This is a genomic window from Brevibacillus jepli (assembly GCF_047229145.1).
Classification (GTDB): domain Bacteria; phylum Bacillota; class Bacilli; order Brevibacillales; family Brevibacillaceae; genus Brevibacillus.
The window spans coordinates 229,368-287,038 of sequence record NZ_JBFEFW010000001.1 but is presented as its reverse complement, the minus strand read 5'-3'; the positions used below and the strand labels follow the sequence as shown (position 1 = coordinate 287,038).

Below are 57,671 nucleotides of genomic sequence, written 5' to 3'. Positions count from 1 at the left end.
GACTGATTACATCGGCATGGAGGAAATGTTTGTTGATTTTTTCCGGCAGTTTCACAGAAATCCAGTCACCACTTAACAGTACGAGCCGCAACGAACTGTTCCTTTTGAGCGGAGTAGAGCTGGTGTGCTGGATTTGCATCCAGTAAAACACCTGTTCCTGCTCCTCATCATCGGTGCCAAGAATCTCTTCCATCAACAAATCCATGATCGCAGGTACCGAGTTCCAGATGGTAATCCTCTTCTCCTCCACCGTACGGCGTACCTCAGCCATGTCGCGTTGATCTGCCACCATGACAAGCGTCGCACCAGCTCCCAAGGCTCCAAAAACATCGTAGACGGACAGATCGAAGCACAAGGAGGACAATCCGATGATCCGATCATTCTCATCGACTGTAAACTTGCGATTGATATCCTGGATCGTATTGGCTGCGGCACCGTGGGTAATAACCACCCCTTTTGGTCTACCCGTACTTCCTGAGGTGTATATTACATAGGCCACATCGTCCGGACTGTGATTTTCTTCCAGATCTTCCGCGTGATATGCTGCTAATCCTTCTTGCTCGTACAACTCAGGTCGAAGCATTCTCCCGCATTGACTATGATCGATAATGTAGCTTACCCTCTCTTCGGGATACTCTGGATCAATCGGCACATAGGCGGCGCCCGCTTTTACAATCCCCAGCAGATTAACGATTGTCTCGATTTGGCGGCTAGCCAGTACAGCAACCCGATCATTTCTCGAAACCCCTTGCTCAAGTAAATAACGAGCTACCTGATTGGAGTGCTCATTCAGTTCACGGTAGGTGATGGCTTGATCTTGGAAAATAACGGCTATTGCTTCGGGTACGCGCTTTGCTTGCTCAACAAACAAGGCGTGCAGCGTCGTATAGGGAATTGCTTCATCCGTGTCATTATAGGCGGCAATGAATTGCTGATCTTCCACCTTTCCACTCAGGGCATAGAAGTCTTCCCCTTCCAAGACCCGGTCAAGCAGGACAAAGTACTCTGCAAACATGGCGGAGATCATACTGTCCTCAAAAAGCTCCTCCACGTAATCCCACGTAATGGTCAGGCCACCATCTGCCTCTAGCACCTGATAATCAATAAAGACCTGGGAGGTTTGGGATACGGCCATTTTTACCTCTCCCATCTGCTCTTGTTCGTGCTGTCCGGAGTCACCTGTATCAAGCAGCATGCTGGTGAAGACAATCGGCATGACAGCCCGGTTTCCTTCCAGCCCACGGTATCTGGCGAGATCGCGAATGAATTGGATGCCATCGTAGTGTCTTCTCTCTAGCGCTTCCATCATCACATTCTGCACTGCCTTGGCCTGCTCCCAGAAGGACGCTCCCCGAGAGAGTGACAAATCCAGCAGCATGACGGAGGTAAAATCTCCTATCAGGCGCATCACATCTTCATGGAAAGGATATCGATTGAAAATGGTGCAGTTCAAAGCAAGATGGGACTGATTGCTCCAAAAAGCCAACACCTTCGCGAATGCTGTGCACAGTATAGTCGTTGGTGTGATGGAATGCTCTCGCGCTTTGCGTTTCAATTGTTCGTACTTTTCCTTTTCCACTTGCATCGTTACCCGTTTGAAATGCGGGCTTGTGATCAAGTTGGGACTTGTTCTCAACGGTAGGGCTGGAGCGCTTGGAAAATCTTCTAGTTTGTTTAGCCAATATTGCTTATCTTCCTGATAGGTAGGAGATTCCTTAAACGCCTGATAGGCGAGCATATAATCACGGAATGTAATCCCGATGTCCGGCAGTTGTCGTTCTGGATGATAGTAGAGATCAAGCAATTCTCTATGAATAAATTGGAAACTGGCTCCATCGGTGATCAGCATGTCATACCCGATAAACAGATAATGTGTATCAGCCGAGAGCTTGCATGCTTTATATTCAAATAGCGGCCACTGGTCAGTCGGGAAGATATAATGAGACATTCGCTCCCGCTCTGTCTCAATCCATTGTTGCTGGGCGTCCTTGTCCAGATGCGTCAAATCCGTGATTGGCATTTGGTATGGTGGCACATCACGCAGGATCTGTTGCTCGCCACTAGGTAAAATAACGGCACGCAGCATTGGGTGGCGAGCAATTACTGTCTGCAGAGCTTGTGTGAATCGATGCATATCCAGTTTGGTTTCCAACTCCAGATAGACGTGAGTCGAGACTCCCCCCATTTCAAAATGATCGTGTCTCCCCATGAGGTAGGCCATCTGTACATCTGTGAGCGGGAATGGTTCGTACAAGCTGGTAGTATCGGCAGTAATCTCGGGATAATGAATGGCGTTTGCCGATGAGGACTCCGCCAGCAGCTGAGCCAGCTTGGAAATCGTCTGGTGACTTAGAAAATCGCGCAGATTGACATCTAGCCCCATCTCTTTGCTGATTCGCGTGCGGATTTGGACCATTTGAACGGAGTTTCCGCCAATCTCAAAAAAGTGATCCTCCATACCAACACGCTCAAGCCCTAACACCTCGGACCAAATCTGGGACAGCTTCTCTTCATAGGCATTGCATGGTGCGACATACCTTGATTCTGACTCCTGCTTCGTATCCGGCAGTGGCAACGCCTTGCGCTCCACTTTCCCATTGGGTGTTAGCGGGATTACATCCAGTTCGATGAAGTACGTAGGCACCATGTATTCCGGCAGCTCACGCAAGAGATAGATGCGCAGCTCCTCCGCTGTCACCTCTTCTTCGTCTCTGCTGTAATATGCGCACAAATATTTCTTTCCGCGATGATCTGTCTGATCGACCACGACAGCTTGACGGACGAAATCATGGACCAAGAGCCTTCCTTCGATCTCTCCCAGCTCGATGCGATAGCCGCGGATTTTGACTTGATGGTCTTTGCGTCCCAAAAACTCGATGAAGCCTTCCGGATGGAACACCCCATAGTCGCCCGTTCGATAGAGTCTGCCCAGCTCTGGATGGAGGATGAAGGCTGCACTTGTCTTCTCCTCATCATGCAGATATTCCTTGGCCAGACCGATACCCCCGATGTAGAGTTCCCCTTGCACCCCGACAGGACAATGCTGCAATTGCTGATTCAACACATAGAACTCCTGATTGGCGAGCGGCATACCATAGGGGATGGAACGCATACCTGCTGGCAAGGATTCTGTGATGGGGTAATAGATCGACCAGATTGAAGCCTCCGTTGCTCCTCCCAAGCTGATGACCTGGGCTTGGGTAAAGTGACGCTTGATCTTCTGCGGCAGATGCAGAGCGATCCAGTCTCCGCTGAGCAGTACCGTCTTCATCTGTTCCTGTACAAAGGAGGACTCGACATTGTCGAGCAGCATCTCCATAATGGCGGGTACTGAATTCCAAATGGTAATCCCGTGTTCTTCTAGTGCTTGGCGCACCTCAAATACATCACGCTGATCTTGAATCATGACCAGAGCCGCCCCCGCTCCCAGCGCACCGAAGATGTCATAGACGGATAAATCGAAGCACATGGAGGACAGGCCGATGATCCGATCCGTTTCATTCACCCCGTATTTCCGGTTGATGTCCTGAATGGTATTGGCACACGCGCCGTGGGTGATCACTACCCCTTTTGGTCTGCCCGTACTGCCAGAAGTATAGATGACATACGCGACATCGTCAGGATCGTGGTTATCCGACAGCTCATCTGCTGCATAGCTGGCCAAGCCCTCCCGTTCGTACAGGTCAGGCTGCAGCATCTGCTTGCAGTCGCTGTTTTCCAGGATGTAGCTTCTCCGCTCCTCGGGATACGCAGGATCAACGGGAACATATGCCGCCCCTGCCTTGAGGATGCCCAGCAGATTGACAATGGTTCCAACCTGACGACTCGCTAAAACCGCTACTCGATCCTGTCTCCCTATTCCCTGCGCCTGCAAATAACGGGCTACCTGATTGGAACGCTCATCAAGCTCACGATACGTGAGATGCTGCTCCTGGCAGATGACAGCATCTGCATCTGGCACCCGCTCTGCCTGCTCCGCAAACAAGGCATGTAGAGTCGTGTACGAGATTTCTTCTGCTGTCTGGTTATAGCTGTGAAGGCTCTCTTGCTCAGATAGACTCAGTTCGAAAATAAATTCCTGCTGTCCTTCTATCTCTGCCGCCAAGATGCCGGTATATTGCGCAAACATGGTGGAGATGATCTCAGGCTCAAACAGCTCATCGACATAGTCCCATACAAGGCGCAAGGAGCCATTGTCCTCAAACACTTGGTGATCGAGATAAACCTGCGAGGTTTGCCCTGCGCCCATCTTGATTTCGCCTAGTTCATACCAGCTTACTTCCCCGGATTCCTTATTACCAAGCAGAATACTGGTAAAGACGATCGGCATGACGGAGCGTGTCCCAAACTGATGATATTTCGACAGCTCCCGGATCATCTCAATTCCATCGTAATGGCGATGTTCCAATGCCTCGAGCAATCGCTCCTGAATCGCGACCGCCTTCTCCCAGAAAGTGGAGTATGCCCGCAAGTCAATCTCCAACAGGATCACGGAGGTAAAGTCACCAATCAGGCTATGAACATCCTCATGAAAAGGCAACCGATTAAAGACAGTGAGATTGATCGCAAAATGAGATTGGTTACTCCAGAACGCAAGAACTTGCGCATAAGCCGCACACAGCACGGCAGACGGTGTTACATTATGCTCATGCGCCTTGCGTTTCAATTGCTCCCAGTCTGCTCTAGCAAAAGTTTGCTCAAATCGCTTGAAGTGTGGCGAATCAATGCTGCTTGGTTCCTGCTTCATCGGCAGTATCGGTGCCAGAGGGAATGTGGATAGCTGATCCAGCCAATAGGCTTTATCTCTTTCATATGTGTTCGTCTTTTTGAATGCTTCCAAGGCCAAGATGTAATCGCGATAGGTACTGCCCAACATCGGCGCCTGCCAGTCAGGCTGTTGATAAAATTTCATCAGCAGCTTGCCCATCAGTTGAATACTCGCACCATCAGCGATCAGCATATCGTAGCTGACGAATAGATAATGCGTATTGGCTGACAGCTTGAACGCTTTATATTCAAAGAGTGGCCACTGGTCGGTCGCAAATACATAGTGTGACATGCGCTCACGTTCTATCAAAATCCACTGCTGTTGGGCATCAGCATCTAGATGCGTCAAATCGAGGATTTCTATCTGATAGGCTGGTACATGCTGCAGAATTTTTTGTTCACCCGTAGGCAAGATGATTGCACGCATCATGGGCTGGTATGCAATGACTTTATTCAATGCTTCATTGAGCGCCTGCATATCTGCTTGTATTTCCAGCTCCGCATAGCCATGGGTTGCGACTCCGCCCATTTCAAAATGATTTTCCCTCCCCATGAGATAAGCCATTTGGACATCTGTGAGGGGGAATGACTCATACATGTTGGCTGGATCTGGCGTGAGGACCGGGTAATCGATTGCTTGTGTAACCACTCCTTTATTGAGCAACTGAGCCAGCTTGGAAATCGTCTGGTGACTGAGAAAATCGCGCAGATTGACATCGACACCCATCTCTTTGCTGATTCGCGTGCGGACTTGGACCATAAGGACGGAGTTGCCGCCAAGCTCAAAGAAGGGATCCTCCACGCCGACACGCTCCAGCCCTAACACCTCTGACCAGATTTGTGCCAGATTTTCCTCTATGCTCGTACGGGGAGCCACATATCTGGCATCCAGCTCTTGCATCGTATCCGGCTCTGGTAACGCCTTGCGATCCACTTTCCCATTGGGTGTTAGCGGGATTACATCCAGTTCGATGAAGTACGTAGGCACCATGTATTCCGGCAGCTCACGCAAGAGATAGATGCGCAGCTCCTCCGCTGTCACCTCTTCTTCGTCTCTGCTGTAATATGCGCACAAATATTTCTTTCCGCGATGATCTGTCTGATCTACTACGACAGCTTGACGGACGAAATCATGGGCCAAGAGCCTTCCTTCGATCTCTCCCAGCTCGATGCGATAGCCGCGGATTTTGACCTGATGGTCTTTGCGTCCCAAAAACTCGATGAAGCCTTCCGGATGGAACACCCCATAGTCGCCCGTTCGATAGAGTCTGCCCAGCCCTGGATGGAGGATGAACGCTGCACTTGTCTTCTCCTCATCATGCAGATATTCCTTGGCCAGACCGATACCCCCGATGTAGAGTTCCCCCTGCACCCCGACAGGACAATGCTGCAATTGCTGATTCAACACATAGAACTCCTGATTGGCTAGCGGCATACCATAGGGAATGGAACGCATACCTGCTGGTAAGGCTTCCGGGATCGGGTAATAAATCGACCAGATTGAAGCCTCCGTTGCTCCTCCCAAGCTGATGACCTGGGCTTTCGTAAAGTGGCGCTTGATCTTCTGAGGAAGATGCAGAGCGATCCAGTCTCCGCTGAGCAGTACCGTCTTCATCTGTTCCTGCACAAAGGAAGACTCGATATTATCCAGCAGCATCTCCATGATCGCTGGTACGGAATTCCAGATAGTAATCCCGTGTTCTTCTATCGCCTGACGTACCTCAATTACGTCGCGCTGATCTTGGATCATGACCAGAGCCGCCCCTGCTCCCAGTGCTCCGAAAATGTCATAGACGGATAGATCGAAGCACATCGAGGATAGGCCGATGATCCGATCCGTCTCATTCACCCCGTATTTTCGGTTGATGTCCTGAATGGTATTTGCGCACGCGCCGTGGGTAATGACCACTCCTTTTGGTCTGCCCGTACTGCCAGAAGTATAGATGACATACGCCACATCGTCAGGATAGTGGTTATCCATCAGATAATCTGTAGCAAAGCTGGCCAAGCCTTCCCGTTCATACAGGTCAGGCTGCAGCATCTGCTTGCAGTCGCTGTTTTCCAGGAGGTAGTTTCTCCGTTCCTCGGGATACGCAGGATCAACGGGAACATAAGCTGCTCCTGACTTAAGGACACCCAACAGATTCACAATGGTTCCAACCTGACGGCTCGCTAGGACTGCTACTCGATCCTGTCGCCCTATTCCATGCGCCATCAAGTAACGGGCTACCTGATTGGAACGCTCATCAAGCTCTCGATATGTGAGGTGCTGCTCTTGGCAGATTACAGCCGCTGCATCCGGTACCCGTTGTACTTGTTTGGAAAACAAGGCATGCAGGGTCGTGTACGGGATTTCTGCTTGCGTATGATTAAACGCGTCAATCTGTATCCTATCTTTCTCACCAATCCGGAGTGGTTCAGGCGTATTCCCTTGTAATAAACTATCTACCATGCTAGAAAAATGACCAAACATCGTTTCCATTAATTCTGTTTCAAACAATTCATCCACATAATCCCAGAAAATCCACAGTTCATCCGCTAGCAAGGTGGCCTGAAAATCAATATAGACTTGTGATGTCTGAGTAATCCCCGTCTTGAGATCGCCCAATTGCTCCAAGCCAGGACGGCCTGCCTGCTGGTCTCCTGTCAATACAGAGGTGAATACGTAAGGCATGACTGCTTTTCCATGCATCCAATCATGATACTTGACCAACTCGCGGATCAGTTCGACGCCTTCAAAATGTCGATGCTCCAATGCTTCAATGAGCACCTCCTGTACATAACGTGCTTTCTCCCAAATCGTTGGCTGAGACGAAAACTGTATCCCCAAGAGCAAATTGGACGTAAAGTCTCCAACCATTTGCTCCACATCAGGATGGAATGGATAGCGGTTAAAGACCGTCAGATTGATCGAAACGTCTGTTTGGTTGCTCCAGAGTGCCAGAATCTCTGCATAGATCGTGGCAAATAAAGCGGAAGGTGTGACCCCATGCTCTAGTGACATACGCTTCAGCTTCTCCCACTGCTCCTTGCTGTAGATTCGCTCTTTTCGCTGAAAGGTGGGAAATTGAATGTCATTCGGGTTACATCTGAGTGGCAATGCCGGAGCCTGCGGAAAGCTTTCCACCTTCTGCAACCAATATTGCTTGTCAGTTTCATAAACTTCCGATTGCTTCAATGCTTTGTACGCCATCATATAGTCCCGGAAGGTAAACGAAGAATTAGGCAACTCGGCATCGGGATTCTCATAATACCGCATCAAATCCTGACCGATGATATCCATACTGGCCGCATCTGCAATCAACAGGTCTCGGCCCATACATAAAAGATGTTTATCCAGAGAGAGTCGATACGCCTTAAATTCAAACAACGGCCACTGATCGGTAGGAAACACGTAATGGGACATACGATCACGCTCGGCTTGAATGCAAGCCTGCTGTGCCGCTTCATCAAGCTGACGCAAATCCACAACCTCAATCTGATACGCCGGAACATGCTCCAGAATTTGCTGCTCGCCGCTCGGCAAAATAATCGCTCGCAGCATAGGATGACGGCGGATTACTTGGTTGAGGCTGGCATTGAATCGCCCTATATCAATCGTGGTCTCCACTTCTGTATAGACATGTGTCGATACTCCGCCTAATTCAAACTCGGCATTTCGACCCAAAAAGTACGCCATTTGTATGTCCGTTAATGGAAAGGGCTGATAGAGATATTCTGGATCAGCCTTCGCTTCCGGGTAGGCGGAGACTTCGACTTCGGCGCAAGCTTCGGCGGTATGTGTATCCTCTGTTGCTGTTTCCCTTGCAGGCTCTAACTGGAAGCAATAGCTCGTGAGCTGCTGCAGATAGAAGATGAAATCATCAGCAACCCTGCTTATCGTCTCTTCCCGATATTCCTGCTGGTTATAATGGATAGAAAGACGGAATTGGCCCCCCATGACCATGCATGCGATATCGATGGCGTAGGCTCTTTGTGAAGAAGGGTCGAGCATTTGCCCTGTGCCCATAGGAGATATGCTAAATACCTCATCCATTTCCTGATCGAATTGCCCCAAATAGTTGAAGCAGATTTCCGGTGCCTTAGAAAACGTCAGCTCTCGCTTATTTTCATCAGCAGTCAAATATTTTAGGATTCCGTAGCCAATCCCGCGATTCGGAACACCTTGAAGCGTTTCGTGAACCTTGCTGATTTGCTTACCCCAATCATCCGTATTGCTCATCTCCAGAACGAGCGGATACATTGACGTAAACCATCCGATGGTCCTGCTGACACTTAACTCAGGCATGATTTCTTCACGTCCATGCCCTTCCATGCCGATCAAGAAGCGGTTCTCTTTCGTCCATTGTTTTAGAGCCAGACCAAGAGCCGCCAAGAGTATCTCGTTCGTTTCCGCCCGCACAGCCTTGCCAGCAACACGCAAGAGGTGCGTGGTATCCTCTCTGCTCAACTCCCGTTCCAAAACAAGCGTATCTTTGACACAATTGATCTTCACTTGCTGATCTTTGGGCAAATGAGAGATGCTGTATGCTTCAAGCTTATGCCAATAATCTTTCTCTTTTAATAGTGTCTGCTTATTCGCATACGCTGTTAACCCTTTTGCCCACGATTGATAGGAAGACGTCTTTTTTGGAAGCTGAAGCTCTTTTTGCTCCATGGCTTGCTTATACACTTGAGCCAAATCCTCGAGTAAAATGCGCCAAGACACTCCGTCGATGACAAGATGGTGAATGACAATTAACAGGTGGTCTCCTGTTCTTGTCTGGAAGAGACCTGCCTTGACTAGCGGGCCTTTGGTGATATCTATGCTTCTTTGGATTTCGTTTGCTTTTTCCAGCATCGTTTGCTCAATCTCGGTCTGCTCGCGAAGATCGAACAACGCCAAATCATAGAGAGTCTCATTCTCTCCCCTATTCATTTGAATAGTTTGTGTCCCATTTGTCTGGTAAATCATCCTTAAAGCATCATGATGAATAAACAAATGAGTCAACGCTTTTTCAAGCGCTTCTTTCTCAAAGCCTGATTCTCTGTAAAGCATGAAGGCTTGATTCCAATGTCCGCGATGCGGAATCTCCTGTGCAAAGAACCAATGCTGAATCGGTGTAAGCTCCACCTCTCCCGTTACTACACCCTGGTCATAGCTTTTGGTAGAACGCTTCATTACTTTCGCCAATTGAGCAACCGTTGGATGGTCAAACAAATCTTTGATACCAACTTGCAGCCCGTGTTTTTGCAGGCGAGAAGAGACTTGAATGGCCTTGATCGAGTCACCGCCAAGCGCAAAGAAATGATCGTCAATGCCAATCTTTGTGACCCCCAGAACATCTTGCCACACCTTAACCAAGCTCATCTCGGCCTCGTCACGCGGTGCCAAATACTCAGTCTTCCCCTGTTCCTGAATGGTTGGTAGTGGCAGTGATTTACGATCAATTTTGCCACTCGTGTTTAATGGGTAGCTTTCCAGTTGCATGTAATAGGAAGGAACCATATAACTAGGCAAGCGCGACAGCAAATACGTGCGCAAATCCTCTTCATCGAGTGGATCGCTCATGATCAGATACGCACACAGATACTTCCCTCCACGCGTGTCTTCATTCATCGTTACCAACGCTTGCCTGATGGAGCTGTAGTTAAACAAATGTGTTTCAATCTCACCCATTTCAATACGGAACCCTCTGATTTTTAGCTGGAAATCCATTCTGCCCATATATTCGATATTGCCGTCCGGCAGCAATCGGCACAAGTCGCCCGTTTTGTACATCTTTGCTCCTGGTGTAAACGGATTTCGGACAAATACCTCTCCCGTCAGCTCCGGACGATTCACATACCCTCTAGCCAGACCTGCTCCAGCAATACACAGTTCTCCCGGTACTCCCAGCGGTTGAAGCTGATGATCCCGATCCACGATATACAACTGGATATTCTCCACGGGCTTCCCGATCAGAACGGTAGACACCTCTGCACTAGCCGGACAATCATAATAAGAGACATGGATGGTGGCTTCAGTTGGTCCGTACAGATTAGAGAGGATGAGCGAAGAATCTCCTCTCCATAGCTGATTAAAACGATTCACATGTTGAGCGGTAAGTGCCTCTCCGCTAGCGAATACTTTTTGAATGGTAGAAAGTCGCTTTACATGATTGTCACCGTATTCGAGATAATCCAAAAAAGCTTGAAGCATGGATGGGACAAAATGAATGACAGTCACACCCTGTTGTTCGACGGTTTGAATAATCGTTTCCGGCTCTTTTTCTCCGCCCGGTGCGAGAAAGCAAAGCGTTGCGCCTTGGAAGAACCACCAGCATAGCTCAAAGACAGAAACATCAAAGGTATACGCTGTCTTCTGCATGACCACGTCATTTGCGGTAATCGGATATTGATGCTGCATCCAGCACATATTGTTTATCACAGCGTGGTGCTCAATCATCACGCCTTTAGGCATCCCTGTCGAGCCAGAGGTGTAGATGACATAAGCGAGATCGGCCGAGGTATTAATGCATTCCAGATCAGAAGAATCTCCTTGGTAAAGGTCGATATCATCCAGATCCATGACGTTTTGTTCCACATCTAGCTCTTGTATGAATTGCGACTGAGTCAGGAGCACTTTGGCTTCGCTGTCTTTCAGCAAATAGCGGATGCGCTCGGCTGGGTTGGCTGGATCGATGGGAACATAAGCGCCACCGGCCTTATGGATAGCCAGAATGGCAACCATCATCTCAAATGATCGTTCTACCATCAGCCCGACTATTTGATTGGGTACGATACCCTCTCGACGCAATACCCGGGCCAACTGATTGGAACGTTCGTGCAATTCCCGATAGGTCATGGATTGCTCTCGGAAAAGAAGCGCCGTTTTTTCTGGATGCTTTCTTGCTGTTTCTGTAAATACCTCGTGCAGCAGCTTGTTTTTCGGATATGCCACCTTTGTCTGGTTGTAATGGTGTGATAGCTCATTTTGCTCTGCATCTGTGAGAATAGATAGTTTGCCTATTTCTACCGAGGGATCACGAAGAATCGTCTTTATCACCTGCCGGATATGTCCGGCTACTTTTTCCATATGCTCCTGCTCGTAGACAAGGCCATTATATTTCAGTGTGATGGCTAACTCATCTGTCGGGATCACAATCAGATTAAAATCATAGTTGGTCTGTTCAAACAGATCAAAATCATAAAGCTTTAGCCCCTGAAAATCATGGCCGCCTAGCAAATCTACTTCTAGCGGCACATTTTCAAAAGCGATAATGTGATCAATCAGCCCCTGTGACAATTCAGAAGCCGCCTGAATCTTGGCGAGCGGAAAATAGCTATGCTCTTCTGAGGCCAGCATCTGTGTCTGCATCCGCTTCATCAGCTCTGTAAAGCTCATCCCCGCTTTAAATTGGACACGCACCGGATTGGTATTGATAAGAAGGCCGATCATCTGCTCAATTCCTGTGATCGGGGCTTGTCTACCAGAAACAACCGCTCCGAACAATACATCGTCAGTATTGTTATAGCGCTTCAGGATGATACTCCAGATGGATTGAATAACCGTATTGAGCGTTACATGCTGCTCTTTTGCCACCCGCTTTAGGCGTGCTGTGTCCTCTTTGGAAATCGTGAGCTGTACCTTTTGTTGCTGATACCCAGAAGACTTCTCTTTTTTCGCCCATGGCAACAGTGTAGGCTGGTCTACACCCTCTATGTAACTGTTCCAGTACGCACCTGCCTTCTCCTTATTCTGCTGATGCAACCATTGCAAATAGCTGGAAAACGTCTTCGGCTCCGGCAACCGGGGATCAGTGTTTTCAGCCAAAGCCTGATAAATCGCAAAGAGCTCCTCTATAATCGGCCCGAGGCTCCATCCATCCACAATGATATGGTGAAAACTGAGAAGAAGGTGGAAATCGGCCTCCCCTTTTTTGAAAACAGAGAGGCGGATCAGCAAGTCGCGCGTCAGGTCAAAGCCCTTTGCCCGATCCTGCTCTTTCATAGAGGCAAGCAGGCTATCCTGTTCCTGCCCTGCATAGGAAGAGAGGTCCGTATAGCTGATCTGGCTTTTTCTTTGCTCCAGCACGATCTGGATCGGTTGCTTTGCCTTGTCTGTATTGAAAACCGTACGAAAAATATCATTACGCATGATGAGATGCTGTAGACTTTGCTCCAATAGCGGTTTCTGAAGATCTCCTTTGATACCAAATGAAAGCTGAACGAAGAACGACTGGTCACCCGGATCGAGCAAGGAATGGTAGAGAATTCCCTCCTGCATCGGTGTTAATGGATACACTTTTTGCATCAATTGTTGAGAAGACATATGTTTCCCCCCATGATTATTGAATGTTGGCTTTTAATTCCTCTTCCAATTCCTTCATTTCATCTACTGACAGACCTAGTTCATCCAAAAGTACACGCGTTTCATCAGCACCATCGGTATTTGCTCTTTGCTCTTCTTCTAGACGCTGATTTTCTTGTAAAAACAAAGAGAGTACGGCAATGGTAGGCTGATTGAACAAATCTTTTACCTGAAGAATTACATCCTGCTCTCGAAGGCGCGCGCATATCTGGATCGCCTTGATTGAATCTCCCCCAAGGTGAAAGTAATTGTCCATGATGCCAATTTGAGACACTCCCAGCACCTCTTGCCAGATCTGGACAAGCTGTTGCTCTGTTTCATTGCGTGGCGCCATGTACACTTGGCTTTGTAAGTCCTCCCAATCTGGCTCCGGCAAAGCTCGACGGTCTACCTTGCCATTTGCGTTTAGCGGGAGAGAAGCCATTTGGTGGAAAGTAGCAGGCAGCATATAGTACGGAAGGGACTTAGCTAGCTGGCCACGTAGCTTATGGATATCCACCTTGTGATTCGCTACAAAAAAGGCGCATAGTTGATTCAATCCTGTCGATGACTTCCAATCAATTACTACGGCCTCTTTGATTCCTTCCTGCTGCAAGAGACTATGCTCGATCTCACCTAGCTCGATGCGAAAGCCTCTACGTTTTACCTGATGATCTACGCGCCCGATGAATTCGATGGCCCCATTAGGCAGCCAGCGGGCTAAATCCCCTGTCTTGTACATTCGCTCCCCAGGGTAAAAAGGATGAGGGACAAACTTCTCGGCGGTGAGCTCCGGATTGTTCAGATAGCCGCGAGCCAGACCGTCTCCGGAAATACATAGCTCCCCAATGGCGCCATAGGGCTGCAGCTGATTTTTCCTGTTGAGGATAAACACCTGCGTATTGGCGAGTGGCACACCGATCGGAATAGTTCCAAGCCGCTCGTCCACCTCTTCCACCGCTTGATAGGTAGCATAGACTGTACTCTCCGTTGGCCCATAAACATGTAGGATTGCTCCCTTGCCCATAAAAGCGAGTGCTTTTTGAACGTGTCGCACAGAGACTCGTTCTCCACCGAAAAGCACTTTGCGCACGCCGGAAAAGCTTTCGATATTGTGATCTACGAGTGTATTAAACAAAGCCGTCGTTACGAAGAAAATGGTCACGCGATACTCTTTTATTTTCGAAAGCAATCCGTTCATGTCGAGGAGTGTTTCGTGATCTGGCACCACCAGCTTGGCGCCATTCAGTAACGCACCGAAAATATCAAAGGCAGAGCCATCAAAAGCGAAGTTGGACAATTGCAAGATCGTGTCATCCGATGTGATTTCCAGATAATTCGTAGTCTTTATTACTCTGGTCACGTTGAAGTGCTGGGTCAAAATACCCTTGGGCTTCCCCGTCGAGCCAGAGGTGTACATCACGTAGGCAAGATGTTCAGCTTGACATGTACGTAGGGGATTATGATTCCACTCCTGTTTCGTCTCTGTAAGTAAATCCTCCAGCACAAGCACCTGAAAAGCATCGTCATGGGCGATCCCAGCTTCGACGACTCTCCATTTCTCCCACATCTGTCTTTGGATCAGTACGATTTTGGGTTTCGAGTCAGTCAAGATCATGCCAAGCCGTTCAGCAGGATTCCCAGGGTCGAGCGGAACGTAAGCAACGCCCGCTTTGAGAATACCGAAAATTCCGGCAACCATAGTGGAAGAACGCTCTGTGAACAGCCCGATTAGTTCGTCGGGCTTGACCCCCTTTTGCTGAAGCTGATGAGCAATCCGGTTTGCCCGCTGGTTAAGCTCCTCATAGGTAAGCGTCTCTTGATCGAATACGAGAGCGGTCTGCTTCGGAACTGCTTTCACCTGTTGCTCAAATAGATCAGCGATCGTCTGCTGTCTGGGGTAGTTCGTTTTCGTCTGGTTTTTTTCTACTAAAAAGTGGCGTTTCTCTTCAGCGGTAAGCACTTCGATCTCATCGAGACCTATCAAGACATCTAGGCTTACTTGCTCGGCAACAGTCTGGATATGACCTGCCATGCGTTGGACATCCTCGCTCGAAAAATGGTCTTGATGGTAGATCAGGCGCAGCATTAATTGATCGGCTTTCGGCATGACAGTAATACTGAGCGGATAATGGGTATGCTCGATGACACGATTCTCGCTTGCCTGCACACCACCTTCTTTCCATTGTCTTCTCCACGCTTGATCCGCAGGGCTGTTGTCAAAAACCAACAGATGATCAAAGAGAGGAGCGCCTAAGGTTACACGTTGTATCTCGGCCAAGGGCACATATTCATGCTTATTGGCGAGCCTTGACTGTTCGTGAATGTTTTGCAACAAATCCTGAAATGGCTGCTCCTGTGTCGTTTTTACCCGCAGAGGCAAGGTGTTGATGAAGAGCCCAACCATTCGTTCCACCCCAGAAAGCTCGGCCGGACGTCCTGCTACCACCGTACCAAAGACAACATCATTGCGGTCGTTATAGGTTTGCAGTACGATCCCCCAGATCGCTTGGAACACGGAACTTAGTGTTACCTGATTTTGTCTGGCGATATGCGTAAGCCGCTGTGTTACCGCTCGATCGAGCAATACATCATACTCTCCAACAGCAGAGGAGCTATCACGTAGCTTGCTCCCTACTGGCAAGGTGGCGATTTCCTCATAGCCTTGCAATTCATTCTGCCAAAATTCGAGCGCACCGCTCCGATCTTGTTTCGTTAACCATTTCATATAGTGGCTGTACGGCTGTACGGGAGGCAAGTGATCTGGTGTCCCGGTCAGTAACGAATGATAGATCTGCACCAGATCGTCCAAAATGATATCCGCGCACCACCCGTCCATCAGAATGTGATGGAAGCTAATCAGGAGTGTCCATTCCTTTGCTCCCTTCTCAATGATTTTCAAGCGAATCAAAGGGTCTTTTGTAAGATCGAAGCCACGCTCCCGGTCCTCCCTGATTAGCTGCTCTACCCATTCCTCCACGGGAAAATCAACTGATTCGGTAGGGCGTTTTTGCACGTGTATCATTAGCGGCCGCTCACGGAGAACGACTTGCACCGGCTGTTTTACCTGTTCATGCAAAAATGTGGTGCGCAGTACATCATAGCGTTGGACAAGTAATTCAAAGCTTTTCGCTAGTACCGTCACGTGTAGATCACCTGTAACAGGCAGCACGATCTGCACATGATAGGAGGTATCCTCTGTATCGGCCAACGCATGAAAGAGCATTCCTTCTTGCATCGGGGAGAGTAAATAAATATCTTGTACATGTTCTCTGGAAAACGTCGTCATTTCTTTCACCCGCCTCACTCAAAATGATTACTGCAAGCTAGTAAGCTCCAGATAGGTCAGACGCTAATCCCGATCAACTACACCAAGCTTGTCCGGATGCCAATTCACTTGTCTTCAAATAACTTATGCCTACTCCCTCATTCCGGCTGCAAGCCCACTTCAATGGAGTGAATGAGCACTTGCTGGGGGGACAACTTGAAGTACTTCTGTATTCTTCTGAAATTCATATCACCAATGGAACAGATGCCGACCTTATGCATTTGCGCAACATGGGTCAACAATTGAACCATGATGCCACTGTCAATCCCTGCGTAGAAATATCCCATCCCACCGTATTTCGGCATCGTCACTTCAGCGTTATAGATGAGATAGATTGAGAACGCAGATGACTGAAAGATTTGCTTATTCGTGGAATAATGCGCATCCTCAGTAATTACGCAAGTATTGCTGACCATTTGCAGGACATTTTCAATCGGGTTGTAGTAATAAAGCCCCGCCTTCACGTTTTCGACACGATGATCTTTGATATAGACATACAGATCAATTGGATAAAGGCCGCCAGCCGTTGCATAGTTGTAGCGAATTTCACCATCGTGTCGATATTGTTTACATACAGAAATCAGACTGGAAAAGATATCGAAGGGTACCTTTTTCTTTTCTTCAAAGTGACGCCAGGTTCTACGAGCTGTAATGACCTCGGGAAACTCACACTCAGTCAAGGAGACGTTGGTTTGGGTTGTTTGCGGAAACGATCGGGACAATTTTTCCTGCCTAAATGCCTCGTATTGCGTTGGATCAAGAAAGGTTTCTGGCGAGTACGGATGAGAGATGAGATGTTCTTGGGGATAATAGATCTCTTGAGGGGTTAGAATCGAATGAACCAAAATGCGATTTACAATCAGGTCACGAACAAAATCTGCGACATGATCGGGATTTACCTGAGGAAAATGGGAGATGAGATCGGGAATCTTGATTCCTTTTTGTGTCAAATAATAAAACGTCGGAAACAATGCCAATGCAGAACCTGAATAAGAAAGCAATTCAATGCGGATTTCATCATCCTGCTGTTCCCACCTGACGGAAGGCGACCAAAAGTATTCACAATCTTCGTGGAAAGATTTCATCATTTTTTTTGCTACTTGCTGTTGCATGATTTTTATCCCCTTTTCGTTAAAAATCTCATGCATCTTCACATACGGCCCGCCACTACAGGGGTAGGCTCCTCCCATTCTCGTAAAACAGGCGGCTCATTGCACCGAACTACCTCACCAGGTATGCCAACCACGGTGCAGTTAGGAGGAACTTCCTTCAGAATGACCGCTCCAGCTCCAATTTTGGAGTTATCACCTACCCTGATTGGTCCCAATACTTTTGCACCTGCGCTGATGATGACGTTGTTGCCGATCGTGGGATGCCGTTTACCTGTATCCTTGCCTGTACCTCCAAGGGTGACACATTGATAGAGAGTTACATAATTGCCGATCTCTGTCGTTTCCCCAATAACAATGCCCATACCATGATCAATAAAGACCGCCTCTCCGATCTTCGCTCGTGGATGAATGTCAACTCCGGTTAGAAATCGGTTAAGCACAGAAATCATCCGCCCTGCCAGGAAAAAACCTTTTTGATAGATGGCATGAGCAATGCGGTGTAGCAAAAGCGCGTGGAAGCCGGGGTAACAAAGAATAATTTCCAAGGTGTTCCTGGCTGCTGGGTCCTTAACCTTGATAAAATTAATGTCCTTCCTCAACTTATGAAACATGGGGAACTCTCCTCTTGTTCATAATGCGTTACCCATACGTTCTGACATCTCCGTTTCTACTGCATTTTTTGCTCCAGAGAGATCACCTTCCCATTCAAATAGTTAGGTTCGGTTCATCCTAAACGTTTAGAATTCATAATTTAGTAAAAAAATATGAATACTAAATGTATAGTATTGTATCCAGAGATTATTCTACTACGCAATTATCCAGTTGTAAATATTTAACAGCTAAAAATTTACAGAGGAATAGCGGTACTACTTCACGTTTTCCATTTCAAAAAAAGCCCAATTTTCCATCTTATATCCAGAAATAAGACTTTACATGCATCCATGCATAATGTTAGAATTCGGTTGAAGGCAATACTAAACATTTAATATTAAATATTTAGGAAGATGATGAGGTGCAAACATGACGAGAGCTATGGTGCTAGGACTTTTGTTAAAATCTGGACCGATGTCCGGCTATGAGATACAGCAGAAAATGATATCGGCCCAAACAGACAAGTGGGCTTATGTCCAGCCAGCTTCGATTTACCATGCATTAAAGAAGCTGGATCAGGAGGGATATGTAGCTTTGGAAACGCTGGAGCAGACCGGAAATCGTTCCAAGGCAATCTATTCGATTACAGAAGAAGGCAAGCACGAGTTAAAACGGTTGCTGGTCAACGCCTTTCAAAACTTATCTGTTTTATTTCCTACAGATTTATACACCGCATTAACCTTTATGGATGAAGCTGAGTTAGATGACATTATCCTCGCTCTGGAAAAACAACAGAAGGCCATCCAGGAAGTTTATGAGGACATGAAAGCAGGTCAGGAGGAAAAGGCCAAAATTATGGAAATCCCGCAAAACGTCCTGTACATTTTCCAAAACATCTATGATCAATGTGAGCTTCAGTTGGGCTTTATCACCAAATTGAAGGAAGACTTCCTTGCACTAAAACAGAATGCTTCCCATATAAATTAGATTTGAAATTGCTAAGGAGGAGTTAAGATGGAGCTAGCAAAGAACACTGCTAGAATGCAAAAATCCGCCTTGCTTGTTATAGGATTGGCCGTATTCATTGACATGTTAATCTACGGAATGATCGTCCCCATTTTACCCAGATACGCAACTTCTCTTGGCGCTTCACAAACAGAGATTGGTCTCTTGTTCAGCAGTTATGCTATTACGTTGTTCGTAGCGACCCCGATATTTGGGGCGCTATCAGATCGAATCGGTCGTCGAGGGCCGATGCTTTGGGGCTTGCTTGGACTTGCAGCCGCCACATTGCTTTTCGCGTTTGCCGATAGTTTCTGGTTGCTTGTTCTTGCGCGAGCCATGCAGGGCATTGCCGCTGCAGTAACATGGACGGCGGGTCTTGCTCTTTTGGCAGACATTTTCCCGTCGGAAGAACGAGGAAAAGCCATGGGTCTTGCTCTGTCCGGGCAAGCTGCCGGAACACTCATGGGGCCTTCTGTAGGAGGCTGGCTATATGAGCTTGGGGGTTATCAGACACCGTTTCTTTTCGCCGCTGGATTGGCCTTACTTGTTGGGGTATTATTCCTAACCTTACTGCGCAATCTTCCTGAGACAAAATCTGAGAAATTCACGTCCTCTTTTGGGATTCTGCGGAATCGGCAGCTGCTGGTTATTACAGGTGTTGTTGTGATTGGTGCGGCTGTTCCCAGTGTTTTGGAGCCTACTCTCCCTCTGCATCTGCAAAAAAACTTCCAGGCTTCACCCGGATTTATCGGTCTGCTTTTTGCGGTACCAACTCTTGCCTATGGTCTCGCCACTCCGTTTATCGGTTCTTTTTCTACACGGATCGGGCATATCAAATCCATATTAATCGGGCTTGTCATGGTGGCAATCTTTCTACCCTTGACCGCACTGCCTGATTCTATCTGGATGCAGGCATGCATGCTTGCGCTTCTCGGTATCAGCATGGGAATGGTGCTTGCTCCTTGTCTTCCACAGCTTGCGGATATTGCACAGAAAAGCGGTGTCAATTCCTATGGCGTTACTTTTGCGATCTACAATACGTCATACTCCATCGGGATGATGATTGGCCCTCTTGCCAGTAGCGTTCTGACACAAGCGGCAAGCTTACAAATTGCCTATGCAAGTCTTGGAGGACTTGTCTTGCTATATATGTTTTATCTTTTGATGACCACTCGCACGCGTGCTGGTAGCAGATAAAGGAATCTTCCAGGCGGCCCTCGGCCGTCTTTTTTGTAGCTGATTTTCAATGATCAACGTATTCACGGACACCTGTGTCGTAAAAATCAAACAAAAAGAACGACCATTACTCTCCCCAATTAGAGTAATGGTCGCGTAGCGATTGGTTCCACCGCCATGCCTTATGAAAAATCCTCAGGCTTTAGCTTCATCAGTTCTTCTTTTGTCAGATCACTTGATTTCATTAGCCGAACTGCTTGCACACGAATCGCTTTTTCAATGCTGTTTCGAATGTACCTCGCATTGCTAAAGTTCTCTTGAAAAGGGTCGTTGACGATTCCTGATATCGTTCTTCTCAGCTTCTCACTTGCGTCCTTTGATAAAGAATATTCCTTGTTTTTCGCCATGACGTATGCGATATCCATTAATTCCTCGACTTCATAATCAGCAAACTTGATATGCACGGGAAAACGAGAAGGCATGCCCGGATTCAATTCTAGAAAAGAATCCATTTCATCGGTGTATCCTGCTATTATGCAGATGAAGTCATTACCAAAGTCTTCAAGTGATTTTGTCAAACAATCTATCGCTTCTTTTCCAAAATCTTTTTCGCCACCACGGGCTAACGAATAAGCTTCATCAATGAACAAAATGCCTCCCATTGCCTTTTTGACGAGATCACGGGTTTTTTGTGCCGTATGTCCGATGAATTCCCCGACTAAGTCTGCCCTCTCCACTTCAATCAGGTGGCCTTTGCTCAATACTCCCATCTCACGAAACATTTTACCGAATAAACGGGCTACCGTCGTCTTGCCGGTGCCCGGGTTTCCCTTGAATACCATGTGAAACACTTGCTTTTCAATTTTCAAGCTGTGTTTTTCTCGCTCTTTGTTTATCTTGATCAATGCATAAATTTCATAGATGGTTTTCTTCGCTTCCTGTAAGCCAATTAGGCTATCCAATTCATTAAATAAGGAGGCGAGCTCACTGGGAGCGGATGTATTCACATATTCCGATAAGGTTTCAGGCTTCTTCAATGGAAGTTCGTTTCGTTTAAAAACAACCTGTATCCGATTCGAAGTAGCTGTCGTATGATTTGTGTCCACAGTTAGGTTGCTATCCACTTGTCTCACACAAATTCACCTGCCTCTTGGTCATACCTTAGTATACTCATGAACCAGGTAAACCTGCCCTATTTTTTCAATCCGCGCCTGTCCAATGCAATGCAGAGTGCAACGATTCCAAGCATGGACCCGGACAGAAACGGGACGACTTGCTGCAACGGGTAGGTGAAGGGTGATATTCCTTTCACCAGGAACGCATGTAAAAAGACCGTCAGTACACCAATTAACCCCACACCGATCCAAAACAACCATTTTTCCTCGGTGGGTACTTGTCTGATGACAGTGTGGCTATTTTTCCGTGCATTCCGGGCAATCACATATAAGATGGCCATTCCACCAAAGAGTGTGCTGCCATGCTGTAGCAGCTTGTAGACTGGTACCTCATAGTGACCGATCATGATAGCTTGTTGCAATAGCCACAGTTGGTCAACCATGCGCCCGCCTTTATGGGTAAAAGCATCCCAAGCGATATGACTCCAACTGCCAAGCACAGCCGAATACATAAAAACCATCGCAAATCGCCATGCTGGCATACTCCTTATACCCGAATCTGTATAGGCCAGCCCTCTTCCGATCCATTCCGGCAACCGCGCAATCATCGGCTTTTTGACCACGTATTGATACAAGAAGGCTAGTAGGATTGCTATCGGCAAATCAACTAACCACAATCCGAGCATGGTGTGACTGTACACACTGAATGCTTGCATACGAAAGAAGTACTCAAAATCCGGCGCCATACTGCCAAACACAAGTGCCGAAAACGAAAACCACTTGCATCTGCGTAACGGTAGCACGATAGCCGGATGAGCAAAAGTAAAAGGCATACGCTTACTCCCTTTGCATTAGAGTGGCAGTAGATGGGCAACTACCTGCTTGCCGCTCACTTGAATCCCTTTGTCCTGTTTTCCGCAATGCTTCAGATCTTTGATGAGCTGTTCAATTAATTGCTTGGCTTCCTGACTTTCTTTTTTCTCCAATTTGACAGCCAGCTGTACAGCGTCCCCTGATGAGAGCATTCGTTCTGCTTGTCTTTTTTTCGTATCGTAATCGTGGTCTTCAATGTAGGCACTCAAGCGAATCTCTTTTACCTTTACACCCTTCTCTGCCTTGCGGTTTTTGGCGTTTTCCTTGATGACCTGCTCTTTGTAATCCGTGCGATTTACTAACTGACAAGGGGGAGGACTCGAAGCCAATGACAGACATACCAGATCCACTCCCTGTTCCTTTGCCATGCGGAGCGCTTCTTTCGTGGAAATAATTCCCAGATCCTCACCGTTCACTCCTGTTAGTTGTACGACTGCCGCTTTTATTTTTTCATTCAGGATCATTCTCGTTTCACCTTACCTGTTTTATTTGATTTTGAGGGACATTACTACTTCTACTAAGGGCGCATTGTATCCTTCCAGCGTACGTGATTGCAAATCATTTTCATGACGAAGCCCAAACGTTTTTGTATAATAGGACAAGGCTCATCTTACGGACGTCTTCAAACAAATTATTAATTAGCAAACTAACTAACTGGGGGTACTTTGGTGGAGTTCAGTTATTCAACCGCATTAACCCATTCTGCGTCGCATGTGATGAAAATGCATCGGCAAAATGTAGAATTCCTGATTCAAAAATACGACGTCTATCCCGGTCAGCCCATTCTCTTGATGCGACTGACTGAAAACGATGGAATGATTCAAAAAGAATTGGCTCGAAAAATCGGAGTGAAACCCGCGACACTTACCGTCATGATTAATCGAATGGCCAAATCGGGACTGGTCGAGCGCAAAGCAGATGAACGGGACCAACGTATCTCCCGCGTATACCTTACCGACAAAGGTCGGATGGCTACCAAACATGTCAAAGAAGTGTTGCGTGTCATTGAGGAAAACTGCTTTATCGGATTCTCAGAGGAAGAAAAGGATATTTTGCGGGGCTTGCTCGATCGAATGCACAGCAACCTCCATGCTTTTTACCTGCAAAATACACAGCCCACTTCTGACTAGTAAAAAGCTTTTATCCAGGAAAAATAATGAGAAAGGTTTGACTACTTACCGTGAATAATCTAGCAAAAGAACTCGATTCCACGTCGCTATCCGGCAGCAAATCACGCCGACTGTGGATGGCGGCGATTTTAGGTTCGCTCTCTGCTTTTGGCCCGCTGTCCCTCGATATGTATTTACCTGCGCTGCCAATGCTTGCTGATGATCTACAAACGAGCACCTCCATGACACAGCTCAGCTTGACTGCATGTATGCTCGGTCTATCCATTGGTCAATTGTTCGCAGGTCCGATCAGCGACGTACGCGGACGAAGAACTCCTCTGATCATCGGGCTCATTTTGTATGCGGTCTCTTCCTTCTTGTGTGCCGTAGCCCCGTCTATCTACACGTTTGTGTTGCTACGCTTCGTACAAGGTCTTGCTGGTTCTGCTGGAATCGTTATCGCCCGCGCTACGGTTCGAGATTTGTACGCGGGGACAGAGCTGACGAAGTTTTTCGCCCTCTTGATGCTCATTAACGGTATCGCTCCCATCGCGGCACCAATTGTCGGAGGCCAAATCCTGCAATTTACTACCTGGCACGGTGTGTTTATTGTACTCGGGCTGATCGGCGCAATCATGTTCCTCGTCGTACTGCTCGCTCTCCCAGAGACATTGCCACTAGAACGCCGCTCCAAGGCCGGTATCGGCAACACGCTGGCGACCTTTGGTACCCTGATAAAGGATCGCGTATTTATGGGCTACGCTATGGCGCAGGGCTTGGTGACCGCTGCCATGTTTGCATACATCGCCGGTTCGCCCTTTGTGTTTCAAAAAATATATGAAGTGTCTCCACAAACGTTTAGTCTCATCTTCGCTATTAACGGGGTAGGCATTATTATTGCGAGTCAAATTACCGGAAAGCTCGCTGGTAAAGTGAAAGAAACGACGCTGTTTATTGCTGGGATTACGATTGCGGGAGTCGGCGGCATTGGGCTCCTGGCCATGGTTTTACTACAAGCTGGTCTCATCGCCGTACTCGTTCCGCTCTTCTTTGTCGTCTCCAGTGTTGGCATTGTGGGCGCAACAGGTTTTTCTCTCGCGATGCAAAATCAAAGCAAAGCGGCGGGAAGCGCATCTGCTCTCCAGGGGCTACTCTCCTTCATCAGCGGCGGAATTGTCGCTCCACTTGTGGGAATCAGCGGCGAGCATACCGCAATTCCAATGGGGATCATTATTGCCCTTTCTACGATCGGCGCCATTGTCTGCTACGTAGTCATGGTTCGTCAGCGCTCATCAGCTTCCTGATCAACTAACCTCTTGCAAACGTACGTTCTGTGCATTACAATCACATTATGGGTAATAATAGTAAGTGGGCTTAACAAGTTGGTCATATGAAAACCAAGGGAGATGTTGACACATGGCATTGCGTTTGATTCCTTACATCGTTTTGAATGGTACTGCAAGTGAAGCGATTAGCTTTTACGAGGGTGCGCTAGGTGCTGAAGTACTGTTCAAGCAAACCTTCGGTGAAATGCCGGAAAATCCGGAGTTCCCATTACCTGCAGAAGCCAAGAATCGTATCGGACATGCAACGATTCGCGTCGGTGAAACTGAATTGATGTTTTCCGATACCTTCCCAGGACAACCGCATCAGCTTGGTGATCAAGTGACCATCTGCATCTCGACCGATGATAAAGAGCAATCTCAAAAGATTTATGATGCCCTGCAAGAAGGCGGTCAAGTGCTTATGCCTCTGCAAGAAACGTTCTTCAGCCCAGCTTACGGAAGTGTAAAGGACAAGTTCGGCATCACGTTCCAAATTTACACGGATAATCACTGCATGGAGTAGTATTAAAGCCCTGTTCGCTTAAACGGCGACAGGGCTTTTTATTGTATCTTTTTTCGTTGATGGTATTTCCATCGCTGATTGATTAGGAATGCACTGATGAAAAAAGATACACCAGCGTACAAAACAATAGAAAATGCAATCATCCCCCACGTATTTTCTCCGGACTCAGAACTCCAAAATCCGTCTATTGAAGTCGAAAAGAACATAGTGATGGTCGTGGCCCCCCATATCCTACGATAAAAATACGATTTTGTACGCAACATCATTATTGATTTCCAAGGTCCCACCACCCCTCTTGCGCCAGATAATAAAAAAAGAACCAGGATCACATGTATCCTGGCTGCTGGTGCTGCTTCGCTTACTGTTGGTTATTCTCCTGAGACATGAGTGACACAGGGCGTTGCGGAGTGAACGTGGAGATTGCATGCTTGTATACTAATTGTTGCTTGCCTTCGCTATCAATCACAATCGTGAAATTATCGAATGCTTTAATATACCCGCGCAATTGAAATCCGTTCACAAGGTAAATGGTAACCGCGATGTTTTCTTTCCGCAAATGATTCAAGAACGTATCTTGAATGTTGATCGTCTGTTTCATGTACACTACCCCCTAAAAGGACTTGTATGTTATATATTCGGCAATTGTTGAAACTTTCCTGCCAATATTCGCTTGATAGTTTCCACGTTATTCCTCTGTTCGGCCGGGTCCGTCATGTCAAACCATTGAATTTCTGGCATGCGACGGAACCAGGACAACTGCCGTTTGGCAAAATGCCGCGTTCGCTGCTGAATGTCGTTCACTGCTTTTTCAAGCGTGATTTCTCCATACAAATAAGGAATCAGCTCCTTATACCCTAATCCTTGCATGGAAACCAGTGAAGCGTCATACCCTGCATCCAGCAAGCCTCTTACTTCCTCAACCAGTCCCGCCTCAATCATCAGCTCGACCCGGTGATTGATTCGCTCATACAGCTTCGCGCGGTCCATCGTCAGACCAATGATCACCAAATCATAGGGCGAATGCTGTGCCCGCAGCTGATAGTCAGACATCTTGTACCCGCTGCTTTCATAAATCTCCAGGGCGCGAATCACCCGTTTTACGTCATTGGGATGCAAGCGTTCCGCTGTAATGGGATCGACATCAGCCAATCGTGCGTGCAATGCCTCCACACCTTCACTATCAGCCAATCTCTGCAATCGATCACGAAGCTCTGGGTCTTGTGAAGTGGTGGAGAACTGAAATCGATGCGTGACCGATTCTATGTACAGACCTGTTCCGCCTACGATAAAAGGAAGTTTGCCACGTTGATTCATATCCGTAATCAATCCTGTAGCACTTTCCTGAAACATCGCGACAGAGTATTCCTCGTCTGGATTTTTGATATCGATGAGATGATGCGGTACAATCGCAAGCTCATCTGGATCTGCTTTTGCGGTGCCAATATTCATTCCACGATATACTTGCATGGAATCTCCTGAAATGATTTCACCGTCGAATTGTTCGGCCAGCTCCAGACTAAGCTGGGTCTTGCCGACTGCTGTTGGGCCAATAATGACAACTAGCCTTTCTCTCTGTTGCAAGGTCACTCCCCTCCACCTATCTCTTTGTAGCTGTACACGACCTGCTGGCCGCGGGAGCGAAACGGCGTAAAACCAAAGCGCTCGTACATTCTACCCGTTTTTCCTTCTTTCATAACCACGCGTTTTCTCGCTACTCGCTGCGCTTCCAAAACAGCCTCTTGTGAAAGAGCATCCGCATTGGCCAGCTCACGGACTCCAGCGATCCCCGATGAGCTTTGCACGGTTATTTCAAACATTGGATCGAAATAAACAACGTCAAAGGAACGTGCAGGCAGTTCTCGTAGTACTTCTAGATGGTTACCACATCGCACCTCAATACGACGCATGGCTTGTTCCAGTTCTTCCGCATCGGATGACCAGTGCCGCAGTCCATCTTCTACCAAGACGGCTAGCAATCGCTCAGATTCAATACCGACGACTCGGCCGTTTTCTCCAGTAGCATGAGAAAATACGATCGCGTCAGCACCTAGACCTAAGGTTGCGTCCAGCACTTGATCTCCTGGATGAATTTGGCAAGCAACAAGCATAGTATCAGTATCGCCGCGCATGAGCCGCTTTATACGAAAAGCGGATGTGTTCGGGTGAAAAAAGAAAGGTTTTTTCCCCGGCACCTCCAGACGCGCACCACGGGCAGAAACCACTAATACTTCCTCCACGCCATATCGCTTGCGCATTTGCCCCAGTGAGAGATCTCTCCGGTTCACAACCTGTAGCCCCAAAGTACTAGCCAACTCAGCTGCGTGGCGCAAGGTTTCCTCACCAGGCTCATGTCCTGTTGTTACAATCACGCCATTGTTCCCTTCCTTACGTCTTCGCCCTTTTTGACAAAAACGGTTGTTCTTGAAAAACGACTCGACTGTTTTCTTTGAAACGGTAACGATCATATTATTGTAAGCAGGATTAATTTGGCGGTCAAATAGAATCTGCGCCAAACTGTTTTCCTTGGCGATATCCTAATCATACCATTTTTTAATGGATGCGCGTCGGACTGTAGTATGATTTTCCGAGTCGTTATTTTCATACATGTGAAATAGACTCGCGTAGTTCCGCGAGCCTTGTTCATTGCTAGCAAACATCATGCAAATGGCAAAGGACTACGCCCACTCTTCTGCTGCTTGATTCGCCTGTCTGATCCATTCCAGTCTGCGATTGTTTAATAGTCCAAGATTGTAATACGTTATCGATTGAGCCCCACCCTCCAGGGCAGTCTTCACCCTCATCACCAATTCATTCACGGACTGGATTTGGCTATGGTGCAAGGATAATGCTGCACCTAAGGAAGCTTCAGGGGCTGCCAGCTTGATCGCATGAAATGTATACGCTACCTCGTCGATACTGTTTCCGTATGCAAGTGGAACCACGCGATCGAGTATGGCAGCAGCTTTTCGCAACGAAACGCCTTCCAAATAGGCTTGATTGACAAAAAACGGCGTCGAGGACGGAAATCCATCCAATGCTATCCCTTTATCTTTCGCTATTTCCTTCAGGTCTTTCCATAGCTTCTCGACAACATCCAAACGAGATTGCTGGTAGTCGTACAATTCCGGATATTCCAGCAGCAAAAAGGCAATCTCTCTCGATTCAGCCGATACTTGTGTAACTAGGTCGGCTTCCACCATCTGATTGACTAGCCTCGATACAAGCTGTCGTACTGCCTCTACATCAATCCCTCGCAATACGGCACGCTCGGAACACGCATTGCAAAAGCATAGAGACAATAACCATTGCAACGATTCCCCTAAAGGAAGGAGGCACACTTCATGGTGATCGCCATGCTTCATTGGCAAAAAGGCGGTCGCTTCGATCAATATCCGATCTGGCTTTACTTGCTCTAGCGTATCAGTAAATAACGCCTTGGCATAATGCTGAACCTCAGGCTGCGATGGACATAATGCGTACGAGTATGTATCTCCCCATATGTTTTGCACACAAAGATCTGGATGAGCCAAACCAAGTGTTGAATTGTGCAGTCCGACCCACCATGTATGAAAGCCCATCCCTGCCTGATCACATGCGTCTTTCATTTTGGCAAGTATATTTGCTTGGGCAATTTCTTCGTGTACAGTCGGGCGCAAACGGTTGTATTTCGACCATTCTGGGGTAAACGATACTCCTGAAAACGGCAGCCTGCGGAACGTTTTGGTCCGCGGGTGAAAAAATCTGCCTTGATGATAGCTGCTATTTACTACCGCTGTATTGCATTTTGCCGTTTGCAACGTTTGTATCGCAGTTGTGATACCATTGTCGGCTATATCCCAAGGATAAATAAACATCCCTGTTTGGCGTGATGAATTCATCTCGTTTCACCTCGTTTTTGCAAGTAATCATAAGACAGCCATTGCGTAAAATCAATCTTAATTTTTAAATTTTCCGAATTCATCTAGAGATACCCCCAAAGGAATTTCCAAAGGGGGTACCTGCTACATCACACGCTTGAACATTTTTTCTAAGTCATAGCCAGTAAAATGAATGACAATCGGCCTACCGTGCGGGCAAGTAAATGGACTGCTCGTGTTGCGCAGTTGGTTCAGCAAGCTTTCCATTTCGGCATGAGTCAGAAAACGGTTTGCTTTAATCGAAGCTTTGCAGGACATCATGATGGCAGCCTTTTCGCGCATCAGCACGACATTCGCTTGGGTATTCTCGCCCGCTTCCAGTACAAATTGGATGAGCTCCTCAATGACCTCAAGCTCTGCACCTTCCGGAAACCAATGCGGATGAGCTCGCACGATAAAGGTCCGACCACCGAACGCCTCAATCTCCAAACCAAACGATTGCAAAAGTGCCAGTCGCTTCTCCAGCTTGCTCGCCTCAGCAGTCGTATACTCTACCGTATGAGGAAACAGCATGATTTGGCTGGTAATGTCCTCTTCCGCAAGCTTTGCCATGAAATACTCGTAAAAAATCCGCTCCTGCGCTGCATGTTGATCGATTAAATACATGCCTTCGTCATTTTGAGCGACGATGTAGGTACCATGAACTTGACCAACCGGGTACATGACTGGTACAGCCGAATCAGTATCTTTTTCACTTGCAGCAACATCGAGTGAAGGTGTTACTGGAATCGCAGTGTCCAATTGTGCAGAAGTCTGGTTCACGAAAGATTGGACAGGTTCACTCGTGTCCTTCTGGACGAAAAGAGTCGCCTTCACATCTTCTTTCGCGAAAGCTTCTACTGTCGTCGCAACGTCCAGCTGCTCATAGACTGCAGCAGACTCCTTCACCGTACCAGTCTCCATTGGTGCTGCCATGTGAGTTACGATATCCGCTTGCTGTCTGGTCGTTTCCTGCTTCGCCATCCATTCCTGAAGTCTGGGACTTGCCGCTAATAATGGCGATTGTGGAATCTCAGGCTTTGCGATTTGCAGGTCGAACTGTGGCTGTACGACCTGCGTCACGACCTTTGCCTTTGGTTGCGTAACCATTGGTCTGACAATCCCTAGGCCTTGCCGCAACGTTTCTTTTACCGACTGTTCAATTGCACTGCACAGTTCATCTTCCTTGCTGAATCTCGCTTCTAGCTTTGCGGGATGCACATTCACATCGACCAGCGACGGGTCCATCTCGATCTGCAAAGCCACAATCGGATAACGACCTATGGGTAAAAAAGTATGGTATCCACGCATGATCGCATTGTTGATCGAATAGCTGCGCACATAGCGACCATTTACTAGCGTCGAAAGATAGGAGCGGTTTGCCCTTGTCACTTCCGTCTTCGAGAGGAACCCAGACCACTTATAGTCGAGTGTTTCCCCTGAAATCGGAAGCAACAGCTTCGCCACCTGAACACCGTAGATAGCTGCCATGACATGCAGCAGCTTTCCATCTCCAGACGTTTGCAAGAGTGTCTTGCCATTGTGCGTTAACAGGAAAGAAATCGACGGATGCGTGAGTGCAAGCCGATTCACGTAGTCGGAAATATGTCCGACTTCCGTTGCGATCGATTTCATGTATTTTAAGCGGGCAGGTGTATTGAAAAACAAGCTGCGCACACATACTTCTGTTCCTTTTACCGCAGCTTTATCGGAAATGGTGCCGAGCTGTCCCCCTTCGATCAAGAGGTGAGTGCCCACTTCACTACTGGAAGTGCTGCTCGTCAGCTCCATGCGGGAGACTGCAGCAATACTCGGCAACGCCTCTCCACGAAATCCCAGAGTACGGATGCGGAACAAATCACGAGCATTGCTGATTTTACTAGTGGCATGACGCTCAAAAGCCAGCTGGCAATCCTCACGATCCATCCCTTTCCCGTTGTCAACGATCCGAATCATCTCCAGACCGCCTTCTTCTACGTGGATCTCGATTGTCGTAGCGCTGGCATCAATCGCATTTTCGACCAACTCTTTTACAACCGAAGCCGGTCTTTCCACTACTTCACCTGCTGCAATCATATTGGCGAGATGCTCATCTAACACTTGAATACTACCCATGAGTGCCTCCCCTCCGGACGAACCCTAGCCCTTTTTCAATTGCTGTTTCCACGCGAATAGCTTCATCATGGCATCCATTGGCGTAGTTGAATTCAAATCCAGCTCGCGCAGCTCTGCCATAATAGCCTCTTCCTCTGCGGACTTAAGCTGCATCGGTTCCTCACGTACTGCAGCGACTGGCGCCGTCCACAGCGATTCGAGCGACATCTGCACGTCACTTGCAGCATTTCCATTCGCTTCAAGCCCCGTTAAAATGCTGCGCGCACGCTCAATGACCCAGGTCGGCATTTCAGCCAGCTCCGCCACGTGAATTCCATAGCTTTTATCTGCTCGACCTTCTTCAATTTTATGGAGAAACAGGAGCTTGCCTTCCCGCTCTTCGCAACGAGCGTTTACATTCACGACTCCACTCAGCGTCTCGGCTAATCCGGTCAACTCGTGATAGTGCGTAGAGAAGAGTGTTTTCGCACCGATTTTTTGGCAAATGTACTCAATCACCGCTTGTGCCAGCGCCATTCCATCGTAAGTAGAAGTCCCGCGACCAATTTCGTCTAGCAGGATCAGGCTCTTCGCTGTAGCTTTTTGCAGGGCGTGTCTGGTCTCCAGCATTTCCACCATAAATGTACTGTGCCCGCCTACCAGGTCATCGGCTGCGCCAATCCGCGTAAAAATCTGATCGACAATCGACAGCTTGGCCTGTTTAGCAGGAACAAAGCAACCGATCTGTGCCATCACCGTAATCAAGGCGATCTGTCTCATGTACGTACTCTTACCTGCCATGTTCGGGCCCGTGATAAGCAAAACTTGACGATTCGTCTGGTCCATCGCCACGTCATTTGCCACATACTTCTCACGCTCCAAAACTGCTTCTACGACCGGATGTCGGCCTTCCTCAATGACGTATTCTCCGCTTTCCGCAAGCTCAGGGCGAACAAAACCACGCTCGTCGCTTACTGTGGCAAATGCCTGAAGGACGTCTACTGAAGCGATGCGCTCTGCGAGGCTCTGCAGTCTCGGAATATGCTTCGCGACTTCACTTCGTACAGCGGCGAACAATTGGTATTCCAGCTCAATCATCTTTTCTTCCGCTTCGAGAATGAGCGCCTCGCGTTCCTTCAACTCGGGCGTGATGTAACGTTCCGCATTAGCCAAAGTTTGCTTGCGCTCATAGCGACCAGCAGGAACATTGGCGATGTTGGACTTGGATATCTCGATGTAATAACCGAACACCTTATTGAAGCCAACCTTGAGTGAACGAATCCCTGTCGCTTCCCGCTCTCCCTGCTCCAGTTGGGCAATCCATGTTTTCCCGTCGCGGCTTGCCGTATGGAGCTTGTCCAAGTATTCGTCATATCCCGTCCGAATCATTCCGCCTTCTCGTACCGAGATCGGTGGATCATCCACAAGTGCGTTCGCTAAATAATTCACGATATCCGCACACTCATCCATCCCTTGTGCCAAGTCCACCAACACCGGGGTATTCGTCTGGATCATGTACTGCTTCAGCTCTGGCACAGCCTCCAACGACATCCGCAGCTGGATGAGATCACGTGCGTTCGCGTTTCCATACGAAATTCGACCGGCCAAACGCTCCAAATCATAGACACGATCCAGGCAAGTCCGCAAATCCGAGCGAAGCAGCAGGTCACCCTTCAACGCCTCCACAGCGCTCAGGCGTGCATCTAATTGATCACGTTTGAGCAACGGACGTTCAATCCATCTGCGCAATAGACGTCCACCCATTGCAGTCTGAGTCCGATCCAACAGCCACAAGAGTGAGCCTTTCTTCGTCTTATCGCGAATCGTCTCAGTCAGTTCCAAATTGCGTCTCGAGAAACCGTCCATTTGCAGGTACTGTTTCGCGTCGTACTGCTTTAACAGACGCATGTGGGCAAGGCTGCGTTTTTGTGTTGTTCCTATGTAGAACAAGAGTGCATTGACCGCTGCTCGCATCGACATATCCAAGCCTTTTGCCTGCTCCGCATATTGGGTGTCCACTGCAAACGCATCCAGTTGGTTCGCGTCCACTACAGTCGTCGGCAAAGCTGTCTTTGGCAAGGCAGACAATCCAAAGAAGACGAGCTCTTTAGGACGATACTGCAAGGCCTCGTCCAGAACAGTATCTGCCTGACCGACCAAAGAAGTCACGTACAGCTCGCCAGTACTCATATCACACGCAGCAATTCCCGTCCGACCTTCTACTTGGGCCAGCGCAGCCATGTAATTATTTTCCTTATCCGTAAGCCATTTGCCTTCCATCATCGTACCCGGAGTAATGACTCGGGTCACTTCCCTGCGAACGACCCCTTTTGCCTCTTTTGGGTCTTCTACTTGCTCACAAACAGCTACTTTATGACCTTTTTTCAATAGCTCTGCAATATAGCCATCTGCCGCATGATGTGGAACGCCACACATCGGGATGCGCTCAGCACCTCCACCTTCACGTCCCGTCAGAGTAATTTCCAGCTCACGGGACGCAAGGATGGCGTCATCAAAAAACAGTTCGTAAAAATCACCTAAGCGAAAAAATAAGAAAGTATCCGGGTAATCCTTTTTGATAGCCAGATACTGTTGAATCATCGGGGTATATTGAGCCATTATTTTCTTCTCCTAGCCTAGTAATTCTCGTCGCTATTATACCATGATTGTTCGGCAATGTTGACCCTGCATCCACGAAGATGAACCGTTTATAGCAGCTTCCATGCCTTGCGCAGGTCTTCATCTGCCATCCATGATTTTCCCTCGAGTATAAAAGAAAAGTAGCGATCCAGATGAATGCGAGATAGCGTATAGCCCGGCAGATCCTTTAATTCTAGCCATACTTCAGAAACGTATGGCAAGAGCTTTTCCTTCTCTCCCTGATAGTACGCTTTGATGAGTGGGAGCTGTAAATGAGGCATTGCTTGAAGCTTTTCGTGATTGGTTGCAACCAAATGGGCCAAGTGCAGGATGCCACGAGTCATTACCGGATGAATGAGCCAGCTGGGAAGTGTACGATATTCAAACCCGTATTCCTTTTCCCGTACATCCCCTAAAAATCCATATCGCTCTCTACGACGTAAACAACCCGCATCCTCAACAAGAACAAGCGGAAGTGCCAGGTACGCATCCAGTTTTCTCCGAAGAGCAAAGGTCGGTGTCAGCCCACCAAAATGAATATGCCCTCCGATTGGATAACCTTGAAACGGCATGCCGCCAGCGAGCCACTCAATTGACGATTTGCCGATTTTTTTGAATGCCAAGGCAAGATTTTCGTAGATATGCATAAATAATTGATCAGGGTCCTCCGATGGCGCGGGTCTCAGCTCTGCAACCGGATGCTGGTGGAGACCTAATTCTTCCCGATAGCGTGTCGTATCACAGCCTACTGTGCCATTAATGCTCAGAAAATCAGAGGCAAGTGCCATTTCTCCGGTGGGCTTGCGCAATGCAAATTCCGGATCTGCTCCCATGCTTTGCAGCTTCTGCGATTGTTGACGCATCCGACCTTCCCACCACTCCCTGGCACGCTGCATATATTCATCCGCATAATTGGCTGGCCAGTTAGGCTCTACCTCGACGACCTTTAGGCGATGAGCAGATGCCGCCATGATGGTCACTTGACCCACGTCGGCTCCAGCTGCATACAAGCTGCGAGCAGCTAGCCCTCGTACAGCATGCACCTCTGATTCTGAGGAATGCAAGGGTACGGGATGCCAGTCTGGTTCCTGCATCCGATGAAGCAGCCATTGTGGTTGTTCCTCGCTTCTTGCGATATCCAGCACATGGTCTTGGTAAAGGCAGATCCTATATGTTCGCCAGCCCGGCCGCGCTACGTTCCCTTTTGCCACAGGTATTCTCCCTTGCCGGAGCAACCAACGCCCGATTTCAGGGCGATGCAAATACGCGACTACTTCTTTTGCGTTGGCTGTCATCGGTTGTGCTGCGGGTGGTTCCTGCTTGTTAGCTCGCTGACTAACCTTCGAGCGTAGAATCATACCTTTCACACTCCCCTGCTTTTCTCTCGTTATCTTATGACTTCGCCCAGAAAAAAGTGAGGAGCGTGCACATCCTTAAAAAAAGAAAAAAGAGGAGATAATTCTCTCCTCTTTAGTCGAGCTCGTCGAGTAGCGTAGCGGAATCAAAGTCATCAAACTCGTCACTGTTATCTTCATAGTCGTCAACCAGATGAAAGTCTTTGTCATCACAACTATTGCAGACAACAACGCAAATCTTTGTTTCCCCAATGACTTCTACTGCAAATTCGCTTTCCACTCTGACTGTGATTGTGCCACCACCACTTAACTCCGCTTTTATGCACTTCGGTTGCTCCACGGCGCGTGCGACAATTTCCAGATCGCCTCTGCAGTTTTTATCGAAGAACGTAAGCGGCACGAGTACGGAGAACTTAACAGTTTCCCGCTTGACTTCGGTTTGCGTATTATTTGCAAACGAAAACCACAGGTTGGCGTCATACGTACCAGATACTTCAACGGCATCTCCGACTTTCTCTGCTTGGAAGTTCGTGTTTATAATCCAGCATCCGAGGATCGTCGAAGGAGTTTGCGACGGTATGATGGTGTGGGTGGTAGTAGAAAATTTATGGCCTTTACCGCAGACTGCTTTCGCGATGAGTTCCCGGCACTGTAGATCTTTATCTGTACCCGACATTTCGTTACCTCCTCCATACAACGTTTCTGTACATTTGTATGCAGGGCATTCGACTAGCGTGCAAACAACCACCTTATATTTGGGAAAGTTGTTGGGTCCTCATCGCAACAGCGCTGTGAAGGCTTTCTCGTAAGATTTAGGAGCAGCAGCCGCCAGATTTTTTCTTCTCCGGCCCGCCACCTGTTTCTCCAGTCAATGGGTTTCCGCCTGTATCCAAAATAATACGTTCCGAGACGGTGTTCGTGATAACATTCGTGACCATTTGCAAAAGATCGTTCACATCTACCTGCGATTGCTTGAACTCCGTTACGATTGGAATGGAATCCAATTCCTCATGCAATTGGTTGTACTCACCTTCCACTTTTTGCACTAGTTCCGGCTTGTTGATGGATTCGAACATAACCATTTGCTTTTGCTTCTGCTTCAACGTGTCAATTAATTCTTGCACGCGTTCATTGTTCTTGATTTGCAGTTCTGCACGTTTGAAAAAATCTACTTCATTCGTACGCGCGATCATAGCTGCGAGTTCGCGAGCTTTATCGAGAATTTCTTTCTGTGTATATACGTTTGTTTGTTCCATAATGACCTACACCTCAACTTTGGATACGATTTCTCCGTGGAGTGTCCACGTTTTCGCATCTGTAATTTTTATGTGCACGTACTGTCCAATCAAGGATTTGTCGCCAGTGAAATGGACCAGCTTGTTCGTACGCGTACGGCCCGCGAGCACTTCCGCATTCGTCCTCGATTCGCCTTCCACAAGTACCTCGACAACCTGATCCTGCAGTTTTTTGTTCTGCTCCAGCCCGATTCGAGCCAAAACTTCATTGAGTCGATACAAGCGTGCTTTTTTCACTTCCATCGGAACGTTGTCTTCCATGACAGCAGCTGGTGTCCCTTCACGCGGTGAGTAAATGAAGGTATAGGCAAAATCATACTTGACCTCTTCCACCATCGAAATGGTATCTTCGAACTGCTCATCGGTTTCGCCTGGGAAGCCAACAATAATATCGGTAGAAAGAGAGACATTCGGGATCGCGTCCTTGATTTTGCGAACGAGCTCCAGATAATGCTCACGGGTATATTTGCGCGCCATCCGCTTGAGTACTTCTGTCGAACCGGATTGGACAGGCAGATGAATTTGTTCCACCAGGTTTCCGCCTTTTGCCAGCACCTCGATCAAGTGGTCGTCAAAATCACGCGGATGACTGGTCGTAAAACGCACACGCGGGATATCAATCTTGCGGATCTCGTCCATCAGGTCTCCAAAACCGTACTGGATGTCCTCGAAATCTTTCCCGTACGCATTGACGTTTTGTCCAAGAAGCATAATTTCTTTAAAGCCTTGGCGAGCGAGATCACGCACTTCTGCGATAACATCTTCCGGGCGTCGACTGCGCTCTTTTCCACGCGTATACGGCACAATACAGTACGTACAGAACTTATCACAGCCGTACATGATGTTAACCCAGCCTTTGGTGTTTCCTTCGCGGAGCTTCGGCATATTTTCAACGATATCGCCTTCTTTGGACCAAACCTCAATCACCATTTCTTTGCTGAACATTGCATCGCGCAACAGCTCTGGCAGACGGTGAATATTGTGCGTTCCAAAAATCAAGTCAACCTGTGTATAGCTTTTCAGGATTTTCTTGACGACCTTCTCTTCCTGGGACATACAGCCGCATACACCGAGGATCAGATTCGGGTTGTTATTCTTGAGCCGCTTCATGTGGCCAAGCTCTCCAAATACTTTATCCTCCGCATTTTCACGGATGGCACAGGTATTAAAGAGGATAACGTCCGCATCCTCCACATCATCAGAGGAAGTATAACCCATTGCTTGCAAAATACCAGAAATCGTCTCTGAATCATGCTCGTTCATTTGGCAGCCATACGTACGAACGTGATAACGCTTCCCTTTTCCGATACTCTGCATGTCTTCCGGAATATTGAAATCATAATGGACCAAAATCTCTTCCTTGCCCCGCTTTTTTGCATCTTTGAGCGAAGGTGCCTGAAAATATTTCGCAAAGTCTTCCGTTGTTTTCGGAGACTTAGCGGATTTTAAGTCCTTAGTCGCCTCTTTTGTTTCCTTCATCATGTATCACCTCAACAATAATCATCTACATAAGTAACCAATAAAGAATTATAGCATTTTGGGTGATACAAAAGCTAATGCATAATAACCATAATGAGGCAAAATATGTACGAAACGGCTTAAGACCGTTCCGATAATATCCCAGTGTTCCCGGCAAGTGAAACGTTACGAATCAAAGGAAAAGCTGATGACGGTTCCGAAGACGATGTGTTGAACGAGGTCACTCTCATCACGAACAGAGATTACCCCTGTCAAGACATCCAGTAACGTTCCCTTGATTTCACCACCCACGGTATTTACCCGGATGTGTGAACCGATTCCTTGTTTGAGCAGTTGAAACAAGGGAGTTCCCGGCAATGGGATATGGTTACTTGGAGAGATGCTAGCTATCGTGCACACCCCGCTTTCTCCTATATTCTAAGGCAGCTCTTCGATATAAAGGATATTGGCGAATGGAACTTTAAAGGGAGCTACATAGATGTAATCATTGCCTACCCGGTCCAAGGTACCCGTGATGACATAAGCTCCCACCCCGATATTCAATGTGGTACCCAGTTGAAGATTGGCGATCAAATCGCCCGACAATGTTGATGAACTCAATCTCCTCACTCCTTTCAATTTCCTACAGTCTTACAGCGTTTAACAGTATTACACCGTTTCGATGTTTGTAATTTTCTCCAATGGGATCGTCATCGTTGACCCGGCAAGAGTGGAAAAGGTAACGACGCTCATCCCTACGCCAGCTACCAATCCGGCCGTCCCTGTTGGCTGCCCAGACGTCATAATCACAATCCTTGTATTTGTCAGCTGATAAGCAGTGAGGAGATTTCGAATCTCCGTGTAATCCACGCCGCCTCCCCCTCCTCCCCCACGTGCAAATAAACCGATGTCATCGACGACAACCGGAGAGCTTCGCTGCTGTGGGACTTTTTGAATGAAAATCAATGCGTTCGCTGCATTCGCTGGCGCGACAGTCGTACCTTCCACAATTGTTTTCCACGCCCCGGTAGAGCTATCTGGTTGATTCAAGGTCCGCATGCTATTCGCAAAACCAAGTGATACAGTCTCAAATGCTCCATTCAGGAACAATACAAAGAAGGACATCATCGGTGCGCGTAAAGAGCTTGATTTCGCCAATGAAAATACAAATTGATAGGGCAGATTAGGTGTTATCGTCACAAGCTGTTGAATGTATGAGAGTGTCATTCCACCAGCTAATTGGGCACTGCAAAAGCCAGTCTGGACATATTGCCGATTAATGGTGGCATTCACAGAATTCCAAAAAGCGAGTGTCCCTGTCTCAAAGCTGGGATTGACAACCAGATTCATAATCTTCTGATTTCACCACCCTCTACTTTGCCAATAGCATATTTGCTATATGTTATGTTTGCCTCATTCTGCTTGTCTGTGCGTTTGCTAATGGTAATTCCTCTATTTTTTTCTCCACTGATCCAGAATGGAAATCAACTCGGGGATATGATCGATTACTGCATCTGCTTCCTTGGTCTCCTGCCAATACGAATCCCGCTTCCAAACCGCCTTCATCCCAACCGCACGCGCTCCTTGTACGTCGTTGTCCGGGTGATCCCCAACGTATACCGCGTCGCCAGCCCGCACCCCGAGCCGGTCCAGAGCTCTCTCAAATATGATTGGAGATGGCTTCGACACACCTTCACTCTCCGAAATCAAAATGGTATCAAAAAAGGACTCAATGCCAATCGCACGCAAATTTTTCATTTGAAAATCACCGCGGCCATTCGTGATAACTCCTAGCTTCATCCCTGTTTGATGTAATCTTCGCAGCGTTTCTACCACACCAGAGAATGCGTAACAATCTTGCCAAAAAAGCTGTACGTACTCTTCTAGCAATGCTTCCGCTGTAATCCCTTCCATCTTTGACTCTTCTATCATGGTTCGGTAGACCACGTCTTTCCACACATACCCCCGCTGGTCAAGCTCATGAAAACGAGCCGAGTACTCTTTTAGCGACATTCTTTCCTGGATTGGCCTCGTTCGATCATATTGGCGTATCAAAAATGCATCCAATGATCGTTCCCGATCCAAAAGCGTTCCATCCAAATCAAACAGGCAAGCGTTCACCATCGGTACATGCTCCTCCTTACATGCCAAAATTATTTGGAACTCCGTCTTTTTTCCTATTTTCACCAAAATATTTTTTTCTCCTGCAACAATACAAGCCCACTCACCGTCTGAATAGCAGTCAACAAAAACTAAATACCATTTTGAGGAGGTCAACATGAAAAGAGCACTAGCCGTATTTTTATCGGTGTTAATGTTCTTAACCGTGATCCCGGTCGTCGGCGCCGCTTACACTCCGTCTTTCTCAGACGTTCCACGTAGCCATTGGGCGTACAAAGAAATTACGGAGATGGCTGCAAAAGGGATCATCAAAGGGTACGACAATCGGACGTTTAGACCGAACAATGAAGTTACCCGCGCTGAATTTGCTAAAATTATGATCGCAGCAGCTGATGTGGATATAAACAAACGCTACGTCGACCAAACATTTAAAGATGTTCCGCGCCATCACTGGGCATTCCTGTATGTTGAGTACGCCAAGCCTTTCTTGACTGGTTACAAGTCCGGCTCATCCTACACGTATAAACCAGATCAATCCGCGGTACGTGAGGACATTGCTGTCGCATTGGTACGCCTTTTGGGCTACGATCAAAAGTACAAAGCCGACATGAATCAATTGAAAAAGTTCCGTGATTACGACGATATTTCGTCCGCACTGCGTCCGTATATTGCGATTGCGATTCAAACAGATCTCATGAAAGGGTACGATGGCAAATTCCGTCCGCAAGATCCAATTACACGTGCGGAAGCTGCTTCCTTGCTCTACCGCGCTATTGTGGATCGTGACGATGATGATGAAACAAAAATCGTATTCCCGAACCCTGGTCAACCAAAACCTCAGCCAGAACCAGAGCGAATCAGTATCAGTGACTCGTTCTCCGATTCGAAATTGAAAAACTGGGATACAGACAAAGCGACAGGAAGCTGGGAGGTCGCTAGCAAACAAGTGACAGCCGCATCCGATGACGATGATGTAGATCACTACTTCCTGCCACTGAAATGGAATGAGTCTGACGATATCAAGAAGTATGAATTGACCGTCGATGTCAATGCGGTAGGCAGTGAAGGTTTAGGCGGACTGTACTTCAACGGCAAAGATGGTAAAGCGCATGTTGTATTCGTACAAAAAGATCGCGTTGTTTTAGGAAAAGTAGATGATGTCGAAGAGGACGATATTGACATCATCACTTCCAGCTCCTACAAGCTGAAATCAAGCAATCGCTTAAAGGTAGCTGTTAACGAAAACACCGTTTCTATTTACTTGAACGATCAATACTTGTTCGGTCAACAGTATGTGAAACAAGAAGGCAAAAAACTCGGTCTGTACTTGCAAGAAGAAGCGATTGAAAACGCACCTCGCAAAACGACCTATCTGGACAATTTCTCCTTCAAGGAGACCAAATAAACATCAATACTTCGACCCGACAAGCACTCTTAGCCTGTCGGGTATTTTTTCACTCTGCATGACATGTATGTTCTACCAAACGGAAAAAAAGATAGTGAAAGCATAGAAATAAACGTGTTTCAGTTGTATAATGGTAGCTATTCTTGTCCTGTGAAGGAGTCTTTCTATGTCATTTTCTGTTAATCAGCCGTTTCGCTGGATGGACTCAGGTACCTACCAGGATAGTCCACTTGAGCCTTTAATCCGTGATGAAGCGTTGGCTGCCAGTATGAAATCCGAATCAGCAACCCCTGTCATCCATCTCTGGGTGTACGATCAAGCGCTGTATTTGGGACGTAGAGACGCCAAGCTTCCTTATCTTCAACAAGCCTTGCGTACGTTCGGTCAAGATGGCTTTGGCTGTGTTCTTCGTTCGTCTGGTGGAGCTTGTGTTCCGCTTGATGCTGGCGTGCTCAATATGGCTTGTTTATTGCCCGACACTTCGATATCCATTGACTCCTTCTTCTCATTCGTTGCCCAGCTTCTTGATGTGGGCTTGCGTGATTACGGAAAGCTGGAATTTGGCGAAGTAACTGGCTCTTACTGTGCAGGGGAATACGACTTTTCCATTCACGGTAAAAAAATCGGAGGTATGGCACAGAGACGTACTCGACACGGCTCTATTTTGCAGTTGTGCATTAACGTCGATGACCGGCCAAGAGGCGATTGGATGGAACGTTTTTACAGTCTCGCCGGATTGGATGAAATGCAAAGTCATAAGCCAATTCCTTCCATTGATGCTTCTACAGTTGGCAGCATTGCGAGTCTGACTGGAAAATTGGCAACCATTGATGACGTTAAGGCACGTCTGTTGAAAGCAATCCGTGCAGAGTGGCCTGTATCGCCTACCCCCTTTTATGTGCAAAATGAGTTAGTGACAGAGTCGAGGCAACATTTGTCGCAACGATTACACTTATTTTCCTATACCGCAAAAGAACTGGCCGCACCTGACTGGCACTTACCCGAATAGCGGGCTATTAATCTGAATGACATTCTCCAGGTGCTGCCGGAAAAATTCTGGAGGAATTATGAATAGCAATCGAAAGGGGACGTTTCAGGATCTGAATGCCCTTTTTGTTTTTGGGGCTCTTACTGTTTTGATGATCCACATCCTCAGTTTTTTTCTCACAAATGAGAAGACTTATCCGTGGAATAGTAATTTCCAAGCCGTCTTTATCATCTTGTCAAAATTTGGACGCTCCTTGTTTATTTTTGCAACCGGAATGCTGTTGTTTTACTGGTATCAGAACCGCCAATTGGATTGGAAGGCATTCTGGAAAAAACGCTGGCTCGCCGTTATTTTGCCTTACGTAATCTGGACTGCCATCTTCACCTATTTTAAATATCAAACCTTCGATCCTGCCGTGTTGGTTGGACCGTTTTTCGAAAGTTTGTTTACAGGTAGTTCATTCTATCACCTGTACTACATTCCACTCTACTTGCAATTGTGCTTATTGTTTTGTCTGATCAAACCGTGGATGGAACGTTACTTGAACTTCCGCTGGATCGTAGCCCTGTTTATTGGACAGGCTGGTCTGTTCGTTCTGTACCACATCTTGTTCATCAAGCCGTTATGGGTTGTTGATTGGGCTGCAAACCCATTCCTGGCCCTCGTGAAGCATAGCTACATCTACGGGCAACACTATTTTTACATGTACGTATGTACCTTTGCTCTCGGAGCTTATGCCGGGATGAATGTGGACAAATGGCGGACGTGGGTGAGACGCCTTCAAATACCGTCTCTCGTTGTGATGGCAAGTGCCGCCGTATGGATGGCCTACAGCTTTCTTTCCGGCTCCAAAAGCTATTACGAGAGCATGAATATATTCGAGCCAGTGTACTTGGTGTATACGCTCTGTGTAATCATCAGCTTCTACCCCGTCTCTTCTTATCTGGGTAAGCTACCTAAGCTCGGTCCGTGGCTTGCCCGGTTGGCCAAGCAAAATATGGCCATCTATTTGGTCCATCCATTGATTTTGTTCTTACTACAGAGCTACGTCATTCATCGACTCGGCTGGTCGACACCTGCTCTGGTACTGGGTATGTTCGTGATTACACCGCCCCTATGTATTTTTCTCTATGAGCTGACTACGATGTCCTTCTGGTTCAACCGTAAAAAACGGGTGGAAGCTAAGCCACTCTACAAAAACCAAGTTTATAAAGCGTAAATGTGAAAACAACGTTTCCTCTAAACTCCTAATGTAATGAACAGTATGATCTTGCATACTAGGACTAGGGACAATTGTTCCACACCTCGATTACTTGCCTGGCGTTCCTGCCGGGCTTTTTTTCGTCGATAAGAAAGGCCCCGCAACAATGGCTTAGCGAGGCCAAGTTTTCTAAATGTAGACCTACCGTTTGCCCCTCGCTTACGGTATCATAGAAGAGGACCACTGGCAGTTTCCTCTGCCATAGACAACAGAAAAGGTGGTGGAACTAGATGAATCAGGACAACCCGATACTACATATTCCGATCAAAGATCTCATAATTGCGTCCACAAAGGTCGCACATGTACAGTTAGGTAATTCGCTTGAGCACGCGCTGCTTGTACTTATCAAGTCCGGCTATTCAGCCGTTCCCGTACTGGATCATCAGTATCGTTTGCATGGTTTGATCAGCACGAACATGATCATGAATAAGACACTAGGTCTGGAACGCTTCGAGACCGAGCATATGTCCGAACATATTGTAGATGTTGTGATGGATACAAAAGTGCCCCGCTTGCGTGACACCGATGAATTTTTAAAAGCATTGGAAGTGTCCATTAATCACCCATTTGTCTGTATTGAAGACGATGAGCATTATTTTCAAGGGATCTTGACTCGAAAATCCATTCTGGCTTTGGTATATCGTCACTTTCGTAATTTGCCATTTCCTTTGGCTGAACAGCATCAGCAGGCAGAATCGTAAGTCACGACAATAGGAAAGACGGGGCAGTGCTGCCACCGTCTTTTCGCATTCATTTGAATGATTTATTTAGGCCAAATAGCCCGGAAATAGAAGTCCATTTTTCCGTTTCTTCTTTTCAGCGAGTAATGTCTGGGCGTATTCCAGCGGATGGCGGTATGTCTGTTTAAACATCGCCTTCTCTCCCGCCTTGAAAAATGAGTAGCGCTGGTCGCGCACATTCACTTCAATTAAATACGGATTCCCTTTGCTATCGATCCCCATATCCATCCCTAAATCTGCCAAGGATGAAAAATGCCTGCCATACTGTTTCGCAATTTCTACTGCTGCATGGCTAACTCTTTCGATTACCGCTTGCTGTTGATCGATGTGAGGGAAGATTGGGGCCAACGCTTCCGAAAACGGCACCGCTGTACCGCCACGCGAAAGATTGCTGAGCTTGTTTTTCTTATTGGCGACCTTGGCAACCATCCCACTAACAGTCCACTGCTTTTCCTTGTTTTTTTGCACCGAAACACGAATGTCAAACGTTTTGCCTCCATAGCGTGCCAATGGGATTCCTCGCTGGATCAAAAATCTTTTGTTACCGACCCAACGCCGAACTGTGGAAAGCAGCTGTGTATGAGACAGAATCTGCCGTTTTTTCGATGCGGTAAAATGATAATTATCTCCATGGCGTTCAATACGTGCTACCCCAATGCCCACCGATCCAATCGAAGGCTTGACGTACACCACCTGGTATTTATCCAGGAACAGTCGCAGCTTTTCCATTGAATAAGGTACTGTGTTCGGCAGATAGTCTCGAATCAGATCATTTTTCCACAGCATTTGGTGTACTTTTCTTTTATCCCGCACTACCAAGCCATTAAAGACGGTCTTCTTCTTGCTTAATCTTCGAATGACATTGCGTGCTCTTGAATCTCCTGTCAGGACACGATTATGAATGACTCGCGGGATTGAAACTAACTGTGAGACGAGTCGGTTTCCCTTCCAGAAGTATCCCTTAACCTTCTCATCCCCCGCCCGAACATGCCGCGGATGAAAAAAAACTGGCTCTAGTCCCAGCTCTCTTCCGATTTCGACATAATAAGGCAGTCGTTCGTATGATTTGATGCCTTTAATTCCTTTCTCCATCAGGCCCCAATCCAACATTATCCCGATTCTGTCCACGTAGATCCCCCTTGCCACATTGCTCTACATAGGGTATGTGCCAGAAAGGGCAAGAGCGTGCCTATTTTTGTACACCTCTTCGCATCATGACAAATTTCTTGTACTCGTAAATGAAAGTTGTCGGAAGCTGCGCTTGCCCGGGAAAAGATCGGGCTGGTTGCTATTTATTGTGCCCTTCGTTCGATGGCCAGTAAAAACGGTGCCTGGTTTTGCTGATTGATGTACTGGTATTTTAAAACCAAATAATCCAATTGACTCAGCTCTTGGCAAAATGCTTCCACTGCCTCTTTTTCCGTCTCTCCCGCAGGATGCCCCCAATAAATCATGACGGTCATGATTCCGCCGGGTCTGAGCACCCTCAACCCTGATTGAATCGCCTGAATGGTACTACTCGCTTGTGTTGTGATTTCTTTGTCTCCACCCGGCAAATAGCCCAAGTTAAACATGATCGCCGCGGCACTAATCTCCAGCTTGTCAATTTCCTCATGACTGGCGAGCTTCATTTCTACCCTGTTCGCCAGACCTTCTCTCTCGAGTCTCTCTCGCGTTTTCTCAATCGCCTGCGGCTGGATATCGAATGCGATTACTTTCCCTTCTTCTTGCACCAATTGCGCAAGAAATAAGGTGTCATTTCCATTTCCCATCGTGGCGTCTACAACCGTTTCTCCGACTTGAACGCGTTCTCGGATTAACTTGCGTGCTACTTCTAATACATTTGGAAACACAGTTCATTCTCCTCTCTATGTACACAAACACGTTATAAATCGATTTGCAGGCCAATACGCGCCGCATAAACTGGACCTGCTACAAAGGCATTGGCCTCCGCGATGACTTGAGACTCATCATAGCCGTAAAACAAATGCGTGACTAATAACGAGCGGCAGGATAGGGATTGTGCCAGTTCTGCCGCTTGGCGAACAGACAGGTGCCCATTTGGCTTCGTTGGTAAATTGTAATCCAAATAGGTCCCCTCGCAAATAAATAAATCCGCTTGACTTGCAAACCCCTCCCAGGCTGTACCTGGTCCGCTGTCGGCTCCGTATACGAGGACACGTCCGTTTGCTTCCAAGCGCATGGCGTAGCAAGGGTCTCCATCACCATGGTCAGTCCGTAAAAAAGTGATCGCTACGTCCCCAATGGTAGCAGACGTTTCCTCGGTAATTGGGGTAAATGTCGTCGCATCTCGATACACCAATGTCTGGGCATTGGCCACTGGCAGCGGTGGAGCGTAGATTGGAAGCGGCTTGTCAGCAGGTCTTTGGCCAAATAACTGATGAACCATTAAACCGTACTGCATCACTCCTACATCCGCGACATGATCATGATGGTAGTGAGATAAGAGCATCGCATCCAGCTCATAAATAGGCGAATGCTTGCCCAACTGCGCAAGAACACCACTGCCGCAGTCGAGAAGAATTTTGACACGTTCTGTCTCAACCAGGTAGCCCGGGGTCGCTCCTCCAGGACCCGGATAAGGCGATTGATAGCCTAACACGGTAACGCGCATATTCGGTTCACTCCCTTTCATAGGATGGAATAAGGTGGGACAGGAGGTCTGAGATGCAAGGAACATGGAGAGCCGCATGGCAGATCGCTTTTACGTATATTGGAACAGTCGTAGGAGCTGGTTTTGCCTCTGGTAAAGAAATTGTAGAGTTCTTTGTTCAGTACGGAACACAGGGCTTAGTAGGAATCATATTGGCCACTTCGCTCTTTATTTGGGCGGGCATTCGCGTTATGCTGATTGCCTATCGCATTCAGGCCGATTCCTATCAAGAAGTCAGCACCTATTTATTTGGCCATCCGTTTGGCACCGTATTTAATACCTTGCTATTAACCGTCTTGCTAGGTACTACGTCTGTCATGCTCGCTGCTACCGGCGCGATCTTCTGGGAGTCTTTTCGCTTGTCTCCCCAAATCGGCATTTGGTTCAGCATGATTTTGATTTTCTTCGTGACGAAAAAAGGGCTGTTTGCCATTCATCATGTGAACAGCATTTTTGTACCCATGCTTATTGGCTTTACTGTCCTGGTCTTCCTTTATACGAAGCCATGGTTAGATACGAATGTCATCGTTGAATCGTTACGACCTTGGGCATGGCTTAGCTCTCCCTTTTATTATGTTGCCTTAAATGTCACGCTTACACAAGCGGTTTTGATTCCGATGGGCAGACAGAGTACAAGCGAGAAGCCTCTCATCTTAGGGGGAATTTTTGGAGGATTGGGAATAGGACTCCTGCTCTTGCTCGCTTTTTCGTCTCTCTCAGTAAAAATGCCGGGAATCCAGCTCGCGGAAATGCCCATGATCGCTGTCCTGCAAGGCTTAGGCCCGACCATACCGTTTCTGTTTTCTCTATTGGTATATGCCGAAATTTTCTCAACCCTCGTGGCCAACGTTTTTGGTTTAGCCCAGCAGATCAGACAAGTTACCCCACTGCGAGGACCTACTATCTTACTCGGCATTTTGATGATTTGTTATTTGATTAGCTTTATTGGTTTTAGCTCACTTCTCCGCTTTTTATATCCCCTCTTTGGTCAATTGGTTGTTTTTTTCCTCGTCATGCTCGTGTACAGGCAGTGGCGGGATCGAATCTAATCGTCGCTGTCTAGCACAAAAAAACCTCTCCACACCGGGAGAGGTTTTTTCGTTCTATCAAACTTAAGCAAATTCTTTAACCAATTTCGCGAAATCTTCTTCAGACAAGCGAATGTCTTGGTTAGCCAAACCTTCTTCTTTGAAGCCATTTACGAGAGCTTCGTAAGGTTTTTGCTCAGTGTTTTGGTAGATCAGACCTGTAATCAGGCCTTTGTATTGCATGGAAGTAGACATTGCTTTGATACGGTCATGTGGATCGTATCCTTCGATCGTGTCTACTGGTACGATGTTCTCTTTGAACCAGTCATACGTGTTTACCTTGTTATAGGTTACACAAGGGCTGAATACGTTGATCAAGGAGAAGCCTTCGTGTTGGATACCTTTTTCGATCAGTTCAGTCAAGCCCTTCAGATCGCTGGAGAAGGATTGAGCAACGAATGTCGCACCAACAGACAGCGCCAGTTCAACTGGAGAAATGGAGGACTCGATGGAACCTGCCGGTGTAGACTTGGTCACGAAACCAGTCGCGGAACGCGGGGAGGTTTGACCTTTTGTCAGACCGTAGATTTGGTTATCCATTACGATGTACGTAACGTTCATGTTACGACGGATAGCGTGTACAGTATGACCCATACCGATCGCGAATCCATCCCCGTCACCACCAGCTGCAATAACTGTCAGCTCGCGGTTCGCCATTTTCACACCTTGTGCGATTGGCAGGGAACGTCCGTGAATCGTGTGGAAACCATAGCAGTTGATGTAACCGGAAATACGACCAGAACAACCGATACCGGAAATAACCGCCAGATTTTCAGGTTCCAGACCAACGTTCGCTGCAGCGCGTTGAATAGACGCTTGGATGGAGAAGTCTCCACAGCCTGGGCACCAGTTTGGCTTTACGTTATTTCGAAACTCTTTCATAGTCGCCATGTTTTACCAGCTCCTTCACTTCAGCATAGATTTCCTTCGGCAGGAATGGGTTACCATCATATTTAAGCACGGACTCGATTTTCTCAGCGTTTCCAACGTGTTGTTTGAGCAGGTTTGTTACTTGAGCTTGGATGTTGTGCTCAACAACAACAACTTTCTTCGCTTTGTCCACGAGTGCTTTGATTTCTTCAGTAGGGAACGGATGCAGCAAACGGATTTGTGCATGGTTTACTTTGATTCCCTCTTGTTCCAGACGGCCTTTTGCTTCTTGAATGGTACCAATTGTGGAGTTGATACCCACAACCAGGACATCCGCATCAGCGTGAGGAGCATCTGCTGTTACAGCGCCTTTGAAGTTTTTCAGTACGCCTTCCATTTTGCGCATACGTTTATCCATTTGTTGAATACGGTTTGCAGCATTCTCAGATGGACGACCAGTTTGATCATGCTCAACACCAGTTACGTGGTGCAGACCGTATTTTTGACCAGGAATTACACGAGGAGAAACGCCGTCTTCTGTTACTTCATAACGTTTGAACAGGTCGTTTTGCTCTTTTTCTGGCAATTCTTGTCCAGCAAGCAGTTTTCCGCGACGGATTTCTACTTTGCTGTAATCAAATGGCACAACAGTTTGTTTACCCAAGGACAGAGTCAAGTCTGTCATCAGGATAACTGGCAGTTGGTATTCTTCCGCAATGTTAAACGCTTCAACTGCATCGTAGAAGCACTCTTCTACTGTGCTTGGCGCGATAACTACTTTTGGAATGTCACCATGCGTACCATAGATCATAGCATTCACATCGGATTGCTCGATTTTGGTAGGCATACCGGTAGATGGACCACCACGCTGCGTGTTCACGATTACAACTGGTGTTTCCGTGATACCAGCCAGACCAATCGCTTCCATCATCAGGGACAGACCAGGACCTGCAGAAGCAGTCAAGGAACGAGCACCCGCGAAGTTAGCACCGATTGCCATTGTTACAGCAGCAATCTCGTCTTCTGTTTGGATAACAGTACCGCCCAATTTAGGCAGCTTTTTAATCAAGTATTCCATTACCTCGGAAGCAGGTGTGATCGGGTAAGCTGGCATGAAACGGCAGCCTGCTGCTACAGCACCCAGAGCGATCGCATCGTTACCGATGAGGAACAGTTGTTTTTGTGGATCAGCCTTTTCCATTTGGAACTCAGGCAGTTGACCACCAGTCAATTCATTTACAAAATCAAAACCGCGGCGAATGGCATCCATGTTCTTTTCAACCACTTTTTCGCCCTTGCGGAGGAACATATCTTCAACGATAGGACGGTAGCTTTCCACTGAAATGCCGAGGATGGCACTGGATGCACCAATCGACACCATGTTCTTCATCAGGGAAGTTCCCAACTCATCAGCGATCTCAGTCAGTGGTACAGTGAAGAAGCGAACTGGCTTCAAGCCGTCCGGCAACTTTGGATTAAATTTCGCATCCGCGATAATGATGCCGCCTTCACGCAACTCATGCGCATTGAAATCGATCGTCTCTTGGTCAAACGCTACGAGAATGTCCAGATCGTCAGAGATCGCACGCATAGGCGTTGTGCTCACGCGAATTTTGTTGTTCGTGTGTCCACCCTTAATACGGGAAGAGAAGTGACGGTAGCTATACAGATGGTAACCCATCCGGTTCATCGCCATCGAGAAGATCTCACCAGTACTCTCGATGCCCTCCCCTTGCTGTCCTCCAACTTTCCAGGAAAGTTGACTAATCATTCAGATTCCACCCTTTCAGTGACTGTGAGAAAAGCTGCCTATCACACCTTGAAAAGACTGATAAGATGTGACAATTCTGTGCATAGACAGTAACAATTGTAGTCCTGTCCATGTCAAATTGCAAGTGCTTTTACTCAACTTACTTTTGACCTGAATTTTAATGTTGAACTTGGTACATTAATATCCTCATGCTTTATTGTAGCACGTTTCCGAAAACACGCAACCAATTTCCTTGCACAAATTTCAATACTTCCGCCTCTTTATAACGTTTTAACAAGGCATCTAGTAATTGGGAGTAATCTGCCGCGGAAGTCAGGTCAGAAAACACCTCTGTAATCCCGTCGAAATCGGAGCCAAACGCTACATTGTTGACGCCACCTAATGCACATATGTGATCCAAATGGCGTAGTAGGTCATCGATCCAAACCTTGCGCTTCTCTTCGACCGTAAAGAAATCTACAAACGTTAATCCCATTACTCCATCCTTGGCAATCAACGCTCGTATTTGTTCATCTGTCAGGTTACGAGAGTGATTACAAATCGTTCTCACATTCGAATGGGAAGCAATCACAGGTGCTTTCGACAATTCAACAACATCCCAGAAACCCGGATCTGCCAAATGAGAAACATCAATGATCATGCCCAACCGATTCATTTCTTCTATTACTTCACGTCCAAATGAGGTAAGCCCACCTGGATTCGGCTCTCCGTTGCCGCTTGCCAGGGCATTGCTATGGTTCCAAGTCAGGGTCATACCTCTTACACCAAGCTGGAACCACGTACGCAGTTGAACCAGACTCTCTTCTAATGCGTGCGCGCCTTCTACAAACAGAATAGCCCCTTTCTGCCCCTTTAATACGCACTCATCCAAATCTGCCATTGAGTAGATGGGCCGGAATTTATCACTCGCCACCTTCTGATAAAAGATATCGATCATCTCTAGTACAGTATGAAAACGCCGACCATACGGCACCTGGGGCGGAACGAAACAGGCAAGCACTTGTATGTCTACATTCCCTTTTTCAAGAGCGACAAAACCAGATTGCAATAGCTTGTCTTCTTTATAAAAGTCCAGCTCAGGGTGTTGCCACAGCTTGCATAAAACATCGCTATGCGCATCAAAGAATTTCATATAGAAAACGCCCCTTCTTTTTCGGTAACCTTTCAGGTATTACTTCTGAACAAACGAAAAAACCTGTTCATTCTTCGAACAAACAGGCAGGTAAAGCTTGTGCAGTTGTATTATCTGGGTTCTACGATTAATTTGATTGCAGTTCGTTCTTCTCCATCAATCACGATGTCGGTAAAGGCTGGAATACAAATGAGGTCAACTCCACTCGGCGCTACGAACCCTCGTGCGATTGCTACGGCCTTCACAGCTTGATTAAGCGCCCCAGCGCCAATGGCTTGGATCTCAGCCGCACCTCGTTCACGAAGAACTCCGGCAAGGGCACCAGCAACGGAATTGGGGTTAGACTTTGCTGAAACTTTTAATACTTCCATCCTTTTTGAACCTCCCGTCTGATAGGAATCCTGTCATCATTAGAATGATATTCGCATAACCCCTAAAAATTCCTGCTAACTCGCTTGAAAGATTCAAAAAATTCTAATCTTATTCCCATTATTCCATAAACGGATGGTCAGAGTCAATTCGGATTCGTTCCATTTTTTTCGCGTGACCTGTCGCTTTATCCAGTGTAATCAGCACAGCATTTAGTTGTGCAGGGTCTGGAGCTACCTCAAAACGAACCGGGAGCTGAGTCAAAAATTTCTTGATAACTGCTTCACGTTCCATCCCCAAAATGCCATTACTCGGTCCGCACATTCCTACATCACACAAAAACCCGGTGCCTTGTGGCAAAATACGTTCATCGGCGGTTTGCACATGCGTATGTGTCCCCACAACCGCTGTTACTTTCCCATCGAGATACCAAGACATTGCTTGCTTCTCTGACGTGGCTTCCGCATGAAAATCGACAAAAATCAGCTTCGTGCGCTTGCGTGCTTGCTCTACTAGCTTGTCAGCCATCTGGAACGGACAATCGAGCGGTGGCAAAAACGTACGTCCCATCAAATTAATGACGGCCAGCTCACCTTCTGGCTGCTTAATATATGTGATCCCTTTACCTGGAGCCCCTTCAGGGAAGTTCGCTGGTCTAATCATCCGCGGCTCATCATCAATAAAATCGAAAATCTCTCTTTGATCCCACGTATGGTTACCCAGCGTAATCGCTTGAACGCCCCACTCGAAAAGCTCCTTGGTAATTTTCTCGGTAATGCCACGACCGTGTGCAGCGTTTTCTCCATTCGCTACGATAAAGGTAGGATTGTATTTTCGTTTCAATAACGGCAGGTATGTTTTTACAATCTCTCTGCCAGGCGAGCCCATAATATCTCCAATGAATAACAGCTTCATTACCCAATCACCTCATTGCTAGTATACACAATTCCATAACGATAAAAAAAGTAAAGTGGCACGCAGCCACTTTACTTTGCATACTCAACTGCCCTTGTTTCACGGATAACCGTTACTTTAATATGACCTGGGTAGTCAAGTTCATTTTCAATTCGTTTCGTGATATCCCGTGCCAGACGGGTAGCTTCCGCATCGTCAATCTTATCAGGTTGAACCATCACGCGAATTTCGCGTCCTGCTTGAATCGCATAAGACTTTTCTACGCCATCGAACGACTCAGAGATTTCTTCCAGTTTCTCCAAACGTCTGATATAAGTTTCCAATGTCTCACGGCGTGCGCCTGGGCGTGCAGCAGACAAAGCGTCCGCAGCTCCCACGAGCATTGCAATGACGGAAGTTGGTTCGGTATCACCGTGATGAGACGCAATACTGTTCACTACTACGTGATGCTCATTGTACTTCTTAGCCAGTTCTACACCGATTTCAACGTGTGAACCTTCTACTTCATGGTCAATCGCTTTTCCGATATCATGCAGCAAGCCTGCACGTTTAGCCAGCTTCACATCTTCTTTCAGTTCTGCTGCCATTAAACCGGCAAGATGTGCCACTTCCATAGAGTGCTTTAGAACGTTTTGACCGTAGCTCGTACGATAACGCAAGCGTCCAAGAATCTTGATCAGATCTGGATGCAAGCCGTGAACACCTGTTTCGAACGTTGCTTGCTCACCGTATTCACGGATTCGCTCGTCTACTTCGCGACGTGCTTTTTCCACCATTTCCTCGATGCGAGCTGGGTGAATGCGACCATCTGCGACCAGTTTATCCAACGCTGTCTTGGCGATTTCCCGACGAATCGGGTCGAAGCCAGACAGGATGACTGCTTCTGGTGTATCGTCAATAATCAGATCGATACCAGTCAACGTCTCCAGGGCACGAATGTTACGTCCTTCGCGTCCGATAATACGTCCCTTCATCTCATCGTTTGGCAGCGTTACCACGGAAACGGTTGTTTCTGCTACGTGGTCTGCTGCGCAGCGCTGGATGGAGGTCGTAATGATTTCACGAGCACGCTTGTCCGCTTCTTCCTTGGCCTGTGTCTCGATCTCCTTGATCATCACAGCCATTTCATGACGGACCGTATTCTCGACATCTGTCAGAATGATCGTTTTTGCCTCATCCTGCGTCAAGCCGGAGATTCGTTCTAGCTCTGAAACTTGTTCTTTATATAAGTGCTCTACCTTGCTTTGCAGTTCTGCGATGGCACGGTCACGCTCAGACAATTCCTCTTCTTTGCGTTCCAGCTGTTCCATCTTACGGTCCAACGATTCTTCTTTTTGCAGAATTCGTCGTTCCTGACGCTGGATCTCATTGCGCCTCTCACGCAATTCGGTTTCTGCTTCAGAACGAAGCTTGAACACTTCATCCTTAGCCTCCAGCACCTTCTCCTTTTTAACGGCTTCGGCGTCCCGTTTCGCTTCCTCCACGATCTGTCGCGCAGCTTCTTCTGCACTGGAGATCTTTGCTTCCGCAATCGATTTACGAGTGAAGTAGCCTGCACCCAAGCCGATCAGCAGGGCAACGAGCACAATGACAACAGTAAGTATAGGATCCATAGGCTTTTTCGTTTCACCTCCTTATTGTAAGACATCTCCCCGCTTTCCAAGCATTTGTTTTTCATGGAGTGCTCTCACATTTGAACATTCGGCTAAAAAACAAGACCGATTTTACTCGGTCCGCTGAATCCGTACAGCTATCGCACGGTTTTTCAGTTGTTCCATAGGCAACGAGTGAGCAAATCGCAAAAAGATATGATACACCAAGTAAATACAAACCTATTTTATTATTTGTGAACAAGAATTGTCAAGATCATGCAAATAGAGTTGGCCCTAACTATCGCTTCTCTGACGCAATTCTTCACGCATTTGTTGAATGATAGCATGAGAGAATCCCTTACGCATCAGCATGGACAGCAGCTTGCGTTCTTCATCAGGGGTGGGTATACCTTCTATGCGTCTCGCCTTCTTCTCTATCAATGCGCGGGCAGCATTTAGTTCAGCCTCCCTAGAAACGCCCCGGACAGCGTCATCTACGATCGTCCTGTCTACACCCCGTTGGGTGAGCTCCATACGCAGCATATACGGACTCCTCGGCTTCAAACGCAATCGCTCATCCACCCATTGCTTTGCAAATGCTTCATCGTCTATGTAGCCGTGCTCCTCACAACGCTGGCATATCTCTTCGGCAACCTGTGTCGAAAATCCCTTCTCTACCAAATAAGTATGCAACTGACTGCTTGTACGCGGGCGTATGCCGAGATATCGCAAAGCACCTAAATATGCTTTGTGCTTCTCTTCTGCTACAAGGACTTCGCTGTAAAACGCTTCGTCTAATTCTGTTCCTTTAAATAGGTTGTACTTTACCAGTATGTCTTCATGTACGGTAAATGCATACTCGCCTTCTATATCGATATGGTAACGCTGCTTTTGTTTAATATCTCGATGAACGGCAGTGATCAGGCCGCTCTTCATGATGATTCACTCCTTCGCAAAGCTAAAATAACAGCCTGTCTCATCGACAGGCTGCTGTTTTACTTTCCATTAATCCAGATCAAATGCAGGCTCTTCATCTTGCTCTGGGTCATGTACTGGCTCAGCTTCTGGAACAGAACCAGGGTTAAGGCTGAAGTATTCGCGCACCTTTGTTTCAATCTGCGATGCAATGTGCGGATTCTCCTTCAAGAATACCTTCGAATTCTCTCTACCTTGGCCGAGACGCTCTTCGTTGAAGGAATACCATGCACCACTCTTTTGAACCACATCGATCTCAGAACCGATGTCGAGAATGCTACCTTCTCTGGAGATACCTTCACCGTACATGATATCCACTTCTGCAACCTTAAATGGTGGAGCCACTTTATTTTTGACGACTTTGATCTTCGTCTTGCTTCCCAGAATGTCGTTGCCGACTTTGATAGATTCCGCTTTACGAACGTCCAAACGAACACTCGCGTAGAACTTCAATGCGCGTCCACCTGGAGTTGTTTCCGGGTTACCGAACATGACGCCCACTTTTTCACGAAGCTGGTTGATGAAGATGGCAATCGTTTTGGACTTGTTGATGGCACCGGACAGCTTGCGAAGAGCTTGGGACATCAAGCGTGCTTGCAAACCTACGTGGGAATCTCCCATTTCGCCTTCGATCTCTGCTTTTGGCACGAGAGCCGCAACGGAGTCGACTACGATAATGTCTACTGCACCGGAACGCACCAGCGCTTCCGCGATCTCCAGTGCTTGCTCACCTGTGTCAGGCTGGGACAGCAGCAATTCGTCGATGTTCACACCCAGCTTTGCAGCATAAACCGGATCCAAGGCGTGCTCTGCATCGATAAATGCAGCCTGACCGCCCTGACGTTGCACTTCTGCGATCGCATGGAGCGCTACCGTTGTTTTACCAGAAGACTCTGGTCCGTAAATCTCAATAATCCGTCCACGTGGGAATCCACCCACACCAAGTGCGATATCAAGAGCGAGCGCTCCGCTAGATACAGTAGAAATCTGAACGTTGGATACTTCTCCCAACTTCATAATGGAACCTTTACCGAATTGCTTTTCTATTTGACGCAATGCACTCTCCAAAGCTGCGCGACGATCTGACAAATGGTACACACCCTTTCAATTTTCGCTTCTGTTTTGCTTGTCTTCATCATACATCGAGACAGAAGTGTTTGCCAAGTATTTTTTGCGAACAAATATTCGCATCGCAAAAAAGCAGCCATTTCCTGGTTATTCCCAGCGAAATGACTGCTTCTCATTTCTATACTAATTAGGAACGTTTCGCTCCGCGAGGCTTTGCAGGCTCCAGATTGATTCGTTTTCCGTTGATACGAGTCTGACGCAGTGATTCGTACACAAACGCAGCTACCTCTTCTGGAACCTCAACAAACGTGAAGTTCTCGAAAATGTCGATGCGACCTACTGATTTTCCAGGAATTCCCACGGATTCAGAGATCTCACGAACAAGATCCTGTGGCTTCATGTTCGCATTGCGGCCTACATTCAGGAAGAAGCGAACCATGCCTTTCGCTGCACCCGTCTCGCCAAAGTTATACGCTTCCACTTCTTGCCCTTGTCCCGCTTCGGTATGGAATGCGAGGTGCAATGCAGCAGCTGCTACTTTTTCAGCAGGGTATTGACCAACCAGAGAATCCGTTACCTTTCGATACATATCTGCAATGGCATCGCTTTCCAAAAGGCTGGTCAACTGTTCACGCAATTGTTCTTGCTTGCGCTCAGCTACTTCCTCCAGGGAAGGAACATTGCGAGAGAGCACTTGTGCTTTGGTTTGCTTTTGGATGAACATCATTT

At 47.4% G+C, this 57,671-nt stretch carries 43 protein-coding genes (2 of these 43 cut by a window edge); 10 read left to right on the top strand and 33 right to left on the bottom strand.

Annotated elements, in window-relative coordinates; all coding sequences use genetic code 11:
- The 4 genes from AB1L17_RS01405 to epsC all read right to left on the bottom strand — a co-directional run.
- Positions 1 to 13,060 carry the 5' portion of a non-ribosomal peptide synthetase gene (locus AB1L17_RS01405; RefSeq protein ID WP_412843037.1) on the bottom strand. It extends 1,586 nt beyond the left edge of the window, so only the first 13,060 of its 14,646 coding nucleotides appear in the window; it begins with the start codon at positions 13,058 to 13,060; its stop codon lies off the left edge, out of view.
- 16 nt (positions 13,061 to 13,076) lie between these two features.
- Positions 13,077 to 16,367, bottom strand: coding sequence for a non-ribosomal peptide synthetase (locus AB1L17_RS01400; protein WP_412843038.1), 3,291 nt, complete (start codon positions 16,365 to 16,367; stop codon positions 13,077 to 13,079).
- Positions 16,368 to 16,504: 137 nt separating this feature from the next.
- A complete protein-coding gene (locus AB1L17_RS01395) occupies positions 16,505 to 17,518 on the bottom strand; it encodes a SagB/ThcOx family dehydrogenase (protein ID WP_412843039.1) in 1,014 nt (337 codons plus the stop codon).
- A gap of 38 nt (positions 17,519 to 17,556) precedes the next feature.
- The gene (gene epsC / locus AB1L17_RS01390; protein ID WP_412843040.1) at positions 17,557 to 18,129 is read right to left on the bottom strand and encodes a serine O-acetyltransferase EpsC; all 573 of its coding nucleotides are present in this window, start codon (positions 18,127 to 18,129) and stop codon (positions 17,557 to 17,559) included.
- A 409-nt stretch (positions 18,130 to 18,538) separates the two neighbouring features.
- Between epsC and AB1L17_RS01385 the strand changes: the two genes are divergently transcribed.
- Positions 18,539 to 19,096, top strand: a complete 558-nt coding sequence (locus AB1L17_RS01385; RefSeq protein ID WP_412843041.1) for a PadR family transcriptional regulator — start codon at positions 18,539 to 18,541, stop codon at positions 19,094 to 19,096.
- A 27-nt stretch (positions 19,097 to 19,123) separates the two neighbouring features.
- A complete protein-coding gene (locus AB1L17_RS01380) occupies positions 19,124 to 20,311 on the top strand; it encodes an MFS transporter (protein ID WP_412843042.1) in 1,188 nt (395 codons plus the stop codon).
- A gap of 161 nt (positions 20,312 to 20,472) precedes the next feature.
- Here AB1L17_RS01380 and AB1L17_RS01375 read toward each other — a convergent pair whose 3' ends face one another.
- From AB1L17_RS01375 to infC, 3 genes are read right to left on the bottom strand one after another with little or no spacing between them, the layout of a single operon-like run.
- Positions 20,473 to 21,423 (bottom strand): AAA family ATPase, encoded by a 951-nt coding sequence (locus AB1L17_RS01375; RefSeq protein WP_412843043.1) that lies wholly within the window; start codon positions 21,421 to 21,423, stop codon positions 20,473 to 20,475.
- A 59-nt stretch (positions 21,424 to 21,482) separates the two neighbouring features.
- Complete coding sequence (locus tag AB1L17_RS01370) at positions 21,483 to 22,238, bottom strand: DUF4184 family protein (RefSeq protein WP_412843044.1); 756 nt, start codon at positions 22,236 to 22,238, stop codon at positions 21,483 to 21,485.
- 18 nt (positions 22,239 to 22,256) lie between these two features.
- Entirely contained in the window at positions 22,257 to 22,742 is a 486-nt protein-coding gene (infC, locus tag AB1L17_RS01365; RefSeq protein WP_412843045.1) for a translation initiation factor IF-3, read from the bottom strand.
- A 201-nt stretch (positions 22,743 to 22,943) separates the two neighbouring features.
- Here infC and AB1L17_RS01360 point away from each other — a divergent pair, with 201 nt between their 5' ends.
- The 3 genes from AB1L17_RS01360 (at position 22,944) to AB1L17_RS01350 (ending at position 25,235) form a co-directional block, all read left to right on the top strand.
- Positions 22,944 to 23,408, top strand: a complete 465-nt coding sequence (locus AB1L17_RS01360; RefSeq protein ID WP_412843046.1) for a MarR family winged helix-turn-helix transcriptional regulator — start codon at positions 22,944 to 22,946, stop codon at positions 23,406 to 23,408.
- A 50-nt stretch (positions 23,409 to 23,458) separates the two neighbouring features.
- Positions 23,459 to 24,691: a multidrug effflux MFS transporter gene (locus AB1L17_RS01355; protein ID WP_412843047.1), complete on the top strand. Its 1,233-nt coding sequence runs from the start codon at positions 23,459 to 23,461 to the stop codon at positions 24,689 to 24,691.
- Between the two features lie 112 nt (positions 24,692 to 24,803).
- The gene (locus tag AB1L17_RS01350; RefSeq protein ID WP_412843048.1) at positions 24,804 to 25,235 is read left to right on the top strand and encodes a VOC family protein; all 432 of its coding nucleotides are present in this window, start codon (positions 24,804 to 24,806) and stop codon (positions 25,233 to 25,235) included.
- 358 nt (positions 25,236 to 25,593) lie between these two features.
- On the opposite strand, the gene hfq is transcribed toward AB1L17_RS01350, so the two are convergent.
- The 14 genes from hfq to AB1L17_RS01280 all read right to left on the bottom strand — a co-directional run bounded on the left by hfq (position 25,594) and on the right by AB1L17_RS01280 (position 40,097).
- Positions 25,594 to 25,833, bottom strand: coding sequence for an RNA chaperone Hfq (hfq, locus tag AB1L17_RS01345; RefSeq protein WP_007719110.1), 240 nt, complete (start codon positions 25,831 to 25,833; stop codon positions 25,594 to 25,596).
- Between the two features lie 29 nt (positions 25,834 to 25,862).
- Positions 25,863 to 26,822, bottom strand: coding sequence for a tRNA (adenosine(37)-N6)-dimethylallyltransferase MiaA (gene miaA, locus AB1L17_RS01340; protein WP_412843049.1), 960 nt, complete (start codon positions 26,820 to 26,822; stop codon positions 25,863 to 25,865).
- On the bottom strand, positions 26,819 to 27,604 hold the full coding sequence (locus AB1L17_RS01335; RefSeq protein WP_412843294.1) for a class I SAM-dependent methyltransferase: 786 nt from the start codon (positions 27,602 to 27,604) through the stop codon (positions 26,819 to 26,821). The genes miaA and AB1L17_RS01335 overlap by 4 nt, the downstream gene beginning before the upstream one ends.
- Before the next feature lie 306 nt (positions 27,605 to 27,910).
- Complete coding sequence (locus AB1L17_RS01330; RefSeq protein WP_412843050.1) at positions 27,911 to 29,113, bottom strand: alpha-amylase family protein; 1,203 nt, start codon at positions 29,111 to 29,113, stop codon at positions 27,911 to 27,913.
- Between the two features lie 123 nt (positions 29,114 to 29,236).
- Positions 29,237 to 31,246, bottom strand: a complete 2,010-nt coding sequence (gene mutL / locus AB1L17_RS01325; protein ID WP_412843051.1) for a DNA mismatch repair endonuclease MutL — start codon at positions 31,244 to 31,246, stop codon at positions 29,237 to 29,239.
- Between the two features lie 24 nt (positions 31,247 to 31,270).
- Entirely contained in the window at positions 31,271 to 33,844 is a 2,574-nt protein-coding gene (gene mutS, locus AB1L17_RS01320) for a DNA mismatch repair protein MutS (RefSeq protein WP_412843052.1), read from the bottom strand.
- Between the two features lie 89 nt (positions 33,845 to 33,933).
- Positions 33,934 to 35,223 carry a putative amidoligase domain-containing protein gene (locus tag AB1L17_RS01315; protein ID WP_412843053.1) on the bottom strand — a complete coding sequence of 430 codons (1,290 nt, stop codon included), beginning with the start codon at positions 35,221 to 35,223 and terminating at the stop codon, positions 33,934 to 33,936.
- A 112-nt stretch (positions 35,224 to 35,335) separates the two neighbouring features.
- Positions 35,336 to 35,896 (bottom strand): outer spore coat protein CotE, encoded by a 561-nt coding sequence (gene cotE, locus AB1L17_RS01310; protein ID WP_412843054.1) that lies wholly within the window; start codon positions 35,894 to 35,896, stop codon positions 35,336 to 35,338.
- A 136-nt stretch (positions 35,897 to 36,032) separates the two neighbouring features.
- Positions 36,033 to 36,476: a YlbF/YmcA family competence regulator gene (locus AB1L17_RS01305; RefSeq protein WP_412843055.1), complete on the bottom strand. Its 444-nt coding sequence runs from the start codon at positions 36,474 to 36,476 to the stop codon at positions 36,033 to 36,035.
- A gap of 6 nt (positions 36,477 to 36,482) precedes the next feature.
- Positions 36,483 to 37,994 carry a tRNA (N6-isopentenyl adenosine(37)-C2)-methylthiotransferase MiaB gene (miaB, locus tag AB1L17_RS01300; protein WP_412843295.1) on the bottom strand — a complete coding sequence of 504 codons (1,512 nt, stop codon included), beginning with the start codon at positions 37,992 to 37,994 and terminating at the stop codon, positions 36,483 to 36,485.
- Positions 37,995 to 38,159: 165 nt separating this feature from the next.
- The gene (locus AB1L17_RS01295; protein ID WP_412843056.1) at positions 38,160 to 38,393 is read right to left on the bottom strand and encodes a hypothetical protein; all 234 of its coding nucleotides are present in this window, start codon (positions 38,391 to 38,393) and stop codon (positions 38,160 to 38,162) included.
- An 18-nt stretch (positions 38,394 to 38,411) separates the two neighbouring features.
- Positions 38,412 to 38,594: a hypothetical protein gene (locus AB1L17_RS01290; protein WP_412843057.1), complete on the bottom strand. Its 183-nt coding sequence runs from the start codon at positions 38,592 to 38,594 to the stop codon at positions 38,412 to 38,414.
- Positions 38,595 to 38,642: 48 nt separating this feature from the next.
- On the bottom strand, positions 38,643 to 39,323 hold the full coding sequence (locus tag AB1L17_RS01285) for an NTTRR-F1 domain (RefSeq protein ID WP_412843058.1): 681 nt from the start codon (positions 39,321 to 39,323) through the stop codon (positions 38,643 to 38,645).
- Positions 39,324 to 39,425: 102 nt separating this feature from the next.
- Positions 39,426 to 40,097 carry an HAD family hydrolase gene (locus AB1L17_RS01280; RefSeq protein ID WP_412843059.1) on the bottom strand — a complete coding sequence of 224 codons (672 nt, stop codon included), beginning with the start codon at positions 40,095 to 40,097 and terminating at the stop codon, positions 39,426 to 39,428.
- Between the two features lie 154 nt (positions 40,098 to 40,251).
- Between AB1L17_RS01280 and AB1L17_RS01275 the strand changes: the two genes are divergently transcribed.
- From AB1L17_RS01275 to cbpB, 4 genes are all read left to right on the top strand, one after another.
- Positions 40,252 to 41,499 carry an S-layer homology domain-containing protein gene (locus AB1L17_RS01275; protein WP_412843060.1) on the top strand — a complete coding sequence of 416 codons (1,248 nt, stop codon included), beginning with the start codon at positions 40,252 to 40,254 and terminating at the stop codon, positions 41,497 to 41,499.
- 166 nt (positions 41,500 to 41,665) lie between these two features.
- Positions 41,666 to 42,508, top strand: coding sequence for a lipoate--protein ligase family protein (locus tag AB1L17_RS01270; RefSeq protein ID WP_412843061.1), 843 nt, complete (start codon positions 41,666 to 41,668; stop codon positions 42,506 to 42,508).
- A gap of 58 nt (positions 42,509 to 42,566) precedes the next feature.
- Entirely contained in the window at positions 42,567 to 43,706 is a 1,140-nt protein-coding gene (locus AB1L17_RS01265; RefSeq protein ID WP_412843062.1) for an acyltransferase, read from the top strand.
- A 272-nt stretch (positions 43,707 to 43,978) separates the two neighbouring features.
- Positions 43,979 to 44,449: a cyclic-di-AMP-binding protein CbpB gene (gene cbpB / locus AB1L17_RS01260; RefSeq protein WP_412843063.1), complete on the top strand. Its 471-nt coding sequence runs from the start codon at positions 43,979 to 43,981 to the stop codon at positions 44,447 to 44,449.
- 66 nt (positions 44,450 to 44,515) lie between these two features.
- On the opposite strand, the gene AB1L17_RS01255 is transcribed toward cbpB, so the two are convergent.
- From AB1L17_RS01255 to AB1L17_RS01245, 3 genes are all read right to left on the bottom strand, one after another.
- Positions 44,516 to 45,616, bottom strand: coding sequence for a YheC/YheD family endospore coat-associated protein (locus AB1L17_RS01255; RefSeq protein WP_412843064.1), 1,101 nt, complete (start codon positions 45,614 to 45,616; stop codon positions 44,516 to 44,518).
- A gap of 164 nt (positions 45,617 to 45,780) precedes the next feature.
- Complete coding sequence (mnmM, locus tag AB1L17_RS01250; RefSeq protein WP_412843065.1) at positions 45,781 to 46,341, bottom strand: tRNA 5-(aminomethyl)-2-thiouridylate-methyltransferase MnmM; 561 nt, start codon at positions 46,339 to 46,341, stop codon at positions 45,781 to 45,783.
- Positions 46,342 to 46,373: 32 nt separating this feature from the next.
- Positions 46,374 to 47,123 (bottom strand): MBL fold metallo-hydrolase, encoded by a 750-nt coding sequence (locus AB1L17_RS01245; protein ID WP_412843066.1) that lies wholly within the window; start codon positions 47,121 to 47,123, stop codon positions 46,374 to 46,376.
- Between the two features lie 53 nt (positions 47,124 to 47,176).
- Here AB1L17_RS01245 and AB1L17_RS01240 point away from each other — a divergent pair, with 53 nt between their 5' ends.
- Complete coding sequence (locus AB1L17_RS01240; protein WP_412843067.1) at positions 47,177 to 48,211, top strand: YkvI family membrane protein; 1,035 nt, start codon at positions 47,177 to 47,179, stop codon at positions 48,209 to 48,211.
- A 63-nt stretch (positions 48,212 to 48,274) separates the two neighbouring features.
- Here AB1L17_RS01240 and AB1L17_RS01235 read toward each other — a convergent pair whose 3' ends face one another.
- From AB1L17_RS01235 to AB1L17_RS01195, 9 genes are all read right to left on the bottom strand, one after another.
- Positions 48,275 to 49,141: a 2-oxoacid:ferredoxin oxidoreductase subunit beta gene (locus tag AB1L17_RS01235; RefSeq protein WP_412843068.1), complete on the bottom strand. Its 867-nt coding sequence runs from the start codon at positions 49,139 to 49,141 to the stop codon at positions 48,275 to 48,277.
- Positions 49,113 to 50,891: a 2-oxoacid:acceptor oxidoreductase subunit alpha gene (locus tag AB1L17_RS01230; protein WP_412843069.1), complete on the bottom strand. Its 1,779-nt coding sequence runs from the start codon at positions 50,889 to 50,891 to the stop codon at positions 49,113 to 49,115. Before AB1L17_RS01230 ends, AB1L17_RS01235 begins: the two co-directional genes overlap by 29 nt.
- 193 nt (positions 50,892 to 51,084) lie before the next feature.
- Positions 51,085 to 52,023 carry a dipeptidase gene (locus tag AB1L17_RS01225; protein WP_412843070.1) on the bottom strand — a complete coding sequence of 313 codons (939 nt, stop codon included), beginning with the start codon at positions 52,021 to 52,023 and terminating at the stop codon, positions 51,085 to 51,087.
- Positions 52,024 to 52,133: 110 nt separating this feature from the next.
- Entirely contained in the window at positions 52,134 to 52,394 is a 261-nt protein-coding gene (spoVS, locus tag AB1L17_RS01220; protein ID WP_003385776.1) for a stage V sporulation protein SpoVS, read from the bottom strand.
- A gap of 118 nt (positions 52,395 to 52,512) precedes the next feature.
- The gene (locus AB1L17_RS01215; protein WP_106780939.1) at positions 52,513 to 53,307 is read right to left on the bottom strand and encodes a TIGR00282 family metallophosphoesterase; all 795 of its coding nucleotides are present in this window, start codon (positions 53,305 to 53,307) and stop codon (positions 52,513 to 52,515) included.
- 71 nt (positions 53,308 to 53,378) lie between these two features.
- Complete coding sequence (rny, locus tag AB1L17_RS01210) at positions 53,379 to 54,920, bottom strand: ribonuclease Y (protein ID WP_409174269.1); 1,542 nt, start codon at positions 54,918 to 54,920, stop codon at positions 53,379 to 53,381.
- A 273-nt stretch (positions 54,921 to 55,193) separates the two neighbouring features.
- Positions 55,194 to 55,835: a RecX family transcriptional regulator gene (locus AB1L17_RS01205; protein WP_412843071.1), complete on the bottom strand. Its 642-nt coding sequence runs from the start codon at positions 55,833 to 55,835 to the stop codon at positions 55,194 to 55,196.
- A gap of 69 nt (positions 55,836 to 55,904) precedes the next feature.
- Entirely contained in the window at positions 55,905 to 56,963 is a 1,059-nt protein-coding gene (recA, locus tag AB1L17_RS01200; protein ID WP_412843072.1) for a recombinase RecA, read from the bottom strand.
- A gap of 166 nt (positions 56,964 to 57,129) precedes the next feature.
- Positions 57,130 to 57,671: the 3' portion of a DEAD/DEAH box helicase gene (locus tag AB1L17_RS01195; protein WP_412843073.1), read on the bottom strand. 1,048 nt of this gene lie beyond the right edge of the window; the window shows 542 of its 1,590 coding nt (coding positions 1,049-1,590); the start codon falls outside the window, past its right edge; its stop codon occupies positions 57,130 to 57,132.

What these genes read in the sequence shown, in the direction of transcription:
- AB1L17_RS01400 (WP_412843038.1), bottom strand. Translation starts at nt 16,367, where the DNA reads ATGACGACGTTTTCCAGAGAACATGTACAAGATATTTATTTACTCTCC.
- AB1L17_RS01395 (WP_412843039.1), bottom strand. Translation starts at nt 17,518, where the DNA reads ATGCAACAGCAAGTAGCAAAAAAAATGATGAAATCTTTCCACGAAGAT.
- epsC (WP_412843040.1), bottom strand. Translation starts at nt 18,129, where the DNA reads ATGTTTCATAAGTTGAGGAAGGACATTAATTTTATCAAGGTTAAGGAC.
- AB1L17_RS01385 (WP_412843041.1), top strand. Translation starts at nt 18,539, where the DNA reads ATGACGAGAGCTATGGTGCTAGGACTTTTGTTAAAATCTGGACCGATG.
- AB1L17_RS01380 (WP_412843042.1), top strand. Translation starts at nt 19,124, where the DNA reads ATGGAGCTAGCAAAGAACACTGCTAGAATGCAAAAATCCGCCTTGCTT.
- AB1L17_RS01370 (WP_412843044.1), bottom strand. Translation starts at nt 22,238, where the DNA reads ATGCCTTTTACTTTTGCTCATCCGGCTATCGTGCTACCGTTACGCAGA.
- infC (WP_412843045.1), bottom strand. Translation starts at nt 22,742, where the DNA reads ATGATCCTGAATGAAAAAATAAAAGCGGCAGTCGTACAACTAACAGGA.
- AB1L17_RS01350 (WP_412843048.1), top strand. Translation starts at nt 24,804, where the DNA reads ATGGCATTGCGTTTGATTCCTTACATCGTTTTGAATGGTACTGCAAGT.
- hfq (WP_007719110.1), bottom strand. Translation starts at nt 25,833, where the DNA reads ATGAAACAGACGATCAACATTCAAGATACGTTCTTGAATCATTTGCGG.
- AB1L17_RS01330 (WP_412843050.1), bottom strand. Translation starts at nt 29,113, where the DNA reads ATGAATTCATCACGCCAAACAGGGATGTTTATTTATCCTTGGGATATA.
- mutL (WP_412843051.1), bottom strand. Translation starts at nt 31,246, where the DNA reads ATGGGTAGTATTCAAGTGTTAGATGAGCATCTCGCCAATATGATTGCA.
- mutS (WP_412843052.1), bottom strand. Translation starts at nt 33,844, where the DNA reads ATGGCTCAATATACCCCGATGATTCAACAGTATCTGGCTATCAAAAAG.
- AB1L17_RS01315 (WP_412843053.1), bottom strand. Translation starts at nt 35,223, where the DNA reads ATGATTCTACGCTCGAAGGTTAGTCAGCGAGCTAACAAGCAGGAACCA.
- cotE (WP_412843054.1), bottom strand. Translation starts at nt 35,896, where the DNA reads ATGTCGGGTACAGATAAAGATCTACAGTGCCGGGAACTCATCGCGAAA.
- AB1L17_RS01305 (WP_412843055.1), bottom strand. Translation starts at nt 36,476, where the DNA reads ATGGAACAAACAAACGTATATACACAGAAAGAAATTCTCGATAAAGCT.
- miaB (WP_412843295.1), bottom strand. Translation starts at nt 37,994, where the DNA reads ATGAAGGAAACAAAAGAGGCGACTAAGGACTTAAAATCCGCTAAGTCT.
- AB1L17_RS01285 (WP_412843058.1), bottom strand. Translation starts at nt 39,323, where the DNA reads ATGAATCTGGTTGTCAATCCCAGCTTTGAGACAGGGACACTCGCTTTT.
- AB1L17_RS01280 (WP_412843059.1), bottom strand. Translation starts at nt 40,097, where the DNA reads ATGGTGAACGCTTGCCTGTTTGATTTGGATGGAACGCTTTTGGATCGG.
- AB1L17_RS01275 (WP_412843060.1), top strand. Translation starts at nt 40,252, where the DNA reads ATGAAAAGAGCACTAGCCGTATTTTTATCGGTGTTAATGTTCTTAACC.
- AB1L17_RS01270 (WP_412843061.1), top strand. Translation starts at nt 41,666, where the DNA reads ATGTCATTTTCTGTTAATCAGCCGTTTCGCTGGATGGACTCAGGTACC.
- AB1L17_RS01265 (WP_412843062.1), top strand. Translation starts at nt 42,567, where the DNA reads ATGAATAGCAATCGAAAGGGGACGTTTCAGGATCTGAATGCCCTTTTT.
- cbpB (WP_412843063.1), top strand. Translation starts at nt 43,979, where the DNA reads ATGAATCAGGACAACCCGATACTACATATTCCGATCAAAGATCTCATA.
- AB1L17_RS01245 (WP_412843066.1), bottom strand. Translation starts at nt 47,123, where the DNA reads ATGCGCGTTACCGTGTTAGGCTATCAATCGCCTTATCCGGGTCCTGGA.
- AB1L17_RS01240 (WP_412843067.1), top strand. Translation starts at nt 47,177, where the DNA reads ATGCAAGGAACATGGAGAGCCGCATGGCAGATCGCTTTTACGTATATT.
- AB1L17_RS01235 (WP_412843068.1), bottom strand. Translation starts at nt 49,141, where the DNA reads ATGGCGACTATGAAAGAGTTTCGAAATAACGTAAAGCCAAACTGGTGC.
- AB1L17_RS01230 (WP_412843069.1), bottom strand. Translation starts at nt 50,891, where the DNA reads ATGATTAGTCAACTTTCCTGGAAAGTTGGAGGACAGCAAGGGGAGGGC.
- AB1L17_RS01225 (WP_412843070.1), bottom strand. Translation starts at nt 52,023, where the DNA reads ATGAAATTCTTTGATGCGCATAGCGATGTTTTATGCAAGCTGTGGCAA.
- spoVS (WP_003385776.1), bottom strand. Translation starts at nt 52,394, where the DNA reads ATGGAAGTATTAAAAGTTTCAGCAAAGTCTAACCCCAATTCCGTTGCT.
- AB1L17_RS01215 (WP_106780939.1), bottom strand. Translation starts at nt 53,307, where the DNA reads ATGAAGCTGTTATTCATTGGAGATATTATGGGCTCGCCTGGCAGAGAG.
- rny (WP_409174269.1), bottom strand. Translation starts at nt 54,920, where the DNA reads ATGGATCCTATACTTACTGTTGTCATTGTGCTCGTTGCCCTGCTGATC.
- AB1L17_RS01205 (WP_412843071.1), bottom strand. Translation starts at nt 55,835, where the DNA reads ATGAAGAGCGGCCTGATCACTGCCGTTCATCGAGATATTAAACAAAAG.